This is a genomic window from Rudanella lutea DSM 19387 (assembly GCF_000383955.1).
Taxonomy (GTDB): Bacteria; Bacteroidota; Bacteroidia; order Cytophagales; family Spirosomataceae; genus Rudanella; species Rudanella lutea.
The window spans coordinates 1,944,343-2,002,013 of record NZ_KB913013.1 but is presented as its reverse complement, the minus strand read 5'-3'; the positions used below and the strand labels follow the sequence as shown (position 1 = coordinate 2,002,013).

At 55.6% G+C, this 57,671-nt stretch carries 45 protein-coding genes (2 of these 45 only partly in view); 18 read left to right on the top strand and 27 right to left on the bottom strand.

From position 1 onward, the window contains the following. The 4 genes from RUDLU_RS0108245 to RUDLU_RS0108230 all read right to left on the bottom strand — a co-directional run. Positions 1-161, bottom strand: partial view of a prohibitin family protein gene (locus RUDLU_RS0108245; protein ID WP_019987895.1) — the 5' end (the start) only. 628 nt of this gene lie to the left of the window's left edge; the window shows 161 of its 789 coding nt (coding positions 1-161); it begins with the start codon at positions 159-161; the stop codon falls past the left edge of the window. Positions 162-533: 372 nt separating this feature from the next. After that, positions 534-857: a hypothetical protein gene (locus RUDLU_RS0108240; protein ID WP_019987894.1), complete on the bottom strand. Its 324-nt coding sequence runs from the start codon at positions 855-857 to the stop codon at positions 534-536. A 119-nt stretch (positions 858-976) separates the two neighbouring features. Beyond that, positions 977-2,350, bottom strand: a complete 1,374-nt coding sequence (locus tag RUDLU_RS0108235) for a HAMP domain-containing sensor histidine kinase (protein ID WP_019987893.1) — start codon at positions 2,348-2,350, stop codon at positions 977-979. Next, entirely contained in the window at positions 2,347-3,039 is a 693-nt protein-coding gene (locus RUDLU_RS0108230; RefSeq protein ID WP_019987892.1) for a response regulator transcription factor, read from the bottom strand. Before RUDLU_RS0108230 ends, RUDLU_RS0108235 begins: the two co-directional genes overlap by 4 nt. 210 nt (positions 3,040-3,249) lie before the next feature. Between RUDLU_RS0108230 and ruvA the strand changes: the two genes are divergently transcribed. The 11 genes from ruvA to RUDLU_RS0108175 all read left to right on the top strand — a co-directional run bounded on the left by ruvA (position 3,250) and on the right by RUDLU_RS0108175 (position 23,361). Then, positions 3,250-3,846, top strand: coding sequence for a Holliday junction branch migration protein RuvA (ruvA, locus tag RUDLU_RS0108225; RefSeq protein WP_019987891.1), 597 nt, complete (start codon positions 3,250-3,252; stop codon positions 3,844-3,846). A gap of 288 nt (positions 3,847-4,134) precedes the next feature. Further along, entirely contained in the window at positions 4,135-11,751 is a 7,617-nt protein-coding gene (gene sov / locus RUDLU_RS0108220; protein ID WP_019987890.1) for a T9SS outer membrane translocon Sov/SprA, read from the top strand. Positions 11,752-11,993: 242 nt separating this feature from the next. Further along, entirely contained in the window at positions 11,994-13,613 is a 1,620-nt protein-coding gene (locus RUDLU_RS0108215) for an ArnT family glycosyltransferase (RefSeq protein ID WP_157580124.1), read from the top strand. Continuing rightward, positions 13,597-14,733, top strand: coding sequence for an acyloxyacyl hydrolase (locus tag RUDLU_RS0108210; protein ID WP_019987888.1), 1,137 nt, complete (start codon positions 13,597-13,599; stop codon positions 14,731-14,733). Before RUDLU_RS0108215 ends, RUDLU_RS0108210 begins: the two co-directional genes overlap by 17 nt. A 233-nt stretch (positions 14,734-14,966) precedes the next feature. Beyond that, on the top strand, positions 14,967-15,767 hold the full coding sequence (locus RUDLU_RS0108205) for a polysaccharide biosynthesis/export family protein (protein WP_044129382.1): 801 nt from the start codon (positions 14,967-14,969) through the stop codon (positions 15,765-15,767). Between the two features lie 14 nt (positions 15,768-15,781). After that, positions 15,782-18,103, top strand: coding sequence for a GumC family protein (locus RUDLU_RS0108200; RefSeq protein ID WP_019987886.1), 2,322 nt, complete (start codon positions 15,782-15,784; stop codon positions 18,101-18,103). A 54-nt stretch (positions 18,104-18,157) separates the two neighbouring features. After that, positions 18,158-18,838, top strand: a complete 681-nt coding sequence (locus RUDLU_RS0108195; RefSeq protein WP_027302877.1) for a sugar transferase — start codon at positions 18,158-18,160, stop codon at positions 18,836-18,838. A gap of 249 nt (positions 18,839-19,087) precedes the next feature. Then, complete coding sequence (locus RUDLU_RS0108190; protein ID WP_019987884.1) at positions 19,088-20,479, top strand: lipopolysaccharide biosynthesis protein; 1,392 nt, start codon at positions 19,088-19,090, stop codon at positions 20,477-20,479. Next, positions 20,476-21,105 carry an acyltransferase gene (locus RUDLU_RS0108185; RefSeq protein ID WP_019987883.1) on the top strand — a complete coding sequence of 210 codons (630 nt, stop codon included), beginning with the start codon at positions 20,476-20,478 and terminating at the stop codon, positions 21,103-21,105. Before RUDLU_RS0108190 ends, RUDLU_RS0108185 begins: the two co-directional genes overlap by 4 nt. After that, positions 21,102-22,493: a hypothetical protein gene (locus tag RUDLU_RS0108180; RefSeq protein ID WP_019987882.1), complete on the top strand. Its 1,392-nt coding sequence runs from the start codon at positions 21,102-21,104 to the stop codon at positions 22,491-22,493. Before RUDLU_RS0108185 ends, RUDLU_RS0108180 begins: the two co-directional genes overlap by 4 nt. Further along, a complete protein-coding gene (locus RUDLU_RS0108175) occupies positions 22,465-23,361 on the top strand; it encodes a glycosyltransferase family 2 protein (protein WP_019987881.1) in 897 nt (298 codons plus the stop codon). The genes RUDLU_RS0108180 and RUDLU_RS0108175 overlap by 29 nt, the downstream gene beginning before the upstream one ends. A gap of 227 nt (positions 23,362-23,588) precedes the next feature. Here RUDLU_RS0108175 and RUDLU_RS0108170 read toward each other — a convergent pair whose 3' ends face one another. From RUDLU_RS0108170 to RUDLU_RS0108145, 6 genes are all read right to left on the bottom strand, one after another. Next, positions 23,589-25,007 (bottom strand): right-handed parallel beta-helix repeat-containing protein, encoded by a 1,419-nt coding sequence (locus RUDLU_RS0108170; RefSeq protein ID WP_019987880.1) that lies wholly within the window; start codon positions 25,005-25,007, stop codon positions 23,589-23,591. A gap of 523 nt (positions 25,008-25,530) precedes the next feature. Next, positions 25,531-26,724 (bottom strand): glycosyltransferase family 4 protein, encoded by a 1,194-nt coding sequence (locus tag RUDLU_RS0108165; RefSeq protein ID WP_019987879.1) that lies wholly within the window; start codon positions 26,722-26,724, stop codon positions 25,531-25,533. 3 nt (positions 26,725-26,727) lie between these two features. Then, a complete protein-coding gene (locus RUDLU_RS0108160; protein WP_019987878.1) occupies positions 26,728-28,227 on the bottom strand; it encodes a capsule assembly Wzi family protein in 1,500 nt (499 codons plus the stop codon). A 24-nt stretch (positions 28,228-28,251) separates the two neighbouring features. Further along, entirely contained in the window at positions 28,252-29,181 is a 930-nt protein-coding gene (locus RUDLU_RS0108155; protein ID WP_019987877.1) for a glycosyltransferase family protein, read from the bottom strand. Beyond that, complete coding sequence (locus RUDLU_RS27140; protein ID WP_157580123.1) at positions 29,178-29,981, bottom strand: WecB/TagA/CpsF family glycosyltransferase; 804 nt, start codon at positions 29,979-29,981, stop codon at positions 29,178-29,180. Before RUDLU_RS27140 ends, RUDLU_RS0108155 begins: the two co-directional genes overlap by 4 nt. Positions 29,982-30,152: 171 nt before the next feature. Next, positions 30,153-30,887 carry a tyrosine-protein phosphatase gene (locus RUDLU_RS0108145; protein ID WP_019987875.1) on the bottom strand — a complete coding sequence of 245 codons (735 nt, stop codon included), beginning with the start codon at positions 30,885-30,887 and terminating at the stop codon, positions 30,153-30,155. A 273-nt stretch (positions 30,888-31,160) separates the two neighbouring features. On the opposite strand from RUDLU_RS0108145, the gene RUDLU_RS0108140 reads away from it, so the two are divergent. Together RUDLU_RS0108140 and RUDLU_RS0108135 are read left to right on the top strand one after the other, a co-directional pair. Beyond that, positions 31,161-32,123, top strand: a complete 963-nt coding sequence (locus RUDLU_RS0108140) for an SDR family NAD(P)-dependent oxidoreductase (RefSeq protein WP_019987874.1) — start codon at positions 31,161-31,163, stop codon at positions 32,121-32,123. Beyond that, entirely contained in the window at positions 32,120-33,115 is a 996-nt protein-coding gene (locus tag RUDLU_RS0108135) for a glycosyltransferase family 2 protein (protein ID WP_019987873.1), read from the top strand. The genes RUDLU_RS0108140 and RUDLU_RS0108135 overlap by 4 nt, the downstream gene beginning before the upstream one ends. Here the strand turns inward: RUDLU_RS0108135 and RUDLU_RS0108130 are convergent. Then, the gene (locus RUDLU_RS0108130) at positions 33,036-34,340 is read right to left on the bottom strand and encodes a voltage-gated chloride channel family protein (RefSeq protein WP_044129381.1); all 1,305 of its coding nucleotides are present in this window, start codon (positions 34,338-34,340) and stop codon (positions 33,036-33,038) included. The genes RUDLU_RS0108135 and RUDLU_RS0108130 overlap by 80 nt on opposite strands. A gap of 695 nt (positions 34,341-35,035) precedes the next feature. On the opposite strand from RUDLU_RS0108130, the gene RUDLU_RS0108125 reads away from it, so the two are divergent. The 3 genes from RUDLU_RS0108125 to RUDLU_RS27135 all read left to right on the top strand — a co-directional run bounded on the left by RUDLU_RS0108125 (position 35,036) and on the right by RUDLU_RS27135 (position 37,454). Then, positions 35,036-35,722, top strand: a complete 687-nt coding sequence (locus RUDLU_RS0108125; RefSeq protein ID WP_027302874.1) for a response regulator transcription factor — start codon at positions 35,036-35,038, stop codon at positions 35,720-35,722. 34 nt (positions 35,723-35,756) lie between these two features. Beyond that, positions 35,757-37,124: a HAMP domain-containing sensor histidine kinase gene (locus tag RUDLU_RS0108120; protein ID WP_019987869.1), complete on the top strand. Its 1,368-nt coding sequence runs from the start codon at positions 35,757-35,759 to the stop codon at positions 37,122-37,124. Between the two features lie 150 nt (positions 37,125-37,274). Then, on the top strand, positions 37,275-37,454 hold the full coding sequence (locus RUDLU_RS27135; RefSeq protein WP_019987868.1) for a hypothetical protein: 180 nt from the start codon (positions 37,275-37,277) through the stop codon (positions 37,452-37,454). Positions 37,455-37,599: 145 nt separating this feature from the next. Here RUDLU_RS27135 and RUDLU_RS0108110 read toward each other — a convergent pair whose 3' ends face one another. Beyond that, positions 37,600-39,084, bottom strand: coding sequence for a lipase family protein (locus RUDLU_RS0108110; RefSeq protein WP_019987867.1), 1,485 nt, complete (start codon positions 39,082-39,084; stop codon positions 37,600-37,602). Positions 39,085-39,308: 224 nt separating this feature from the next. On the opposite strand from RUDLU_RS0108110, the gene RUDLU_RS0108105 reads away from it, so the two are divergent. Then, the gene (locus tag RUDLU_RS0108105) at positions 39,309-40,025 is read left to right on the top strand and encodes a hypothetical protein (protein ID WP_044129380.1); all 717 of its coding nucleotides are present in this window, start codon (positions 39,309-39,311) and stop codon (positions 40,023-40,025) included. A 97-nt stretch (positions 40,026-40,122) separates the two neighbouring features. On the opposite strand, the gene RUDLU_RS0108100 is transcribed toward RUDLU_RS0108105, so the two are convergent. Next, positions 40,123-40,374 carry a hypothetical protein gene (locus RUDLU_RS0108100; protein WP_019987865.1) on the bottom strand — a complete coding sequence of 84 codons (252 nt, stop codon included), beginning with the start codon at positions 40,372-40,374 and terminating at the stop codon, positions 40,123-40,125. A gap of 144 nt (positions 40,375-40,518) precedes the next feature. Here RUDLU_RS0108100 and RUDLU_RS0108090 point away from each other — a divergent pair, with 144 nt between their 5' ends. Then, positions 40,519-41,502 carry a GlxA family transcriptional regulator gene (locus RUDLU_RS0108090; protein ID WP_044130086.1) on the top strand — a complete coding sequence of 328 codons (984 nt, stop codon included), beginning with the start codon at positions 40,519-40,521 and terminating at the stop codon, positions 41,500-41,502. 51 nt (positions 41,503-41,553) lie between these two features. Here RUDLU_RS0108090 and RUDLU_RS0108085 read toward each other — a convergent pair whose 3' ends face one another. The 14 genes from RUDLU_RS0108085 to RUDLU_RS0108020 all read right to left on the bottom strand — a co-directional run. Continuing rightward, a complete protein-coding gene (locus RUDLU_RS0108085) occupies positions 41,554-42,492 on the bottom strand; it encodes a sugar phosphate isomerase/epimerase family protein (protein WP_019987862.1) in 939 nt (312 codons plus the stop codon). Positions 42,493-42,617: 125 nt separating this feature from the next. Beyond that, on the bottom strand, positions 42,618-43,847 hold the full coding sequence (locus RUDLU_RS0108080; RefSeq protein WP_019987861.1) for a DUF2264 domain-containing protein: 1,230 nt from the start codon (positions 43,845-43,847) through the stop codon (positions 42,618-42,620). 466 nt (positions 43,848-44,313) lie between these two features. After that, positions 44,314-45,504 (bottom strand): cytochrome-c peroxidase, encoded by a 1,191-nt coding sequence (locus tag RUDLU_RS0108075; protein WP_019987860.1) that lies wholly within the window; start codon positions 45,502-45,504, stop codon positions 44,314-44,316. 61 nt (positions 45,505-45,565) lie between these two features. Further along, a complete protein-coding gene (locus RUDLU_RS0108070) occupies positions 45,566-47,449 on the bottom strand; it encodes a heparinase II/III domain-containing protein (RefSeq protein ID WP_019987859.1) in 1,884 nt (627 codons plus the stop codon). Positions 47,450-47,531: 82 nt separating this feature from the next. After that, positions 47,532-49,136: a Na+/H+ antiporter gene (locus RUDLU_RS0108065; RefSeq protein ID WP_019987858.1), complete on the bottom strand. Its 1,605-nt coding sequence runs from the start codon at positions 49,134-49,136 to the stop codon at positions 47,532-47,534. 68 nt (positions 49,137-49,204) lie between these two features. Next, positions 49,205-50,044 (bottom strand): M23 family metallopeptidase, encoded by an 840-nt coding sequence (locus RUDLU_RS0108060; protein ID WP_019987857.1) that lies wholly within the window; start codon positions 50,042-50,044, stop codon positions 49,205-49,207. 212 nt (positions 50,045-50,256) lie between these two features. Continuing rightward, the gene (locus tag RUDLU_RS0108055) at positions 50,257-51,417 is read right to left on the bottom strand and encodes an FG-GAP-like repeat-containing protein (protein ID WP_019987856.1); all 1,161 of its coding nucleotides are present in this window, start codon (positions 51,415-51,417) and stop codon (positions 50,257-50,259) included. A gap of 70 nt (positions 51,418-51,487) precedes the next feature. Next, entirely contained in the window at positions 51,488-52,849 is a 1,362-nt protein-coding gene (locus RUDLU_RS0108050; RefSeq protein WP_019987855.1) for a Gfo/Idh/MocA family protein, read from the bottom strand. A 69-nt stretch (positions 52,850-52,918) separates the two neighbouring features. Next, positions 52,919-53,200: a helix-turn-helix domain-containing protein gene (locus RUDLU_RS27130; protein WP_019987854.1), complete on the bottom strand. Its 282-nt coding sequence runs from the start codon at positions 53,198-53,200 to the stop codon at positions 52,919-52,921. A 104-nt stretch (positions 53,201-53,304) separates the two neighbouring features. Further along, a complete protein-coding gene (locus RUDLU_RS0108040; protein ID WP_083940538.1) occupies positions 53,305-54,516 on the bottom strand; it encodes a T9SS type A sorting domain-containing protein in 1,212 nt (403 codons plus the stop codon). Beyond that, complete coding sequence (locus tag RUDLU_RS29220) at positions 54,513-55,703, bottom strand: zinc metalloprotease (RefSeq protein WP_083940537.1); 1,191 nt, start codon at positions 55,701-55,703, stop codon at positions 54,513-54,515. The genes RUDLU_RS0108040 and RUDLU_RS29220 overlap by 4 nt, the downstream gene beginning before the upstream one ends. A 104-nt stretch (positions 55,704-55,807) precedes the next feature. Next, on the bottom strand, positions 55,808-56,227 hold the full coding sequence (locus RUDLU_RS29645) for a hypothetical protein (RefSeq protein WP_157580122.1): 420 nt from the start codon (positions 56,225-56,227) through the stop codon (positions 55,808-55,810). A 441-nt stretch (positions 56,228-56,668) separates the two neighbouring features. After that, positions 56,669-57,115, bottom strand: a complete 447-nt coding sequence (locus RUDLU_RS0108025; RefSeq protein WP_019987850.1) for a hypothetical protein — start codon at positions 57,113-57,115, stop codon at positions 56,669-56,671. Positions 57,116-57,479: 364 nt separating this feature from the next. Further along, a protein-coding gene (locus RUDLU_RS0108020) for an aminotransferase class V-fold PLP-dependent enzyme (protein ID WP_019987849.1) crosses the window boundary here: on the bottom strand, positions 57,480-57,671 show its end. It continues 1,116 nt past the right edge of the window; only the last 192 of its 1,308 coding nucleotides appear in the window; its start codon lies beyond the right edge, outside the window — the gene reads right to left on this strand; its stop codon occupies positions 57,480-57,482.

Below are 57,671 nucleotides of genomic sequence, written 5' to 3'. Positions count from 1 at the left end.
CGCGTAATAAACGGATTGAAGACTTTGGGGCCTTCAGAGAGGGCCGTCGGCTGAATTTTACCAAGAGTGCGCTTTACGCCTACCTCACCCTGACGGACTACCGCGCAGCTACTGAGAGTTAGGAGGGCCATACCAGCTATGATGAATGATTGGGGTTTCATGATGGTTATTTGTTGTTTAGTTTATGGCGTCTTACCCGGATGTCCGGTGCAAGTTGTTTGGTTCATTAGCCTGTCGTTGATTGACAGAACAAAGGTGAGACAGAGGGGTTAGGCTTGAATTAGTCTCTAATTAGAAAGCAATTAGAGTTTACCGTGGCAACGGTAGACCCGAGAGCGTGTACTGCCCAATGCTTTGGCGTTGCCACAGGACGGCCCCGAGGGTTGCAACGTGATAGCATTTAACAATAGGCCGTAACAAACCGCCCGTACCGATAAGCGGCACGGGTAAAGCCCCGAACAACTTCAGGCAGCCGGGGTCAGGTATCAGCAGGCGTAAAAAGGAGGTATGCTACTGAAAGAGAGTAAAATACTTTATGGTTGGGCCGGTTGCGAGGGTGCCGTAGCCCGATTGTTTAGTGAGTCGAGTAGTTGCCGAAATTGCAGATGCTGTCGTTCGGTTTCGAGTTGACTGGCCAGCAGCGAGTCGTACCGAACCCGAAGAAAATCATGGGCTTGCTGTAGTTGCCGATTGGCCCGGTTTGAATGTACCCAGCCCGCCAGGCTCATGGCGCAACCGAAGCAGCAAACCAACAACACCCACCACGGTAGGGCTACCCGCACCCGTCGGTTGGGGGGGCTACCAGCCGGCGGACGGGCGTGATGATTGGCGGAGTGATCGATAACATAACGATTCATAAGCGTCGGCAGGGCTGTTTACTCAAGGTGCTACGCTGCGAATCTAAAAAGGCCTGATTAAGCGTATGTTAGGGAGCTATTAGAAATAAATTAGAAGTTATCAGCAGGGGGCGTTTAACCTATTGAAGGGGGAGCACGAGCGTGAAAATAGTCCCCTGTTCGGTACTCGACTCAACACTGATGCGGCCACGATGCAACCGTACAATACGCTCGGTAAGTGAGAGTCCAATGCCGTGACCATGAATGTCTTTGCCGTTGCTGCCCCGCCGGAAAGGCTTAAAAATATGCGGTAATTCATCGGCCGGTAGGGGTGGGCCATCGTTTTGTATCCAAAGAGTCAGTTCAGTAGTGCTGGCACTCAAACGGGCCCTGACCGTATGATTGGGCGAGAACTTGGCCCCGTTTTCGAGCAGGTTATAAAACACCGACTGCAACAAGCTATCGTTACCTGTTATTTGCCAGGCATAGCTTGGCTGTGACGTGGGCTGTTCGAGCAGCACGGCATAGTTGGGATGTTGTTTACTCAGGGTTTGGCGTACTTGCCAGAGAACCTCATCCACAGCTACCGGTTGCATCCGCACGGCCGACTCGTCGAGGCTGGCGTTGGCGAGGCTCATCAGGCCATTGGCCAATCGGTTAAGACCTTTCGCGTCGTCGAGAACCGAGATAATGGTTGCCTTCAGGTCAGCCGGGCTTTCGTCGGTCATGAGCGATACTTCCAGCTGACCCGTGATGGCTGTCAGGGGGGTGCGGAGTTCGTGGGCGGCATTGGAGACAAAGGCCCGCTGCATACGAAACGCTTCTTCGAGCCGGTCGAGCATCCGATTGAACCGACGCGACAGCTGGGTCAGTTCGTCGTTGTTGTTGGCTTCGTGCAGTCGTCGGTTGAGGGCCGAGGCCGTGATCAAGTCAATTTCTTGTACCATTCGCTGAATAGGCCGTAGCATACGCTGGGCAAAGTAGTAGCCTGTAACAGCCACAACGACCGTTGCGAGTAGCCAACCCACCGCCAGCATAATAGCTAACCCGCGCTGCTTGCTGAATCCGTACTTGTCGATGGCTGAAGTAACCACCACGAACCGATTGAGCCGGTCGGCATACGGAACACCCACAATTTCGCGGTCTCCTTCGCGCCAGAACAACTCGCCCTTAAGGCGTATCTGATCGAGCTGATGTTTGCTTACATCGAGGTAGTCGGAGCCGCTTTCATAAATAATCTGGTTGCGATGATTGTAGATAATGATTTCTTCCTGATTAAGAACTGTCATCTGGTTCCTGTCGAGGAGTTTAAACAGGTCGGGGTTGATCGTTTCTTTCCCAAACAGGAGCTCCACAGACGTGAGGGCTTCTTCGCGGAGCCGTTCTTTGTATTCGCGCTGCCGAAAACGCTCTGCAACGGTATAAATCAGAAGACAAAAGATGAGTAGCAACAACGACACAACCGCCGTGAAAAGGAGTGCAAGTCGGGCGCGAATAGTCAGGATAACGTTCATTTATCTTTCAGGACATAGCCCATGCCAATGACCGTATGAATCAGTTTCTGGTTATAAGGCTTGTCAACTTTGTTACGTAAATAGTTTACGTATACGTCAATGACGTTGGTGCCCGTGTCGAAATTGATGTCCCATACATGTTGAGCAATATCGATCCGTGAAACAACCCGGCCCGGATTCTGCATCAAATAATCGAGCAAGGTAAACTCGCGGGCGGTCAGTTCGATGACGTCACCTTGTCGGCGGGCCACTTTGGCGTCGAGATCCAATTCAAGATCGGCGAATTGTAGTTTTTGTTTCCGTCCATCGGCCGGACCGCTGTGCCGACGCAGAAGCGCTTTCACCCGAGCTATTAATTCCAGAAACTCGAATGGTTTCACCAGGTAATCGTCGGCACCGGCTTCAAAACCCAACAGTTTATCGGTGGTTGTGTCGAGTGCTGTCAGCATCAGAATAGGGAGGGATGCATTCTTGCTGCGGATATATTCAGCCAGCTCAAGGCCACTCAAAAAGGGGAGGTTTACGTCGAGCACAATTAGGTCGTAGGCATCAGACGAGAAAAGCCGTTTGCCTTCGCGGCCGTCATAGGCTACATCAACAGAGTACGACTGGGTTTCGAGTCCCTTTTTAATAAATGTAGCGACCTTAACTTCATCCTCAACAACAAGCAGGCGGGCAATAGGGGCCATGGTAGAAAGTAATGATTGTGAATGGAATATTCCATATACGACATTCAATTCAGGAAAGTTTAAAAATTTTCGGATTCAACATGTGTCATAAATGGAGAGGCATAATCTTTGTCATGGCTTGCAGACCGGTATAGTATACGTTGGGTTATTCTCCCCCTTTTTGTGTATATTTACCGATTAGTAACCCTCTAAACGAGACGCCATTAAGGCATGATTGCATACTTAGACGGAACGCTGGCTTACAAAGAGCCAACTTACGCTATCATCGACGTGAAAGGCGTAGGCTACGCGGTTCATATCTCTTTGGCCACGTACTCAACACTTCCCGGCGGGGGCGACAAGGTGAAGCTGTTTACCCACCATATTTTTCGGGAAGATGCCCAACTCCTCTACGGATTTGCGAGTGGCGACGAAAAAACCCTGTTTCAGGACTTAATCAGCGTGTCGGGGGTGGGGCCTAATACCGCCCTGATGGCCTTGTCGGCCCTGAGCCCGTCTGACCTCCGCATGGCTATTTTGTCGGAGAATGTCCGGGTGGTGCAAAGCATCAAAGGGGTAGGTGCCAAAACGGCCCAACGTATTATTTTGGAGTTAAAAGACAAGATGAAGAAGGCCGGTGTTATCCCCGACGGGCCCACGTACCGGCAGGTGGCGGGTGCTAATCCCGTCCGCGAAGAAGCCCTGGCTGCTCTGATGGCCCTCGGCTTTCAGCGCCCATTGGCCGAGAAAAATGTCGATTCTATTCTGCAAAGTGCCGATGGTGCCGACCTGAGCGTTGAAGACGTAATTCGTCGGGCACTGCGCTGACAACCAAAAACTAACAGCGAACAACGAGCAGTGAACAGTTGGCGCTAAATGGTGATCCTTTGTTGTTGATGATTAGTGCATTATTTTTTTAGAAGCTCATACACTGCTTTTCATCTGCGCTTTCTGAGTACCGGATTGTTCGTTGTTCACTGTTCGTTGATAACTGTTCATTGTTCGTTGTTCATTGTTCCCTGTTTATACGATTGGCACGATGTTCGCCGTTTGAAGTGAAGACCTGTGCAGTTGCCGTATCGTGATCTGTCACACCACCGATTTGACGCATTACCAATGGTGAACCCTTACCTTGTTCACGACTTCTTGTTTACCTCTGTGACTACGCTTCAACGCCGGATCAGGCGGCAGGCTGTGGCCCAATGGCTGCTGTGTGCAACGCTGGGGGTTTCGGCCGTTAGCGTGCTGAATACGAACGCACTGGCCCAAAGCGGTCGGCGCGGAACCGTACCCCGGCGCAATACCACCCCGGCGGCTCAGGCAGCCCAACAGGCCGACTCGACCCGTCGTGCCAATGCCCGTCTGGCCGCTCAGGAACGCGCCGATAGCATTCGGGCGGCCCGCTCGGCCAATCGGCGACCTACCGTTAACTGGCCCGACCGCTACGCCACCCGGTTTTCCGAACGCACATCCCGCTCCCCGTTTATCCTGCGCGACCCGCAGGGCGTAGCGACCGATATTCGGCTCGACAGCCGTGATCGCCTGTCGGTTTACGAACAGGTACGGCCGGGCGTCGGTACGCCGGGCGTGGCGACGCCCGGTGTTTCTCCACAGGCTCCGGTCTCCAATACAAACCCGCCCGGCGTGGCCACGCCGGGCGTCGGTACATTGCCGTTTCGGCCGGCCGAGAGTATTCCATTTAGTGAGTATCAGCGTTTGCAAAACGGGCGCGCACAGCAGTCGCTCTGGCGTGATTACAGTGCGCAGCGCGACGGACAAAGTGCCGTTCGGGGGCGTGGGTTGCTTCCCAAACTGGAGTTGCCGCCTGTGGTCGACCGGTTGTTTGGTGGTTCGCAGGTCGATTTTAAACCCAATGGGTTTGTGATGCTCGACTTTGGGTATCTGCATCAGTTTATCGACAACCCGGCCATTCCGGTACAGCAACGGCGGCAGGGCAACTTTATCTTCAACGAGCAGATCAACATCAACTTCAATGGTAAGATTGGTGAGCGGCTCGGTATGCTGGCCAACTTCGATACCAAAGCGAGCTTTAACTTTGAGAATGCCCTCAAGCTGAATTACAAACCGCAGGGCCTGCTTCCACCCGGTTTGCCCGGCGGACTGCCTGGTGGTTTACCCGGTGGCTTGCCCAATGGGCGTAACCTCACGCAGGGGCTGGGAGCGCCTTCGATTCCTGATTTTACGCCCAAGAACGAAAGCATCATTCAAGGCCTTGAGTTGGGAAACATTAGCTGGCCCATCAACAGTCAGCTGATTCCGGGGGTGCAAAATCTCTTCGGTTTCAAATCGCAGCTCCGGTTTGGGCGGCTCAATGCTACGCTGGTGGGCTCGCAGCAACGCTCACGCAAGCAGGAGATTGTGTTGCGGGGCGGCACCATTGGGCGGCCCTACGAACTCCGGGCCGATCAGTACGACGAGAACCGACACTTCTTCCTGTCGCAGTTTTTCCGCGACAATTACGAGCGGGGTTTACGGTCGCTGCCCATGATTACTACGGGTGTGACCATTACGCGTTTGGAGGTCTACGTTACCAACCGGACCAATACCACCGAAACCCTACGTAACCTGGCGGCTTTCTCCGATCTGGGCGAAAACCGGCGGCTCAACAGCCCCAACAACCCGAATGTGCAGATTATTGCTGGCTCGGCTACGGCTGACAACCGCTCGAATACGCTGTACGACCGCCTTCGGAATAACCCCGATATTCGGCAGGTTGACCGGGCAAGCTTTGTGCTCGATGGGCAGTTTGGTTTCCAGAAAGGCGTCGACTACGACCTGTTGCGGGGGGCCAAACGCCTGACCGACCGGGAGTATAAATTTCATCCTGAGCTGGGCTACATCTCGTTGCTGACGCCCTTGCGCAACGACGAGGTACTGGCCGTTGCCTTCGAATACACCTATCAGGGGCGGAGCTACAAGGTGGGTGAACTGACCGAAGACTACCAGAACCGGCGCGACAATGAGGTGCTGGTGCTGAAAATGCTGAAGTCGGCCACCATCCGCAACAACCTGCAACTGCCGATGTGGGACCTGATGATGAAAAACATCTATACCCTCGGCGGGGTAGGGGGCATGGGCGGGGCCGGTGCGATGGCTGGTCAGCAGATCAACCGGCAGGGCTTTCAGCTCCGAATCGTGTACAAAGACGATCAGACGGGTATCGATAACCCCAATTTGCAGGAGGGGCAGAACCTGCGCGACCGGCCGCTGGTGCAGGTGTTCAACATGGACCAGCTGAACCAGCAGCTCGATAAGCAGCCCGACGGCAACTTCGACTTTGTCGAAAACGTAACCGTCGATCCGCGCTTCGGCCGGATTATCTTTCCCGTGCTCGAACCGTTTGGCTCGTACCTGTCGCGGCAGTTTACCGATGCCGAAGAAGACCTGCGGGCCAAGTACGTATTCAACGAGCTGTACCGCCTGACCCTGGCCGATGCCATTCAGGTACCCGACCGCAACAAGTTTTTCCTCAAAGGAAGTGTGCAGTCGGGCGTAGGGCCGTCCGTGCAGTTGCCGTTTGGGGTGAAAGAAGAATCGGTGCAGGTATCGGCCGGGGGCGTTCCTTTATCGGCCGGGGCCGATTATATTTTCGAGGCTTCGACGGGCCAGCTCCGAATTCTGAATGAGAGTGTGGTGGCATCGGGCCGCGAAATCCGGATTGCCTACGAACAGCCCGACTTGTTCCAGAACCAGATTCGCCGACTCATCGGTACCCGGCTCGACTACGCCATCAGTCCCGACATTTCGGTGGGTATGACGGCCATGAACATGCGCGAGACCCCCGCCGGTTTTCTGACCCGCGTGGCCATCGGCAACGAGCCGGTCAACAACACGATTCTGGGCTTCAACCTGAACCTCCGGAAAGAACTGCCCGGCCTGACCCGCTTCGTCGACAAGCTACCGTTCCTCCAAACCAAAGAGCTGTCGACCATCGCGTTACAGGCCGAGGTGGCTCAGCTTTTTCCCGGCGTGGCGCCCCGCGTGAACGATAACTCCTTTATCGATGATTTCGAGGCTGCCCGGACCATCTTCGACCTGACCCGGCAGCCGACTCGCTGGCGTTTGGGAGCCACCCCGCTCCAGTTTCCGCAGGGGACGATTCAGAATCCGCTGGAGTACGCCTACAACCGCGCCAAAATTTCGGTGTACAGCGTCGACCAGACCATTTACAACAATACCTTGCCGGGGGCTATTCCGCTCAACCTGTCGGAAGAAGACAAGCGGAATTTCTACGAGCAGTACTTTTTGCCCAATCAATTGTTTCCCGGTCGCTCAACGCCAACCGTTGTACTGCCAACCCAAATCCTCGACGTAGCCTACTTCCCCAGCGAGCGGGGTATGTACAACTATAACCCCAACCTGACCCGCGAGGGCTTTCTGCCCAACCCACGCCAGAACTTCGGTTCGGTAACGCGGGCTGTGGGTTCGGATATTGATTTCGACAATGCCAACGTCGAAACGCTGACCTTCTGGATGATGGACCCATTTTTGCCCGGTGAGCGGGGCAAGGTGCGGGCTTTCCCCGACGACTCGCGCAACAAGCCCAACACGACGGGCGGGCGGCTGATTTTTAACCTCGGCGATATTTCGGAAGACGTGGTGAAAGATGGTCGGTTCAATTTTGAGAACGGCCTGAAAGTAAATCCCGAAGACCGGGGCCCCGACAACGACACCACGGCCTGGGGTAAGGTGACCCGGCAGCAGTTTGTGACCAATGCCTTCTCAAATCAGGCCGGTGACCTCGAACGGCAGGACGTGGGCCTCGACGGGTTAACCAATGCTGAAGAGCAGCAGAAGTTTGCGGACTTCCTCACCCAGATTCGGCCCCGGGTCAATGCCGATGCCTTTGAGCAGATTCAGAGCGACCCCTCCAACGACGACTTCCGGTTCTACCTCGGACCGCAGGCCGACTCGGCTAAGTACATCGTAGCCCGGTATAAGCAGTTTATGGGCATGGATGGCAACTCCAAAGACCTCAACAACCGCAACCAGTTTCTGACGCCATCGTCGACCAACCTGCCCGATATTGAGGATTTGAACGTCGACAATACCATCAACGACAACGAAGCCTACTACGAGTACCCCATTGATCTGCGGCCGGGACAGTTGCAGGTGGGTCGGGGCTACATTGTTGATAAAATCGAAACGGAGGGGACTACCTGGTACCAGTTTCGGATTCCGGTGCGCGACTTTGCCCGGAAGGTCGGCAACATCAACGGCTTCAAATCGATCCGGTTTATTCGGATGTACCTGACTGATTTTCAGGAGCCCGTAGTGCTTCGGTTTGGGCAGCTTCAACTGGAAGCGAACCAATATCGCCGGTTTACGGGCGACCTGAATCAGCGTGGTTTGCAGGAGGTGCCCGAGCCGTACGACGCTCAGTTTAAAGTAACTACGGTCAATATCGAAGAAAACAGCCAAAGCACAACGGCCGTTACCGGGGGTGGGGTGGCGCAAACTAAATATCGGTACACGGTGCCGCCGGGCTTCCAGCGCGACCGCGACTTTACGCAGATTGCCAACGTAGAGCTCAACGAGCAGTCGATGGCCTTGAGCGTAACCAACCTGCGCGATGGCGACTCGCGGGGCGCTTTCCGCATCACCAACCTCGACCTGCAATTCCGCAAGCGGCTCAAGATGTTTGTGCACATGCACAACGAGCAGGACGAAAGCGGACAGGTAGCGGCCTTCATGCGGATCGGTACTGACTTTACCGACAATTATTACGAAATTGAAACGCCCGGTCTGCGGGCCACCCCTTCGTCGGCCATTGCCGATACCGAAGTATGGCCCAACGAGAACGAAATAGATATTCTTCTACAGGACCTGATCGACCTGAAAGTCCGGCGGAATGGGGAGCTGACCCGTCGGTCGGCGGTGCCTTACGAGGGACAGGCCGTCGACCCCGACGACCCGTCGAAGGTGTACAAGATTACGGTAGTGGGTAACCCCGACCTAAGCGCGGTGCAGTCGGTGATGATCGGAGTGCGCAACCCGCGTTCGGCCGATCAGCAACCCAAAACGTTTACGATCTGGGTGAACGAACTCCGTACCAACGGCTACGACCAAACCGCCGGTAAGGCCGGGGTAGTGGCCATGAACGTTAAACTGGCCGACTTTGCCAACGTGACGGCCTCCGGTAAGTTTACAACCTTCGGGTTTGGCGGGGTGCAAACCAAAGTAGGCGAGCGCACGCGCGACCTCACGGTGGAGTACGGGGTATCGTCGGCGGTGTCGATCGACAAGCTCTTCCCCGAAAAGTGGGGCCTTCGGATTCCGATGTATTTCAACGTCGATTCCCGCCGGATTGCCCCGCAGTTTGACCCGCTCGACCCCGACGTGAAGCTCGAACAGTCGTTGCTGGCCTTCCCCGATGGCTCGGCCCGGTCGGCCTACCGCCGGATGGTTGAAGACCGCACCATGCGCCGAGGTATTAACCTCTCCAACGTGCGGAAGGTGAAAACTAACCCCAACGCGAAGAATCATTTTTACGACGTCGAAAACTTCGGGTTCTCGTATGCCTTTAATGACATTGAGCGTACCAATATTCTGACCGATCAGTACCTGCAACGGCAGTACCGGGGGGGCATTACGTACACGTACAGCCCGCAACCCCGCGTGATTGAGCCGTTCAGGAACGTGAAAAGTCTGGAGCGCAAGTACCTGTTCTGGCTGAAAGATTTCAATCTGAGCCTGGTACCCTCCGTGGTGTCGATACGGACAGATATGGACCGGAGTTTCATCAAAACCCAGCTCCGCAATGCTGATCCCACTGCTGCGGGCAGTGGCGGAACGGGTCTGACTACCCTCGGTGTGGCTCCGTTGTTTGAGAAATACTTCCTGTTCAACCGGTACTACGACATTACCTGGAACCTGACCAAAAACCTGTTGCTCACCTACAAGTCGCAGGCTAACGCCATCATCGACGAGCCAGCGGGCGACATTGATCGGACCTGGAAACGGGACTCGATCTGGCAGAGCGTGCAGAAACTGGGGCGGATCAAAAACTACCAGCAGGATCTGCGGTTTACCTACCGGCTTCCGCTCGACAAACTCCCGCTCACCGACTGGATTGCGGCCGATGTCAACTATGGCATGGGCTACCAGTTTCAGGCCAACGCCTTCGGCCTGACCGACTCCACCGGAGCGTCGTTTGGCAACGTACTGCGCAACAACCGGGAGCGGGGCATTACGGGGCGTATCGACCTGGTGTTGCTGTACAACAAAATCAGGGCCTTGCGCTGGGCCAATACGCCCTCGCCGGTGCGGAAAAACTTTGCCCGTAGTCCTGGTGATATTGAGGAAATTGTGCGGAACGAAAACCGCCTGCTTAAGTCGGCCACGCGGGTGCTGCTGACCGTGCGCGGCATCAACTTCAACTACACCATTCAGGAGTCGACAATTCTGCCCGGTTTTCTGAGCACACCCCGGTTCTTCGGGCTCGACCGCGCGGGCGCGCCGGGGCTTCCGTTTGTGCTGGGTGCGCAGGATCGGCAGATTCAGATTAAGGCAGCCGAGCGGGGCTGGCTCACCAACAGCACCGTGCTCAACACGGCGTTCCAGCAGAGTATTGCCAAAAACTTCACGGCAACCACCAACCTGGAGCCGTTCAAGGATTTCCGGATGAACGTGCAGATGCGGCTCACCCGTGCCGACTCGTATCAGGAGTTTTACCGGCCTTCAACCGTAGGTGGCAACTTCGAGAGCCAAAGCCCGGTGCGTAACGGTCAGTTCAGCATGTCGTTCTGGTCGTTCCGAACGGCCTTCAACGATCTGGGCTTTAGCTCGCGGGTAAACAACAATGCATCGACCCTGTTTAAGCGGTTTGAAGACAACCGGAAAGAGATTCTGGCGCGGTTGCAGCAGGTAAACCCCACCGAGCCGGGCCGACCGGGCAGCTATACGCTCAACTCGCAGGATGTCTTGATTCCGGCGTTTTTTGCCGCCTACAGCGGGCAGAGTGTGAAGAAAACGAGCCTGTCGCCGTTCTACAATTTCCCCCTGCCCAACTGGCGTATCGACTACACGGGGTTGAGCAGCTTGCCGATGTTCCGTAAACGGTTCAACTCGTTTACGCTGGCACACAGCTACACGTCGAATTACAGCGTAGGCAACTTTGTGTCGGCCCTCGACTACTCGGCTATGCTGGTCAATCTGGCTGTAATGGACTACCCACTGGCGAGCCGGGCCACGCTCGAAGGCCTGTACATTCCGGTGTTTGTCATGAGCACGATCCAGATGACCGAGCGGTTTGCCCCCTTGCTGGGTGTGCAATTCCAGACCAAAAACCGCTGGTCGGGCCGGTTTGAGTATAACCAAAGCCGCGATGTAGCGCTCAACCTCTCCAACGCGCAGGTGGCCGATCTGACTAACAAAGACATTACGGCAACGGTAGGGTACACCAAAAACAATTTCCGGTTGCCTTTTATGGTTAACGGGCAGCGTCGGCGGTTGAAAAACGATATGACGTTCCAGTTTCAGTTCACTCTGCGCGACACCCGGGCCATTCAGCGTAAGCTCGATGCCGAACAGATTGTGACGTCGGGTAACTACAACTTCCAGATTCGCCCCACGATCAATTACGTCGTGAGCCGCCGATTGAACCTGAATTTCTATTTCGACCGCACATTCAACGATCCACTCGTGCTCAATTCGTACCGTCGGGCAACCACGGCCGGTGGGGTACAGGTGCGTTTCAACCTGGCCGAATAAGCAGTATTGCTACCGTATTGAGATGTCATCTTGTTTGGAAAGATGACATCTCTTTTGTTTTCTATGGGCGCTTCTTTTTAAACAAGACGACATCTCTGAGGCCGCTTGTCAGCTTCAAGCCAGCAGCTTAGGCGTTAAGATTAGATTATATATGAAAAAATTAACAAATAAATTTTTGATAAAATAGCTGTGAGTTCCAACTTTGGGGGAAAGTAGTCTACTACTTCACTGGACTCTTTGCTATGTCGTCACCGTTACTAAACAAGCCTATTGTTACGAATCAACTGGTTATACTACTGGTTGCGGGCTTGCTGGTTGTCCTGACAACGCACTTGGGGTTAATGCCGCTTGATCCGGGCGATGAATCGCGCCGGGCGCTGGTTGCGCTCGAAATGAAACTGTCGGGCGATTACCTCACACCAACCCTCAACGGTGAGCGGTATTTCAACAAACCGCCCCTCTACAACTGGATTATTCTGGGTTCATACGCCCTGTTTGGCACGTATTCGTCCTTTGCCCTGCGCTTCCCGATGCTTGTCTCGTTGCTCCTGTTCGGGCTGACAATCTACGGGTTTGTGTGCCGGTACACCTCACCCACGGTCGCGTTTCTGGCGGCCCTGATGACGCTCACCACCGGCCGGGTATTGCTGTACGATTCGTTGTTCGGCTTAATCGAGATTACCTACTCGTGGGTTACGTACACGGCCATGCTGCTGGTGTTTCACTTCGAACAACGGCAAAAATACACGCTCATGTACCTGAGCAGCTATGCCCTCACAGCGGTTGGGTTTATGCTCAAAGGGCTACCGTCAATCGCGTTTGAGGTGCTGACACTGGTTGGTTGGTTGGGATACACCCGGCAATGGAAACGGTTGCTGCATCCGGCGCATCTGGCGGGGGTGTTGCTATTTGCCGGATTGCTGGGCACGTATTACGCGGCTTACTTCAGCCGTAACCCGATTCCGCTCGCCGAGGTGGCTGGCGTACTGTTCAATGAGAGTGCAAAACGGACGGTTGCTCATTTCGGGATTGGGCCAACCGTGCTGCACCTGTTTACATTTCCGGTCGAGGTTTTGTACCACTTTGCGCCCTACCTGCTTTTGGTTGCTCTGTTATTCCGGCCCGGAACTCGCGCCCTTATTCGGCAGCATTCCTTTATTGCGTTCAATGCGCTGACGTTTGGGCTTACCGTGTTGGTGTACTGGACCTCACCCCAAACTTACGGCCGTTACCTAATTGGCCTGATGCCGTTGCTCCTGACTGTGCTGGCTTATCTGTACGCCAACCACAGTACGCCAACCGAGCCAACCCGGTTCTGGGTGGAGCGGATCTGGCTGGCGGCTACCGGTATTCTGGCGGTTGGGTGCTGGGCCACACTGTTTGTGCCGGCTACCCAACAACTGCCCGGCGTGGTCTGGAAAACAGGCTGTATATCGGTTGGGCTGGCCCTACTGAGTGTGCAGATGGCCCGGCAGTCGGCCAACCGGTTAGTCTGGCTAATGGCCGTGATGCTGGTTATTCGGTTAGGCTTCAATTGGCTGGTACTGCCCGGCCGGGCCGCCAAACGTACGCTGTATAAGCAGCAGACCGAAGAGGCCGTTCAGGCCACGCTGGGTAAGCCGCTGTATGCGTACCGAAACACGATTGTGTTTGATGGCGGTGCCGACCTCAACACATTTCATATTGAGGCCTTACGGGGCGATGTGCTCCGGCGTAGTTCGCAAAAAGTGCCGGGGGCGTACTACATCGCCGATTCGGCCAATCTGGTGGGCGAGCAATACCGGGTTGTACGCCCAATAACCCTGTTTGATCGGCATTCGGCCTACGTAATCCAGTTTAGAGACCATGATTCCACGCCGTAGAAACCCCCTAAGACGTCGATTTGCGCAGGCCGTCGGGACGCTCGGGAGCCTGCTGGCGCTCGCCCGCACGGATGTACAGGCGCAGGTTCGGCTTGTACCCGACGAGCGGGAGCTTGGCCTCAGTACGCAGGTGGGCCTTGGCAGCCCGGCCCGGTTTGTGCCCAACAGTGAGCGGGCTGCGGTAGGGGTAGAGGCTTCGTTTAACCGGCTGCTGGTTCGGCAGCAGAACGGTGTGCCGTGCGGGCCGCTTGCCCGAGCGGGTGTTTTTGCACAGGCTTATTCGTTTCGGAACCCGGCCGTGCTGGGGCATTCATTGGGGGCCGCGCTGTTTTACGAGCCACAACTGTTCAGCTGGGGCCGTTTGGCAGTCTCGGGCCGGATTCTGGCAGGTGTCTCGTACGTGAGTCGGCACTATAATGCCGAAACCAACCCGACCAACCGGGCCATTGGTACAGCCCTGAATGGCCTGATTGGGGCAGGGTTGCTGGCCCGGTACGTGGTGGCTCCCGGGTGGCGGCTGCTGGCTGGGCTGGAAGGAAAACACCTGTCAAACGCGGGGGTTCGGTTACCGAATCAGGGCCTCAATACGCCCGCACTCACGGTTGGTATGACCTATTTTACCGGTGCGTCGGGGGCACAGTTGGCCAAACGGCCCAAATGCCTTCCGGGTGTACCGGGTAAACGGCTGCTTGCCCGGATGGTCATGCTGGGGTCGACGCGGGTTTTGCCGGCCACCACCGACCGCCCGGAGCGCGGCTACTCCATCTGGGGGCTTAATCTGGTGGGCGGGTATGCCGTTTGGCGGAGCCATTATCTGTCGGGTGGGGTAGAGGTGCTCGACGATCGGAGTTTTCGGGAGCAGCTTCGGCGGTGGCATGGGAGTTATCAGCCGCATCGGCAGGTAACCATGCTGGCGGGCTACGAATGTTGGATGGGGCCCTTCGGTCTGACCGCGCATATGGGCTGGAATGTGGTCCGCCCCCCTACGTATAATCCGATAACGTACCAGAAGTACAGCCTGCTGGCCAAAAGCCGATCGGGCCTGACGGGAGGAGTGGCGGTAAAGGCCTATGGCGATGATACGAAGAATATTCAGCTCGTTTTGGGGTATTCTCTCTGATAACCACCCACTTCTGAGTGTAAGTAATATTCTGTGTACTATTTTGCTGGACTAAGTAGGTAAATGGCTTTTGTGTAGGTAATGTTTTTTTGGAAAAAAATTACATGAACATAAAGTCATAATTTCTATATATCCTGTTCGGGCCTTATCTTTGACTGCTTGGAAGAAAGTTCTGACGGGATTCGCCCTAAAAGCAGGAATAAAATTTGTTTTTTAATATAATTTATATTCATATGTCAAGTTTTTCTGTTGAGGTGAGCAAGCGAGTATTTATCACTGGACTTTTCTTACTAGTCTGGTTGTCGGGTTGCGTGAGCCCTAAACAGTTGGTCTATTTTCAGGACATATCGAGTACGCCCGATTCGATTCGTTTGGCGCCCTTCTCGGCGACCATTCGGCCGGGCGATCTGCTTTCGGTGCAGGTGAGCAGTCTCAACCCCGAAGCGTCGGCTTTTTTTAATCCGCACCCGGCTCAGCCGCTTACGGCCGCCCCGTCGACGCTGAACTCAACAACGCCCCTGCCGGCCTACAACGGCTATCTGGTAGCCCCCGACAATACCATTACCCTGCCTCTGATTGGTAAGGTGGCGGTAGCGGGCCTGACCAACGTGCAGGCAGCTAGCCAGATTCAGACCCGGCTGAAAGATTATCTCAAAGAACCAACGGTGAGCCTGCGGAATCTGAACTTCCGCATCACGGTACTGGGTGAGGTGGCCCGGCCATCGCTCTTCAACATTTCGAACGAACAAATTTCTCTGCCCGAAGCCCTGGGGCTGGCGGGCGACCTGACCGTGTACGGTCGGCGCGATAATGTGCTTGTCATCCGTGAAGAAAACGGAAAGCGTACCTCCGTGCGGCTCGATCTGACCCGGCGCGATGTGTTTCAGTCGCCTTACTACTACCTGCACCCCAACGATGTGGTGTATGTAGAACCCGTAAAGGCGCGGGTCGCGAGTGTCGACCGGGTGTATCAAATCACCCCTATTGTGCTGAGTGCCCTATCCTTTCTGGCCATTATTGCTTCACGCTGGTAAACTCAAGAAGTACTATGAACAACGACTCAACTTATTCTTACGTCCCGTACCAAATGGTCGAGGGCGAATCGAAAAACTTACGGGCGGTACTTATGCGATATGCCCGCAACTGGCCCTGGTTTTTGGCGAGTATGGCTATCGCGCTGGCGGCTGCCTACGTGTACCTGCTGTATCAGCAGCCGGTGTATAAAGTACAGGCCAGTTTGTTGATCAAGGACGAAAAGAAAGGCCTCGATCAGAGCAATGTGCTGAAAGAGCTCGAAATCTTTACCCCCAAGAAGGTGGTCGACAATGAGATCGAGATTCTGAAGTCGTACACACTGATGGACAAGATTGTATCGCGGCTCCAACTGACAACCCGGTACTACAAGCCGACTACGTTTGGGTACCGCGAAGTGTACGAGGCCCCCTTTCGGTTGATTGTGGAGAAGCCAACGCCCAGGCTGTACGAGAGCGAACTGAATTTTGCCTTTATGTCGGATCAGACGGTCGACATCAACGGCAAGGTGTACCCTCTGAACGAAAGTGTACAGACGCCCTATGGTCGTTTGCGGGTGTTCAATCGGAAGCCCGTGGGGGCCAACACGGAGCCGGTTCGGGTGCAGGTAGTGACGCAAACCGAAGCCGTCACCGACTTTCTGAAGAAGCTCAAGGCCGAGCCAACCTCAAAGGCATCGAGCGTGATTATGCTGACCCTCGAAGACGCCGTACCGCACCGGGGCGAGGCTATGCTCAATGAGTTGATCGAAGAATACAATCAGGCGGCCATTGCCGACAAAAACAAGATGGCGGCCAACACCCTGCGCTTTATTGAAGAGCGGCTGGCCCTGATCTCGAGCGAACTGGCGTCGGTAGAGAAAGATGTAGAGCGTTATAAGTCGAACCAGGGAATTACCGACCTGGGGGCGCAGGCGCAGAATTTTCTGGCGACGGTGCAGCAGAACGACGTGCAGATGAATCAGGTAAAGATTCAGATGAGCGCCCTCAACGACCTCGACCGGTATCTGAAGAGTCAGTCGAGCAGCCAGGGGCTGGCACCGGCTACCCTCGGCCTGGCCGATCCGGTACTGTTGGGTATGGTAAACCGGCTGTCGGAACTGGAACTGAAGCGGGAGCAGGCCGTGCGGACGACCTCGGAGTTGAACCCGATTGTACAAACCCTCGACGGACAGATCAAAGAAACCCGTACCAACATTACGGAGAATGTAGAAACCATGAAAAAGCAGCTGGCGAGCACCCAGCAGCAGCTGATGGCCAACAATGGCCGCATGGAGAGCATGATTCGGACGATTCCGGCCAAGGAGCGGTCGTTGCTGGATATTACGCGGCAACAGTCGATCAAAAATGGCTTGTACACGTACCTGCTTCAGAAGCGCGAAGAAACAGCCGTTTCGTTTGCCTCGACCATTTCGGACAGCCGCACGATTGATGCTGCCCGCGCGGGTAACCTGCCCATTAAGCCGGTTCGGCGGTTTTTCTTCCTGGTATTTGGCCTGCTGGGGCTGCTGTTGCCCATTGGGGTGATTGCGGGCCGCGACGCGCTCAACAACCGGGTGTTGCGCCGGGCCGATGTGGAAGATCAGACGCAGGCACCGATTCTGGGCGAGTTGATCAAGAACAAAAATGGGGAGGCTATCGTGATTCGGGGCCGGAGCCAGTCGATTCTGGCCGAACAAATCCGGACGCTGCGGACCAACCTCCAGTTTTTGCGGACCGATGCCGAGCGTAGTCAGGTTCTGTTGTTTACGTCGAGCATCAGTGGTGAGGGTAAGTCGTTTATCTCGCTCAACCTGGGGGCCAGCCTGGCCCTGACCGGCCGCCGGACGGTGGTGCTGGAAATGGACCTTCGGAAACCCAAGCTGCACAAGAATCTGGGTATTGCACACGGGTCGGGCATTAGCAATTACCTCATTGGTGACGCGACGGTAGAAGAGATACTGCGGCAGATTCCGGGCCACGACAACTACTTTATTGTTACCAGCGGGCCAATTCCGCCCAACCCCGCCGAACTACTCAGCACCCCGAAGCTGACCGAGCTGATAAATGCCCTCAAAGAGCATTTCGACTATGTACTGATTGACTCACCGCCGATTGGCCTGGTGACCGATGCGCAACTGATTGCCCCTCTGGCCGACGCTACGCTGTATGTGGTGCGCCATGACCTGACGCCCAAACTGTACCTGAAGCAGCTGGACACGTGGTATCGGGAGCAGCGGTTCCAGAAACTCAACGTGATTCTGAATGCCGTGGGCGATGGCGAAGCATACTACAATAGCTACAGCTACGGGGGGTACTACGACGAGAAAAAACCGGCGCGAACCGGCAAACGAGCCTAGCGCCAACTACTTTTTTATTCCGGGTTATACTGCCAATTATTTCGTTTTGTTCCCATGCTTTCCATCGATTCAACTTATGCTAAGGTTCACGACGTTCGTCGTGATGTTGATGCGGTAGCTACCGGTTTACAATCATCCTGGTATTCGCAATACGGCAAGCGATTGTTTGATATTACGGTGGCTTCGCTTGTCACGCTCTTTGTGCTCTCGTGGCTGCTGCCCATTGTGTGCCTGCTTATTCGGATTACCTCACCGGGGCCGGGTTTGTTCAGGCAGGTGCGGTCGGGTCGGCGGGGGCAGGTATTTCGATGCCTCAAGTTTCGGACGATGTATTACAACCCCAAAGGGAACTTTGCCCAGTGCCGACAGCATGACTCCCGCGTGACACCCATTGGCCGGTTTTTGCGCCGGACCAATCTGGACGAAATGCCGCAGTTTCTGAACGTACTGTGGGGCGACATGAGCATTGTAGGGCCCCGGCCACATGCTATTCAGCACGACGAAATGTACTGGACCCGGATTCCGAGCTACCATAAGCGCTACCTGGTGCGGCCGGGTATTACGGGCCTGGCGCAGGTACGTGGCGCACGGGGCGAAACCCGTGAACTGATCAATATGAAACACCGGGTTGATTATGATCTGCTGTACGTTCGGCGTGAGTCGCTGGGGCTCGACGTTAAGTTGTGCCTCGCTACGGTGAAGTGCATGATCAAGGGTAATGTTAATGCCTGGTAGTGACTGACCACCGGCAGGGACTGACCACCCCCTAACCCCCTCCTGAAAAACAGGAGGGGGAACAGACAGACAGTTTACCTACAGGTATCCTTCAATAGGTCAAGTTGGTTGTGAACAATTCACCCTCCTTAGTTCAAGGAGGGGGTTGGGGGGGTAAGCCGCTACGATCAGGTAAAACACGCAGGTATCAGACTGCGATATAACCCGGAAAGGCATTGATTGCCGTTCCGAAAAACACGAAAGCTTTTCATGCTCGCCGTAATTAATGCGCTTCGGTTTCGCCAGCAACGACCTGCCAACTTGGTAGACGGTGCCGCACTGGATGGTGCGGCACCATCCAGTGCGGCACTCGAATCGAAAATCAACCGGAGCATTGTGGTTTCGTTTGGGGTTCGGTTTCTGAGCATAGCCGTTACGTTTCTGTTTATTCCACTGGCTATTCAGACGCTCTCCCGGCATGAGTTCGGAATCTGGATGGTGTTGTTTTCGATGGTCAACTGGCTGGCCATTGTCGAAACGGCGGTTATCAATTACCTGCGCAACGAACTGATTGCCTGTTTTGTGGCTGACGATACCGACCGGGCCGGGCAGGTGGTGGCCTCGGCGGTGGCTACGGCCGCGCTTATTGCGCTGGTCTTGGTTGGCGTGGCTGGTGTGGCCTATCTGATGGGTGGGCTTAGTCCGTTGCTCAGCCTGCTTTCGATCAACGAACCGGGGGTGCAACAGGCGTTTGGGGTGGTACTGGTCGGGCACGTGTTGCAGATGATGATGAAACTGTACAACGGGGTGCTACTCGCCGACCATAAGGTGTACCTAACATCGGTGAGTTTGCTGACCTGTAATCTGATCAGCTTTGTTGCGATTCTGTTGCTGGCCTACTTTCAGATTAACTCCCTGCTCGTATTCTCGGCTATTCAGAGCTTTATGCCCATTGTGGTGTACGGGGGCTTTCTGGCGTACGGCTTTCGGACGACCTACGCCCGGCTGATGCCCAACCTGGGGCACTGGGCGAAGGTGCGTATCGGCTCGGTACTGAGCCGCAGCGGTAGCTTTTTTGTGTTACAGCTCGTGAGTACGCTCATGTTTACGTCGGGTAGCCTGGTGGTGGCCCGGTATTTCTCGGCTACGGAAGTGACTACCTATGCCGTTACGGCCAAGTATTACAGTCTGATTCCGACCATCTACGGTATCGTGATTGCGCCCTACTGGTCGGCCTTTGCCGAAGCGTTTCTGAAGCGCGATCGTCTCTGGATTACGGGTACCATGAGCCGGCTACACCGGTTCTGTGTAGCTACGGTAGTGGTGGCGGCTGGTATGCTCCTGATGAGCAATGTCGCGTGCCAGATCTGGCTGGGCAATGCTGTCACGATCCCGTTTGAGCTGGCGTTTGCCTTCACGGTTTATTCGGGGGCGTATGTACTCCTGAGTAACTACAACTATTACACCAACGCGGTGGGTCGGCTGCGGCTCGCTACGGTGGTGTCGGCGGTGGGCTGCGTGCTCTTTTTTCCGCTCAACTACCTGTTTATTGAGGTGCTGGGCCTAGGGCTGTCGGGTGTGGTGTGGGTAAGTACGGCCTGGTGCCTGTTGCTGACCCTGTGTTGCCGGTACGAATACCAAAAATCGCTGGCAACGCTATGAAAAAGCCCTCTTTGCTCAATACCCTCTACCGGTTGCTACGCTATGGATACCGGCTCGTGCGGGGCGCTACCGGTCAGGGGCTGAGTAAGCTGCTGCTCCGGGCCAATATGGTGGAGTACGGGGCCAATTTTCGCAGCAATGGCGTGCCAATTGTCGACATTCGGCACCCGGCTTCCATGCGTATGGGTGATAATGTGTCGCTCAATAACGGGCTGAATTACAACCGGATAGGTCGGCAGCAGCGGTGCATGTTTGTGGCCAACTACGGCGGGGTAATCACCATCGGGAACCACGTGGGTATGAGCGGTACGGCTCTGATCTGCCACTGTGGCATCACGATTGGCAACCATGTGCTGATCGGAGGTAATACGGCCATTTACGATACCGATTTCCACCCGATTACGGCTGAGGGTCGGCGCCGGGGTGCCCATGCCGAGCAGGCCGCCAAAAAGCCGGTGCGTATAGAAGACGATGTGTTTATCGGGGCGCACTCGACCATTCTGAAAGGCGTGACCATTGGCCGGGGGGCCGTGATCGGGGCCGGGTCGGTAGTGTCGCGTACTGTTCCCCCCTACGAAATCTGGGCGGGTAACCCGGCCAAGTTCATCAAAGCGGTCGACCAATGAAGAATTTACCTTACATATTGCTCATGTACGCGGGGGTACTGGCGTTTCCGTACGCCCTCGAACTTTACTTCGGGTTTGGCGAATCGTACCTGTACCCTTCCGTCGAGAGTCATTTGCCCCTTCTGCTGCCCATTATTGCCATTTTTACCCTCCGTAACTTCTTTACCCGGTTCTTTCTGTCGGTTTGGGTGGCCTGGTTGCTGGTTGGCGAAACGTTTATTCTGTCGTATTACGAGCACAACCCGTATTACATCGCGCAGGCCGAGGGTTGCCTTATCTACGCCCTCTTTCTGGCGGCTCTGTCGGCTGGGATGCTGCTGTATGAGCAAAGCAACCCGCAACGGATTCACGGAGCCATCCATAAAGCCATGCACACCTCGGTATCGTACGATTTGGGGTATCTGGAGTACGGCTTTGTGGCCTATCCGTTTATCTGGATTGCCATTATCTACAGCAACATTGGCTTTATTCCGCTGCTGGCTGGTAAAGACATTACCGACAGCATGTATGAGATTCAGTACGGATACATTTATGGCTACGGCCTCTACAACTGCGTGAGTGCGCTGGTGGTGTACCGCAAACTACGCATGAGCCGGGCCCTGATGGCCAAAGTGCTCTGGGGGCTGATATTGCTGATCGTTCTGCTCATTATGTCGTTCGACAGCAAGCGGCTCTTTCTCCTGCTGACGATCCTGGCCATTATGGTCTACGAGCAGATGACCACCCGCAGTTTTCGGATCAACAAAGGGATGATTGTGGCCGGATTGTTTGCCCTTGTCATGTACAGTGGCCTCCAAAGTGTCCGGCTTGGCAATAGCGATGTGGGTAAGTATTCCAGTCAGGGCTTACCCGTGGGGGTCGAGTTTCGAGAGTACATCCGAACCGTGAACAGCTTCGGGCCCGGCGATATTGCCAACTACGACCTGCTCACAAGTACCCTCGGGCAGATGCTCAACTCGTCGCTAATCCGGCTGGCGGGTTTCGATAAGACCGAGCTGATCAGTCAGGATAGCGCCACCGCCTGGATGAAACTCTTCGACGACAACAATGCGCTCGGCATCCGAACGGGCCTGATTTCGGAAGTGTATTTCGCCTACGATTTTGCCGGCCTGTTGCTGATGGCCCTCATTGGGTACGGCATCAGCGCCCTGGGCAATGCGTTGCTCAAAGCGAGCCGGTTCAGCCATCTGGTGTTGCTGGCCATTGTGTACGGGCTCACGCTCCTGACCGTTTTTGGGCAGCTATCCGTTTGGGGCGGGTGCCTCACCGTACTGGCTTATCTGTACGCCCTGTTGTCTGTTTTCAATCTGGTCCTGGGCCGAAAAAACCCGCAGCCTGCCGTACCTTATCTTGTTCGTCATGATTTACGTCGTTATTCCCGTTCATAACCGCAAACAGTACACCCGTACCTGCCTGCAATGCCTGCGCGGGCAAACGCACCCATCGGTGCAAACCATTATCGTAGACGATGGCTCTACCGATGGTACCGACGCCATGGTACAGGCCGAGTTTCCCGAAGCGGTGCTGCTCAAAGGCGACGGTAACCTCTGGTGGACTGAGGCCACCAACGTAGGGATCCGGTACGCGTTTCACAAGGCACCTGCCGACGAAGAAAACTTTATTCTGACGCTCAACGACGATACCGAAGTTGGCCCCGATTACGTGGCCCAGCTGCTGGCTACCTACCGCGAGCACGGACCCTGTCTGGTGGGCTCGGTCAGTGTGGATTCGGCCAATCCGGCCCGGCTCGAATACGCCGGTACCCGCGTAAACCTGCGCTGGACGGGCGAAGTCGATCTGGCTAGTCAGCAGTATCAGAATCAGTACAACCGCCTGAAACACGGCCCAACGGCCCTCCGTTCTGATAGTTTACCGGGCCGGGGTGTGCTCATTCCGTTTCGGGTGCTGCACGAAATTGGCCTGTTCGATTCGCGCCGGTTTACGCACTACATGGCCGACATTGAGTTTAGCGTTCGTGCGCACAAGGCCGGTTTTCCGCTCATGGTCTCGGTATTGGCTGTCGTGCGCGAACACGTACACGCTACCGGCCTCGATGTGAAAGGAACACTGTCGTTGGGGCAGTTTGTCCGGGGTATGTTTTCGATGCGGTCGGCTACTTACCTCAAGCCCCGGTTCTACTTTGCTCTCCGGCACTCGCCTACCCATTTGCTTTACTTTTTGCTCGATGTAGCCCGCATGTTTACTGGCTACACCGTGCGCCGGTATAAGGCTCGTACGCTCAAAGCGGGGGTCTGAAGCAGGCCATACAAGTAGTCAGACAGAATTAAATGTAAAATGAATAGTGCAAAATGTACAATGAGATGGCTGATTATCAGCAGGTAATACAATTGTTTATTTTGCATTTTACATTGTTCATTTACTTACTATTTATTCAGTAAACCTTAACCCCTAAAAGACACCGGGGGCCGATTCGAAAGAGTCGGCCCCCGGTGCGTTTGGGTAGGGTTTGTCTTGTGTGCTGATTACTTGTTTGCCAGCGTGCAGTCTTTCAGGATGTTGCCCGTGGCCGATTCACTTTCGTGCATAAACTTGGCCGACGTGCCTTTGCGGTTCAACTGGCTGTTGCTGATTACGTTGCGGCTGGTTTTAGCACCCGTGAATTTCACGATGGCCGTGGCCGATTTGCTTTGTTCGCAGCTAATGGTGCTGTTGATGAAGGTGTTGTTCTGGCAGTTAAAGCTCGTCGATTCGATGCTAACGGCACAGGTGCCCCGGCTCGTGATCCGGTTGTTGTTGAAGTTGCTGTCCGACACATTGCGGATCTGTACGAACAGGCTCGTATTGAACGTGTTGTTTTCGATGGTTGAGCGGAGCATGTTACCCAGAAACAGGTAGGCATTGTCGTTGGCACCTGTGTTTTGATTGCCGCTGATCGTCACGTTTTCGTGAAAATCACCTTTCAGCGATGAGATGGCGATGATGGCTGTGGGGCGGTTGCCTTCCACATTGGTGCGGTTCAGGGCTGTGAACACATTTTGCAGGATCTGCGCGTTTTTAACAGCTCCGGCCAACTCGATACCCAAATCGTAGGGGTTGCTGATGGTGTTGTTGGCAATGACAACCTCGCTTCCTTTGCCCGACAGGCTAACCGCCATGCCGTGGTGGTACGCGCTGTTTTCGTTCAGGCCCAGGTTCCGAAATACCGAGTTCCGAACCTCAATGTTGCTGAACCGAACAACCCCGTCGGTCAGGTGATTCTGAATCTCGATACCCATGTTACCCAGATTGGCAAACGTGCAGTTGTTTACCCGAAGGTCGCTTACCGAGGCTCCTACGGCGTCGGTAACCAGTTTGATGCCCGAGGTAGCACCGTAAGGGGCCGTAAATGTGCAACCCGTAAACGACAACCCTTTAATGGCTTTGCGGTTGCCCGATACCAGCCCGAAGTAATACGTGCTTCCGTCGCGGCTGCTGCTTTCAAACGTCAGGTTGGTAAACGCGACGTTCGTTACCGAGCCCAGATCAAAAATGGTGCGCTCAGTCGTTACCAGCCTGGCCTCTCCAACGCCTACCAGCTCCACGTTCGACACCTCCAGTTTGATTACTTGCGTCAGCTTGTAGGTTCCCGCGCCAAACAGCAGTTGCTTACCCATGCTTGCTTTCAGTGCTTTCCGGATAGCCTCGGTATCGTCGGCCTGCCCGTCGCCTTTTGCGCCAAACGTCCGTACGTCAACCGCATTTGCATCGATCTGAACACTCACCCGGGCCGCTACGGCCTCAACCACCGGAGCTGCTACGGCTTGCGGGGCTACTTCGTCGGAGGTAGGGTTACAGCTCGTCAGCAAACCGCTCATCAGAACCGTAATCGCCAATACCGCGGAGCGGATAATTGAGCTGGTCAGACGAACTTGGATAAGAGTGTTAGCGGTAGAGAGTGCCATGTTTTTGATCGTTTTAGCGCGTTGCCTGATCAAAATTGGCCTCTAAAAGAGGGGAGGAGGGGTCTAATTCGATGAGTTGCAGAATCCGCCGGTTTTTTGGCAGGATATTGCACAAAATTGGTTTTGAGAAAAGGGTAAAAATTGCACTATTAAAAGAGGTTTAATCTCGTATGGTTATTCTGTATAAATGACAATAAGTTAATTATTTGGATTTGAATCTTAAAGCGGGATTAAAAACATAATTATATATTAAATTATAATAATATTTAAAAATAAAATTTGGCCTTACGTGAATTTTACAAACTAATAAATGTTGTACTTTACCTGTATGTATTTTCGTTAATCCGGATTTAATAATTGTACTTTTTAAGGCCAATAGCTCGTATCTGCGCTTTAGAAAGCTAACGAAAGTGAGTTACAGATAATAGCATACGCAAAACCCCCTAACATGCCTGAATAGCACATTAGGGGGCTGGTGACCGATGCGGTTGGCTACGCGTGTTGGGTAGCCTTTAGTTGGCTGCTATGCCGGGCGTTGAGCGAATGTATTCTCGTTGACTACCGATTCATAGATAGACAATACCTCGTTGAGTACGCGGTCGGCTGCGTAGCGCTCCCGAAACTCGCGGTAGAGCGACTCGGTCAGGGAGGTTGTTAGCGGCTGTTGGCGCGTGTGAGTCAGGACCTCGTGCAACGATTGGGCGTTGCCAGCCTTGAAGGCCGTGCCGAGTTTACCGTGCCGGATAATCGTCAGCAGATTTTCGACATCCGAGGTAACAATGGGTGTTCCGGTGGCAAAGGCTTCGAGCATCGTTGTCGGGAGGCCTTCGTAACAGATAGAGGTAATCACAAACGCCCGGCAACGTTTCAGCTGTTCGGCGGCTTCGTCGCGGGTAAGCTTGCCTACGTATTGCAGATGAGGCAACTCGGCGGCCGCCTGTTCAACCAGGGGCCGGAGGGGCCCATCGCCCACGATTCGGATGGGGTGGGTGCCCAACCGGGCCGCGTCGATCAGGGTCTGAATCCCTTTTTCGGGCGATAACCGCCCTACGTACAGGAAAAAATCGTCGCGGTTTTCGGGGCCAGAGTACCCCAGATCAGGTACAAAATTGGGTTTGACGACCACCTGCTCGGGCTTGAGCTTCAGCGACGACTGGAGTATCTTTTTCCGGCCAAACTCGGTGAGGCTGATAAACCGATCAATTCGTTGCCAGGTGCCCAGGAGCTTGTGCAGGCCCGTGATGGCCGTGAGTTGAGCCGATTGTGCCTTTGAGTCGCGGAAGCAGCCGAACCGGATGCCATCGAGCGGAAGCGTCTGGGTGAGGCAGCGCTCGCAGGGCACCTCACCCGGGCGCATCAGCGTACCACCCACGCACACCAGGCGGTAGTTATGGAGGGTCATCACGACCGGAATCCCCCGCTTTTTGATCTCGTCGATCACGCCCGGCGAGGCCGTGTAAAACAGGTTGTGAATGTGTACCACGTCGGGTTTGAACCGATCGAGGGCTTCTCCAACCCGCCGGGCCGACCCACTGTGCCGTAACGACCGGATGGCCCCGCTCAAGTTGCCCAGCAACGACCCATCGAACCCTTCGTTGGTAAATGTGACCGTTTCGACCGGCAGGCCTGCCTGCCGCAGCGCATCCACTTCCTGTTCAAAAATGACGTCTTCGCCACCGCGCTGCTGGTAATAATTATGAATAAAGAGGATCCGCATACGTCAACGTTGGGATAAAAGAGTACGAAAACTAAGCATGGCTCCCAGACTGTTGTTGAGCCAACGTCCCTCGTCGGCAGCGAGGGTGAGCCGCACCTGCGACTGGGTGCCCCAACGCACGGGCACGAGCACCTCGGCCATGCCTGATAGCTGCGTACGTGGGGTACGCGGGTCGTGCCAGATAGGGCGGCCAAAGTTGCGGCTGTGCGATACCAGCGCCCGTACCTGCACGCCCGATGGCCAGCCGCCCAACAGGCCCAGGTGCAGCACCTGCACCCGGTTGTTGCTGATCATCATGCGGCCGAACCCCCCGCGCAAGTCGCGCAGGTCGGGGCGGGTATCGAGGTAGCGCGTCAGAAACGGGGTGCCCAGCACCCGCTGCTGATGTGTCCAGCCATCGCGGTACTGGTAATTGTTAAAGTAGTCGTCAGCTCCGTCGTATTGCCGGTTTTTGGTGTCGATGGTAAATCCGCCCTGATTCATGGTGGTCAGGAGTTCGGCCGTAACCTGCTGGAGCCGGAAACCCGAACCGATTTCGGGGGTAGCGTTGCGCCACCGCAGACCATATAGCCCGTCGGGCATATTTTGCATAGCCACCCCCGATTTATCTTCGAACGGGTGCTGGTAGTACAGGTACCAGTTGGCGCGGCTACCGGCCAGTTCGAGGGCCAGATCGATAGAGCCGAGGTGATTACCCACGCGGTTGAGCAGGTCAAACTGACTGTACTGAGCCGAGTCGCTTGCGGGGGGCTGATCTACGGTGATCACCCGCCAGTAATCGCGGAGCGAGCTGGGGAGCCGCCCACCGGGAGCGAGTTTTCCCACGGCTTCGGACCGGCCACCCCATTGCGCATGGTGCGTGACGCCCCCAAACAGCCGAACCCGGTTGCGAAACAGACTGATCCGGCCAAAGAGGGCTTTCTGATGCAGAAACGAGCCCTGCACCGAGTCGGTATTGCTGAACCAGCCGTGCGCGTACAGGGCCGAAACTGCCAGAATACCTTTGGTGAAGCCGATGGGCACAAACCCCCGCGTGCCAATCTGTAGTTTCGGGATGGGCATAGCATTGCCCGACCAGGCGTAGCTACCCGACGTCAGCAGGGTGTCGCCCAGGCCAAACACCTCGCGCCGTTTGCCGACGTAGAGTTCAAACGCACCGAGCCGGGCACTTGCGTAAGCCTCGGGGAGCATTACCCGAGCGGCACCGGGCGCGGCTGTGCCCACGGCTTCAAGGCCTAGTTTCAGGTGTACCTGTTTGGAGTTGTCGGGATCGCCCAGAAACTGAACCCCGCCAACCCGTACCAGACCGGCCGGGGCATTGAGCGGAACAATTCCGTACTGCCGCGAGCGGAGCCAGAAGGGTGTCGACGAGCCCGAAGCCACCAGCCCCCCGGCCTCGGCAAATACCCGTTGCCCCCGTTGGGTGGTGTCCGGAATCTGCTGCGCCAGGCTAGGAGTCAGAGCGGCAATGGCCGTGAGGCCACCGAAGAAAAGTCGTTTCATGAAGAGAGTTTGCAAACGGAGGGGTCAAAAAGAAAGATGTCGGCGCATACGGGTCAGGTCAGACAATACCCGGCTGGTCAGGCGGGTGGGCAGGCTAAACCGTTGCCGCATACCTCGCACGTAATGATTGGCGCAAATGAGCGAATCGGGAAACGTGAACGTTTGGCCGGTGCCGGGGTCCAGCAGGGTCTCGTAGCGGTTGTAGCCTGAGGTGTTGGTCGAGTCGAGGCTGAAACCGATGTTCCGAATTTTCGATACGGTAGGGTAGAGGGTTACGCCCTGGTGTTTGGCCTGCGCGTAGCACCAGCGGATGGCCCACGAGTCAATTTCTTTGGTGCGCCAGCGCCGGAGCATGCGGGGGCGGTCGCTACCGTAGTAGGCAAACTGGCGGTAGCGGGTTTTGTCGGCCACAAACTCGTCGTAATCGGCTACCGACCAGTCGGCCTTGGCCCATCGGTCGGCCCAGGTTGCCCACCCCCACGAACTCGTGCGGGGGAATACGTACGCATCAAACGGATAATTAGCGGGTTTGGTAAACGGAAAGGTATAGCCGGAAATAGAAAACAGTTGCGGCTCATGCTCGTAGTGCGTGAGTGCCGCGTTCATGTAATCGAGAAAATTAGGGGTGGTAAGCAGGTCGTCTTCCAGCACGATGACCTTCCCATACTGCGCCATCACGGCCGACACACCCGTAATGACCGAGGTGGCTAACCCCCGGTTTTCGGATGCATAGTGCCGGTACACATTTCGGAATCCCCCGGCCGCGTCGACAATAGCCCGCACAGCCGCCACTTTGGGCTCATCGGCCGGTTTTTTGGGGCCGTCGATAAACACGTGCAAGTCGCTCTGGGAAGCCAGGTAATTGGCCCGGAGGGCGTCGAGTGTCTGGCGAATTTCGGCGGGGCGTTTGTAGCCAAACAACACAATCGGGGCTAATGAGTGAGGGGCGTTCATGAGCGTTGGGGATTGAGCATGAGCCGGAACGAGTGCCGGGCCAGGTGCAATAGAAACAGCGAGTTGGTCACGGCATAGCGTTTGAATAGCCGCCGGGGCTCCATAGCGAGCCGATAGGCCCATTCGAGCCCGTTTTGCTGCATCCAGAGGGGCGACCGCGACTGCACGCCGGCCAAAATGGGCAGAGCCCCACCAATACCAAGCATCACAGCCCCGATGCGGCCCCGCATTTGTGCCATCCAGCGTTCCTGCTTGGGGCAACCGAGGGCCACAAATACCAACCGGGCACCCGACGCGTTGATCTGGGCAACGGTGGCTTCTTCCTCGGCCGGGGTGAGCGCCCGAAACGGGGGCGACAGTACGCCCGCAATGCGCAGGTCGGGGTGCCGCTGCTCGCAAACTGCTACGGTTTTGGCCAGGACGTCGGGGGTGGAGCCGTAGAAAAAAACGGGCAGGTTTTCGTCGGCCGCCCGCCGAACCAGGTCGGGCAGCATGTCGATACCGGCTACCCGGTCCTGCCGAATCTGGCGTTGCAACCGGATGGCCCAGGTCAGGGGTACCCCATCGGCACACACCCAATCGGCCCCGTTGACCAGTTCGGCAAACTCTTTCTTTTGTTGGCCCTCAATAGTCATGTGCACGTTGGCAAAGCAGACCGTCCGCGACTCGCCCTGTTGAGCGGCCCGGATAATCGACTCCCGAATGTGGTCGTACGAACCGAGGGAGACGTTGAGGCTAATCACGGGCGCTCGTTCGGGCTGCTGAGCGCACATGGGCGAACCGTTTGAGAAACTGGACATTGACTGGTTTATCGTTTTTGGTTTCTGGTTTATCGTTTCGGGGTAAGGTCCGGATTTTTGGAGTGGTTGGCGTTTCCGTTTATCGTTTTGGGGTTTATGATTACGTGGAAACTGGCTTTGAAGGTCTTGGGCAGGGCACTGAGCCGAACCGCCGATCTTTATAAACTCGCGTTATAAAAGCTTCTGATTCACAAGGGGCTGTTTCGAAAGTAAGTCCCAATCGGCCGAGGTGAATACAGCGGGCAAACAGGCCAGATCAGCCTCCCGGTGGAGGTCGCTGCCCAGAAAATCGACACAGTGTTCCTGCAGGAGCGATTGCGCAAATCGCTGGGTTCGGGAGCCATACCGCCCCGTCAGCGACAGCAGGTTGAGTTGCATGTGGCATCCCTGCGCCCGGAGCTGCTTGAGCAAATACGGCTCGGTCTGGTAATAACGGTACCGCTCAGGATGGGCCAACACGGGGGTGTAGCCCTTCACCTGCATGGCAAAAATCCAGTCGGTGAGTTGCCGGGGCGCGGCCGCCCACCCTGTCTCGATCAGCACGTACTGGGCCTCGCCGAATGTCATGAGTGTATCGGCCCGGAGATGCTGGTCAAAGTTCTCATCGAGCAGGTACTCAGCCGCCACACTAAACGTAATGGGCAGTTGGGCTTCGGCAATGGCCCCCCGCACGAGGGCTTCTTTCTCGCGCAGAAGTGCCACCGTGTTGGGGTGGTAATCTTGGCTAATGTGTGGGGTGCAAACTACCCGCCGGATACCCCACTGTGCATACTGCCGGAGGCAAGTCATGGTTTCTTCGAGGGTTTTAACCCCATCGTCGACACCCGGTAGCAAGTGATTGTGCATATCCACGGGCCATGTAGCCGCCATGCGCTCCTGAAAAGGGCCATCGTCGGGTTTTCCCATACGCCACCGTCGAAAATACTCCCACATACCTTTCTATACGCTCAAAAACGCCAAACCCTTCATACCACCGTACCGCTTTTGTACACGTACTCTTCTCTCCGAAAGAGAGTTTCTTTAGCTGCCACAGCGATCGATTGAGTCGACCTACTTTGGTTTGGCATAACAAAAAAAGGTAATTTTATTAAATGTTCATATTAAATTGCATACAGAGTTCTAAACTATCCCCTTAGTGTGTATTGGTTTGTGAGTTAAACCGCTCATTAGTTGTGCGTTATGAATGTACTGATTACGGGAGGAGCCGGTTTTATTGGATCAACATTGGCGGGCCGACTGCTGCGTGAAGGGCATCGGGTGAGTATTGTCGACAATTTCAACGGGGCCTACGACCCGGCCCTGAAACGTCAGAACATCCGGCGTATAGGTCCGGCCGGTTCGGTAATGGTGTACGAGGGCGACGTGCGACAACCGCCCTTTATGCGGCACGTACTCCGGCACGAGGCTGTCGACGTGGTGGTGCATCTGGCGGGCCTGGCGGGTGTGCGGCCATCCCTGCAAAACCCAACCGCTTACTTCGATCATAACCTCAACGGTACTACGGTTCTGCTCGACGCCATGCGCGATACGGGCGTTAGTCGGGTGGTGGTGGCCTCGTCGTCGTCGGTGTACGGCAACCGGGCACAGGGGCCGTTTCTCGAAACCGACCCCACCGACGAGCCGGTGTCGCCCTACGCTCTTTCCAAACGGGCGGTCGAGCTGGTGTGCAGTCAGTACAGCCGTTTGTATGGCCTCAATGCGTACTGTTTGCGGCTGTTTACGGTGTACGGCCCCCGGCAGCGGCCCGATATGGCCATTTCGCGGTTTTTGCATCAACTATACCGGGGGCAGCCCGTCCGGCTTTTCGGCGACGGCCACAGTCAGCGTGATTATACGTACGTGGACGACATTGTCGACGGCATGGTGCGGGCAATCCGGCGCGTGAGTGGGTACGAGGTGATCAACCTGGGTAGCGCGGCCCCGGTATCGCTGCTCGAACTGGTGTGTTTGCTGCGTGACATTACCGGGCGGCATTCGCCTATTGAATGGCAGGCCGAGCAGCCGGGCGATGTTCCGCTGACCTATGCCAACATTGACAAGGCCCGGCGGTTGCTCGGCTATGTACCGGCTACTAATCTGCGCGAAGGCCTGACACACATGGTTGAGCAGTTGGGACAACCTACCGTACTATCTCTTTTATGAAAAAACCATATCTCTCGGTTGTTGTGGGGGTGTACAACGAGGCTGGCAACATTGCCCCGCTGATTGGTCAGTTGAGCGCGGCTCTCGAACCCGTCGATTACGAGCTGATTTATGTGAATGATGGCTCGACTGATGCCACGTTGGCCGAGCTGAAGGCCACGACCCACGGACGTCTGACGGTACTTGATCTGCAAAAAAACTACGGGCAAAGTCTGGCTCTGGCTGCCGGTATCGACGCAGCCACGGGGGCCTTTATCGTCACGATGGACGGCGATGGCCAAAACGACCCGACCGATATTCTGCGGATGCTCGAAACCGCCGAACGGCAGGACGTGGACCTGGTCATGGGTATTCGGCAGGCCCGGCAGGATGGATTCTGGCTACGAAAACTGCCCAGTCAACTGGCCAATGCGCTGGTGCGTTGGGTGCTCAAAGCGCCTGTGCAGGACAATGGTTGCGGAATCAAACTATTCCGGGCCGAGCTGGCCAAATCCATCGGGCTCTACGGTGAAATGCACCGGTTTGTGGGGGTTCTGGCGTATCTGGAGGGCGCGCGCATTGTGCAGGTGCCTGTGCGGCATCATGCGCGCACCATTGGGCAATCGAAGTATGGTCTGAGTCGCACCTTCCGGGTGCTGAGCGATCTGATTTACCTGTACTTTCTGAAACGTTATCGGCACAAGCCTATGCACCTCTTTGGGGGGCTGAGTTTGTTGTTGGCGGTCGTGGGGGTACTGCTGTGGGTAGGCCAGGGGCTGGGCTTCCGGCCCGAATCGTTCAGCCCCGTAACACTCGGGGCGGTGGCTATACTGGGTAGCCTGCAACTGGCCGGTATGGGGTTACTGGCCGAGATGCAACTGCGCACCTACCACGAATCGCAGGGGAAAAAGCCGTATCGGGTCCGGCGGGTGTTCAGGGCTTCGGCCGGGTCAGGTCGGTCAGTCGCTGCCCCTGTTGCCGGCCCCATCGCAGCTGTTTGGCCTGCCCAATGACCTGCGCACCGTAGATGCCCCGGTGCCCGGTACATAGATACGCCACCACACAGGCAATGGCCACGTAGGGGCCGCAGGCGGCACCAAATAGTTCGAGCGCCATCAGAATACAGGCCAGGGGCGTATTGGCAGCCCCCGCAAATACGGCCACAAAGCCCATACCGGCCAGCAGGGCCGTGGGCAGGGGGAGCCAGGCCGAGAGGGCACTGCCCAGTGTGGCCCCGATGAAAAATAAGGGCGTTACCTCACCTCCTTTGAAACCAGCACCGAGCGTGAGGGCGGTAAACAGAATTTTAAGGATGAAATCGAGGGGGGAAAGGGGCTGTTCAAATGATTCGACAATAACCGGCACGCCCAGACCAATGTAGCGCGTACTGCCGAGGGCCCACACGGCTCCGGCCACCAGCAGACCTCCCACCAGCGGCCGGAGGGGCGCAAACGCCAGCCGGGCTTTGAACACCCGACCAATACCGTGGGTCAGGGTGCCGAACAGAAGGGCCGTTGCACCAAAGGCAAGGCCCGCCAGGGCGGCATACAGCGCGTAGGCCGGTGTGAGATCGGGCACGGCCGGGATGTGGTAATGGGTATGCCCAACCTGCCACCACCGCGTAACGTAATCGGCCCCAATAGCCGCAGCAAAGGCCGGAAACAGGGCTTCGTAGCTCAGCCGACCCACCAGAAACACTTCTAAGCCAAATATGGCCCCGGCCAGCGGAGTTCCAAACACCGAGCCGAACCCCGCACTGATGCCCGCAATGAGCAGGAGCCGACGATCGCGGGGGCGCAGGCGAAACACGGGCGTAAGCCGGTCGGCAATAGCCCCGCCCAGTTGCAGGGCCGTACCCTCGCGCCCGGCCGAGCCGCCAAACAGGTGCGTGCCTACCGTGCCGATCAGAATGAGCGGTGCCATCCGAAACGGAATGGGCGACCGGGGCCGGTGAATGGTTTCGAGCAGCAGGTTGTTGCCGCCTTCTACCGAACGCCCCCAGTAGTGGTACATCAGCCCGATCAGGAAGCCGCCGAGGGGTAGCAGGGCAACTATCCAGGGGTTTGATTCGCGCCAGTGGGTGGCCCAGTCGAGGGCCACGAGAAACAAGGCCGAAGCGGACCCGACACCCACCGAAAGAAGTGTGCAGATAACCAGCCACCGGGCCATGAAAACGAGTGCGGGAGCCCATCGGGCCAGGGCCGTCAGGGAAGCAACCGAAAAAAGACGAGCCGCCATAGAGGGCGGTAAATTACAAAAAATAACTCCCGGCCAGGAGGTCGGGAGCTATCTGGTAACCCTACAGTACGCTTCAATGGCAAAATCAACTCACAGACAACTTCATAACGTTGAGTTATCTGCGTGACTGATCGGGCTCGACTCAAAACAGAAACACCAGGTAGTATAAAGTCCTTTGGTACCTTCTGCCGGTTGGCTTCGGCATATAGGTGGGACCTTATTTGGTTTGGCAAACTAACCATTTGTCTGTTAGAAGAAGCTTACACTTTCCTTAGAAAAAGCTTAGAAATTAGCCTTCTTCCTGGGCTGTATTTTTAAATTTATAATTGCAAGGTATTGGTTTTTAGTATGTTGTCTGCGTTGTTTTGCTGAGCACACCCGAACCCGTCATAGAGCGTACCCTTCGGGCGTTTGAAAGAGAAAGATACCTTTGTTTTCGGTACTGTACGTTAGACCTCAGTACTGGACACCAGATATTGGACACTAGACGGTAAACCTCCCTACACAATGGTAGTACCTCTAACACCAGGGTCTGAAGTCCGAATATCCAGTAGTGAGACATCAGACGCCGGTACGCGAGAAGGATAGGTACGGCCTTCGGCGTCTGATATCTTTACGGTTTCCTGCGACGAAACAAAGACTACTGAACTATGAAGGCTGGGCCGGTGCTATACCGGTCGGTATTATGCCGCACTATGAAAACGATTCTGATTATTGAAGACGACCGCCGTATTGCTCAGAATATCAGCCGGGGCCTTGCCGCCGAAGGGTATCAGACCGAAATCGCGTACGAAGGGTACAACGGGCGTGATCTGGCCTTGCAACAGCCGGTCGATCTGGTTATTTTAGACATCAACCTGCCCGGCCTCAACGGCTTTGAGGTGTGCCGGAATCTGCGGTCGGCCAAGCCGCACCTGCCCATTATCATGCTCACGGCCCTGGGCGAGGTGGAAGACAAGGTAGAAGGATTGGAGCGTGGGGCCGACGATTACATGGTGAAGCCCTTCGACTGGCGGGAGCTGAGTGCCCGCGTGGCTACCTGCCTCCGGCGGTCGGAGCGGCTCAACGCCAACATTGCCGACGAGGTGGTGCGGGTGGCTAACCTGACCATAAACCTGACCGCCAAAGATGTGTACCGCGATACCCAACGGATCGACCTGACGGGTAAGGAGTTTCGGTTGCTGGAGGAGCTGGTGCGGAACCGGGGCCGGGTGGTAACTAAGGCTGACCTTGCCGAGCGGGTCTGGAGCCTTAACTTTGATCCCGGCACCAACGTGGTGGAGGTGTACATCAATTACCTGCGCAAGAAAATCGACAAAGATTTTGAGCCCAAGCTGATTCATACCCGGTCGGGCCTGGGTTATGTGCTCAAAGTAGACTAACCTGACCGTTAACCGCCCCGTGTTTCCAACCATCATGACGCTCCGGGCTCAGATTGCCCTTCGGTTTTCGCTCATTGTAGCGGCTATTCTGCTGCTGCTGTTTAGTCTCATTTACGTGACGGCATCGACGTACCGACGCGATGACTTTTACGACCGACTAAAGCAGAAAGCCCGCACGACGGTGCGGTTTCTGGTGCACGTGAAAGAGGTAGACCGGGCCATGCTCAAAATCATTGACCGGAACTCGCTCACGGCCTTGTTCGACGAGAAAGTACTGGTGTTTGATCACGCCAATAAGCTCATTTACAGCAGTGTCGATGATGCGGAGATTGACCACCCACCGGCTTTGCTCAACCGAATCCGGCAGGAGGGCGAACTCGAAGTGCAGATGGGGCAGTACGAGATGGTTGGTATTGCCTCGACCCAGAAACAACAACAACTCGTGGTGTTGGCATCGGCCCTGGATGCCCCCGGCCTGACCGAACTGCGGCACCTGCGCAACACGTTGTTCTGGGGGTTTATCGGGGGGGTGGGCCTCACCATTCTGGCGGGGATTTTCTTCGCGGGGCAGTCGCTGCGGCCGTTGAATGAGTTCAATCAGCAGATCAAGTCGATAACGGCGCGCAACCTGCGGCAGCGGCTCGACGAGGGCAACCAGCGCGATGAACTCGAACAATTGGCAATGAACTTCAACGCCCTGCTGGCCCGGCTCGACGAAGCCTTTGCCCAGCAACGGGCCTTTGTTTCGCACGCGTCGCACGAGTTACGCACCCCGCTCACGGCCCTAAAATCGGAAATACAACTGGCCCTGCGCCAACCCCTCGACCGCGCGGAGCACGAACGGGTACTGCACACGATGCTGCTCGATACCGACCGGCTGATCGGCCTGGCCAACAGTTTGTTGTTTCTGGCGCGGTCGCTCGAAGATGTGATTCAGATGCCGCTGGAGCCGGTTCGTATCGATGATGCGGTGTTCGAAGCCCGCGACGAGTTGCTCAGTAGCCACCCCGACTATCGGGTCGATATCCAATACGGGCAGGCTCCCGAAATCGACGACGAAACGCTGGTCGAAGGCAACGCGACTCTCTTACGTCGGGTATTGCTCAACCTGTTCGACAATGCCTGTAAATACTCGCCTGATCATACGGCGCGGGTGTGTATTACCATCGACAATCAGCAGTGCCATGTGATTGTTGAGGATAAGGGTATTGGTATTCCGGCAGGTGAGCAGGCTGCCGTTTTTGAGCCCTTCCGGCGGGCGTCCAACGTGCACGAGTACGAGGGGTTTGGGCTGGGCCTACCCATCTGTCAGCGCATTGCCGAGCTGCACCGGGGCAAGATTACCCTCGAAAGCAAACCAAACGAAGGCAGTACGTTCCGGCTTTCGCTGCCGCATCTTTAGTTTAGAGTTTTGGGTTTAGGGTTGTTGGTTGGTGCACACCCTAATTCTAAGTTTTTTCTAATGGATCTGTAAGGGCGGTTTAAGATTGTTGGTGTTGTTTTGAGAGAAGAAGTTCAAGTAGTAGACGTTCAACCTAAATCACCCCAATCGATGAACTGGCTCGAATACAGTAAATGTGTCCTGGAGAAAGTGCGGTTCGACCGGGCGTTGTTTCGTAAGGAGTTGCGTAAGTTTCTGGGCTGGTTAACGCCCGCCGAGCGACTTCATTTGTTACGCTGGTGTCGGCAAAGCCACCGGCAACTGATGGGTAACAGCCTCGTAGTTGCCTGATGTAACCGCAAATGATGTGTTTTTAGGGTAGTTGGCCCCTGTCGAATCCAATCAACAGGGTATTATCTGCCAAGGGGTATGACCCCATAGCTGACCGGGCGGCCCGGCGACTTTCTTCAGGGAAAGCGCCCGGCCGCCCGGTTCTTTATTTCCGCGTAAACCGCATCACGGCCACATCGTCGGCCAGGAGTACAAGCGTGTTGGGGTCGCTCAGGGCGTACCGATTTACCCGTTTGAGCGTGTTCAGAAAGACGCTTTCGCCTTCGCCGGGGCACATTTTGCGGGTCGTAGCCATATTCTCGGCAAAGCGGATGGTGTTGCCATTGACCGTCACGGGGCCGTTAAAGGCGTTACAGCTGGTATTGCCGCTCAGGCGCCCATCGGAGCTAAAGGTGAGGGTAGGTTTTTGTTCGGGGTACAGCCCTTCAAACGCAATGCGTGGCCCCGATATATAATTCAGCTCCCAACGGCCGCCCAGTGCGCCCGTGCCGCTACCCGACGAACCCGTTTGCGCGGCTGAGCTGCCCATAAACTGCCGCTCGGTCAGGAGGAGGTAAGGCGGGTGATAATGGTGGATAAATATTTTCTCTTTGCTATCGGGGTACTGCCGGTAATAGGCCGAGTCGGCCAGGAGAACAACTATCTGGCCCGTCCGGACGTAGTGGTTGCTGTTGTAGTACTCGGGCGCTACGTAGCCGTTCAGGTTTTTCTGAACCGTTTTGGAGGCAATGTTGCCGAGGTATCGCTGATAATTCCGCTGCGCTTTCAGAGCGGGCTTAGTCAGGTTGTTGTACACGTGCTTGAGCACAATCCGGTTCAGCAGCTTTTGCTTTTTGATTACGTCAGGTGCGCCCGAAAACGGATTGGTCGCGTTGAAATCGTTGAGGGTCTGGATCGACAGGGGCACTTCGGGTACCCAGTCGGCGGAGTTGACCACGTTGAAGGCCCAGCCGCCCTGCGTCATGGCTTCGTAGGCGTAGGCAAAGTACAGATTGCCCGGTTTGGGTCCGGCACTACAGTACGTTTTGAAGCGAATGTCGGCGGGTAGCCGCCCTGCTTTCTGAAGGCTGTAGAGGTGTGCGGTGAGCAGGTACGCAATGGCCCCGCCCTGACTGTGGCCCGTAATTACTATGTTTCTGACGCCCTTCCGGTAGCTCGAATCCAGTTTGGGTAGCATATCCTTGCTCAAAAAAGCCGTAGCCACCAGCCAGCCCACGTGTACGGCCGCCTTGGGGTTTTCGGCCAGGTTGTAAGCGAAGGTCTCCGTGTCACTTATCTGCAAATCACCTTTGGCGGGCACCATGGCCGCGTAGAAGTTGGCGAGCCAGCTGGTGCTGTTGGCCGTAGTGCCGCGAACGCTGATGACGGCCGTTTGGGCATTATCGGTCCAGAGGTCCCAGCGGTTGTCGAGCCCCACGATAGGTGAGCGATACACAGGCTTAAAACGTTGCGGGGCCGGAAAACTGGCTACGTAGGTGGAGTCACCGAAGCGGGCCGATACTTTCAGCAGCTCGATGTACTCGGCCGGGTCGAAACCGGGTTGTAGGGGTTGCGCCTGCGCTGCACTGAACGAGAGCAGCGCCAATACGGCAAGCAAAGGGCGTTTCAGAAAATGAAAGGCGTGCGACATACAGGGAATGTGTTGGTGATGGGACGAAAATGCCAATGTAACGCACTAATTGGTAAATGATGTGCCGTATGCTAATAAATTGATTCTATGCACGTTGCGGCTCTGGATAGAAAATAGCCTTATTTTTTTTGATACTCTATTCCAACGATCGACAAATAAACGGGGTCTATCGGGTACACTCCGGAGATGTTCAACCCCTTTTGTTTTATTTTTTAACAACACGCATGAATCGATTAACCACGTCTGTATTGGCCCTGCTCGCCCTGGTGAGCGTGGCCTGTCAGGACAATCAGTCGCTGACCCCCAAACCAACTACCGGTGTTTTGCTGGACGAAACGTTTGCCAATGGGCAGAATGGCTGGGAAGGTGAATACACCGATTACGGGGTCGCGCAGGATTCCCTCATCGAGTTCAAGTTTGAATACGTAAAACTGCCCAGCCCGCTCGACAGTACGCGTAAGTCGTTGCACGTGTATGGCCGCAACCGCAGCGACGATCTGTTTATGTTTGTTCGGAAAAAATTGACCGGCCTGGCCCCGAATACCGATTATACCTTGCTGTTCGATGTGGAGTTGGCCTCGATGTACCCCGAAAATAGCGTCGGCATTGGCGGCTCACCGGCTACGAGCGTATTTCTAAAAGCCGGGGCCTCGGCGCTGAAGCCCGAAAAAGTGAAGAAAGACGATTTTTACAACCTGAGCGTCGACAAAGGGTCGCAATCGGATGAGGGTAAAAACGCGGTGATTATCGGCAACGTAGCCAATGGCAAACAGGAAGAAGGATACGCCCTGATTCAGCGGTCGAACAAAGACAAGCCGCTAACCGTGAAAACGAACGAAGCCGGTGAACTCTGGATCTTTGTCGGCACCGATTCGGGCTTCGAAGGCGATCAGTCGCTGTACTACAGCCGGGTTAAAGTGACAGCGGTAGGGAAGGAATAAGGGAAAAAGGAGAAAGGGAGGAAAGGGAGAAGGAAAGAGTACACAGCGCTCAACCGCTCCTTTCGTCCCTTTCCTCCTTCCTTCCTTTCTCTCTTCTTTATAATAAATCACACTCATACCCTACGGCGTGTAGTACGCTCATGATTCGGTCGGGGTTGATTTGGCTACCCTCAACCCGCAGTACGTTGTCGCAATCATCAAGGTCGAAGTTGACCCGGTACAAACCGAACTGACGGCTGAGTAGTTGGGCGAGGGCGTCGGCCTGTTGGGGGGCGGCTACGTTGGTTTTGAATACTTCGACCCGTCGTTTGAACAGGATCGACTCGGGGAAATCGGTTCGGAGGTTCATCGGGATTTGTTGTTTTGCGGTCGGTAAAAATCGGCAAAATTTTCCAAACGTATACGGGCCGGGCGTGCCGATTTTCGGGGGCGTTTGTGCCACGAAATAGGCATGAAATTGCGTATTTTTGGGGTACCTATTTTCCCGAAAACCATGAAGAAAGTTGCCCTGCTCGTCTACGAAGACGCGGTACTGTCGTCGATCTCCGGCGCCATCGATCTCCTCCTCGCCACCAACGGATTTCTCCAGCAAATGGGCCAGCAGCCCGCCTTCCAGCTCGAACTGGTGAGCGATGTCGGCGGGCCTATTCAGCTCCACGTGCCGGCTCAGTTCATTAGCTCCCGTACGTTCGATGAGGTGACCGAAACCGATCTGGTGCTGGTACCGGCGTTTTACGTCAGCCCTGAGCTGGCCCTGTCGAAAAACGGCCGCCTGATTGAGTGGTTGCGGGCGCGCCGGGCCGGGGGTACCGAGATTGCCAGTATGTGTCTGGGTAGCTATTTTCTGGCCGAAGCGGGCCTGTTGGCCGGGCGGTCGTGCACCTCGCACTGGACCGCGCTCGAAGATATGCAACACCGCTACCCCGATATAGAGGTGCTGACCGATAGCGTCATGACCGACAAAGACGGAATCTACACCAGTGGCGGGGCATTGCTGTCGTGGAATCTGATTCTGTACCTGATCGAGAAGTTTTGCGGGCGCGACATCAGCATTGGCGTCAGTCGCCGGTTCAACATCGACCTCGACCGGGTGAGTCAGTCGCATTTTGTTGTGTTTCAGGGGCAGCGCAAGCACGAAGATGCGCCCATTCTGAAGGCGCAAACCTTTATCGAGCAAAACTACCACCTGCCTATTTCGGTGGAGCAAATTGCCGAACAGGCCAACATGAGCAAGCGCAATTTTATCCGGCGCTTCAAACAGGCCACCCAAAACACCCCGCTCGAATACCTGCAACGGGTGAAGGTGGAGTCGGCCAAGAAAGCGCTCGAAAAAAACGCCGACGATGTCAGCTCCATCATGTACAATGCGGGCTACAACGACGTGAAAACGTTTCGGAAGGTGTTTAAGCAGATTACCGGCCTCACCCCGCAGGACTACCGCCGGAAATACAGCCGCGACATCGTGACGCTGAGTTGAATGAGTGATTAAGTGATTGAGTGATTTGGGGATTTGGTGAAGCCGGAATGGCTACAGACCTGCTTCGGAGAGCCAGTTTTTGAGTACGGACAGGTCGCGTTTCATGCCTGCAACGAGTTGTTTACGCCCCTCAGCCCCGTCTTTGGCGGTGGGCATGGGGTACTCAAAATGGATAGATAGCAGCGGTCGCAAACCCACCTGTTTCATGAGCCGGAAAAAAGCCGGAAAATCCGTTTGTCCTTCGCCCAGCGGCACCGACTGGTTTTTCAGCTTCTGACCCGAGCCCATCCAACGGAAATCTTTTACGTCGATGGTGCGCACGAAGGGGTGAATACGCCGGAAACCCAGCGGCCAACTGTTCGAACCTTCGACGGTGGCATGGTACAAATCGTACTGGCAACCGAGGTAGCGGGCATCCTGCCCCCGCAGGGCGTCGGCCAGGTCCCAAACGGGGGCACCAAATTTTTGGCCGCTGTGGTTCTGGTAACCGCCATGAATCCCGTATTTCTGGTTTAATCGGGCCAGCCCAATCAGGTCTTTGCGAATTCGCTCAACCCCGGCTTCCATGGTTTCGTTTGGTAGGTAATCAATCCAGCCGGTTCGGTAGGCCCGCACGCCCTGCGCGGCTGCTGTTTTCAGGATGGCCTCGGCCTGTGGCGAGCTGGCACTCGTAAGGGCTGTCACGATGGTGGGGATGCTAAGTCCCGCTTTCCGGGCGGCTTCAAGAGCGCGGGGCAGGTCGTCGGCGACGCGTTCGGGCAGCACATGCCCCGCTGGCCTGACGGTCATATCGAGCCCATCGAAACCGGCTTCGGCCGAGAGGCCCGCTAGTTCGTCATAGCTAAACCCGTCGAGGTGTTTAGTAAAGACCTGAATCCGCAGTGGTTCGGGGGCGGGGGTAGCGGCCCAGAGGTCGGTGCTGGCTGCTACGGCGGCTGTGGTGGCCAGACGGCTCAGAAACGTTCGGCGGCTATCGGAATAGGGTGTCATAGGGAATCCGTGAAAATCAAATGTATAGTGTAGAATGGGTAATGAATGACTTGATAATCAGCCGGATAATCATTCTTTATTATCCATTTTACATTCGTCATCCACATTCATTCACTCCCTCAATTTTACAGGGCATGATCGGCTTTTATATCTTGCCCCGACCAGATTTTGCGGGCCGTCCAATCGACACTGGGGCCGCTCCAGAACGGGTCGGTAGGGGAGAGGCCCAGCGGCAGAAACGCTACTGTGCAGAGGTACAGGCTCCCGGTTGAGATGTAATTTTCGCCGATCGAAGGCTGGTGCCCGCATAGCCCAATGGTCAGCCAGCCGTTCGGGTCAAACGTGCCGGGAGCGTCCATCGTCCGCCGAATCACGGCCGTCAGCGCCGACCGAACCTGGTGGGCCGGTAGCTCGTCGGGGAGTGACCGTTGCAGCGCCATCTGGGCCAGGTGCTGAAACGCCCCGCACCGGTACGCCAGCGACCGCCCGAAAGCGGCAAACGAGCCATCGGGGGCAATGAGTCGCTCCTGCACCACGGCAAACCGTTTGGCGCGGGCCATAATCGGGTCGACGGCTGCTTTACTTACTTTTCGTAAGGGCAGCAACGTCTGCACAATGTCTACGAGCATCGGTTGAATCACGAAGCTGTTGTAGTAATCCCAGTGAAAATTAGGCCCGTCGCCGTATACGCCATCGCCTTTGTACCACTGCTCATGTTGCCGAATGGCGTAGTCGAGCCGCATTTCGTCGGCCTCACCGCTCAGTTTGAGCAAAGCCGTTTCGATCATGCCACTGAACAGGAGCCAGTTGTTAAAGAAAGGCTTGATGGTTCGGGTTTGGCGGAGGGCTGCCAGTAAGTTCTGTTGGGCTGTGGCGTCGAGCCTGGCCCAGAGGGCGTTCGGCGCCCGAACGAGGGCATGGGCCAGAAACGCGGCATCCACCACGGGCTGGTTGTTTTTGGTCCAGTTGAGGTACGAACCGGGGCTATTGGCGTCAACGGCGCGGGCAATGGCCTGCCGGGCCAGTTCGCCAAAACGTTGCTGCCGGGCTTTTTCGTCGGCCGGTACATCAGCCTCAAGCCAGGGCGCAATACCCGCCAGCGTGCGGCCGAGGGCCTCCAGGTGGGTAACGGCCTGCCGACTTGCCTGCTGCCCCGGCGCCGACTCTACGGGCATCTTTTCGCGGAGTTGCCCGGCGGCTGCCGCAACCAGCACCGGCTCGGCAATTTTGAGCAGGGTCTGGAGCCAGTACGCCCGGTCGGTGGTGGGCTTGGGTTGTGGCTGAATTTCGGGGAGGGTTAGCGCCGGTGCGGCCAGCACCCCAGCCGATTGGCGAATGAAAAAGCGACGGTTCACAGATTGAGGTTGTTTGTGGTTTCAGCGTTATCTGCGTTTGATTTAAATTCAAAAGATGGCACGCGGATGACACGGATTGAGCTAATTTTCACAGATTTACTCATCAGCCCGAATCCGTGAAATTAGCGCTATCCGCCTGCCATTTACACGTAAAAGATTGGCACGCGGATAACACGGATTGAGCCGATTTTCACGGATTTACTCATCAGCGCGAATCCGTTAAATTAGCGTGATTTATAAATAATTTTTGGTGCAAATAGCTGTTTAACAAATGATTACTGGCTCTAGGGCCTTCGACAGGCTCAGGCTGACATTTGGCTTGAGAGTCCCCAGTCAGCCTGAGCCTGTCGAAGGCCCTGGCGTCAGCCATTATGCATAATCCACGTTAAATTAGCGTTATCCGCCTGCCATTGTAAAAGCGTTATCGGCGTGCTCCAAAAACGATAAACTCAAAACCCTAAACCAATTATAAATTCCCGCCGACGCGCAAACCACTCGGTACGCGCTTCGGAATGGTCCGGTCGAAGGAGTCATCGTTGAGGGTATTCAGAAACTCAATGATCGTGTTGATGTCGCGAAATTGCACCCGCAGGTGTTTGGTGAGCGGGTCGAGCTGCTCGGCCTGCACGCGCGGGTTAGCAATGGTAGTGCCCGACAGATCTTCGTAAAACATCAGCACTTTGGGCAAGTCGGGGAGGGTGCCGTTGTGCATATACGGTGCCGTGCGGCTCAGGTTGCGGAGCGTGGGTGTCCGAAACGCGTACCGGTTATCCGGCCCGGCATCGAATTCGGGCAGGGCCGCGTAATCGGCCACGCCGAGGGTATGCAACTTGAAATCCGACAGCATGGGGCCGTTGTGGCACTTAGAGCAGCCCGATTTCAGAAACAGCGCCAGCCCTTCCTGCTCGGTTTGCGAGAGGGCCGATTTGTCGCCCCGCATAAACTGATCAAAGCGGGAGTTATTCGCAACCAGCGTCCGTTCGTAGGCGGCCAACGCCCGCGCCAGATTCGGTACCGTGACCGGCTCGGGTCCGGCAAAAGCCTGTCCAAACAGGCGTCGATACTCGCCAATGCGCCGGAGCCGGGCCACCACGCTATCGGGGGCCACCTCTTTGGCGTAGGTATGGCCCCGCATTTCTTCAAACGCTTTGATGGGCTCGAGGGCCTGTTTTTCGAGACTGCTGGCCCGTAAGTCCCAGAACATGGGTGCCTGATCGGCCCCGACGGGGTTTTCGTGGGTCAGCCCGTTGAAAGCCGCATTGAGCACCGACTGCGAGTTTCGTTTCACCAACGGAATGGTGTTGGGCTCGCGGAAGTGTCGCTTGCTGCCCGTTCCCTCCCCATTGACCCCGATCGAAACCGGCAAAAACTCAGCGTACCCAAAGTCGGGGTGGTGGCAGGTGGCACAGGCCACATCCCGCCCTCCCGACAGAATCGGATCGTAAAAAAGCATCCGGCCCAGTTCAATTTTGGCGGGTGTACCGGGGTTGTCGGTGGGTTCGGGTACGCGCAACGGCAGGGCTTCCAGCACCGATATGTCGTCGGGCGGCTCTCGTCGGCTCAGCCGTTCCTGCCGCTCCGACTGGCAGCTCAGAACCACCGAGGTCCCAAAAGCGAGCCCCGCTATGCCGAGAAGAATGCGTTTATGACGTTTCATGCCGAAAAACACGGGTTAAAAAGCCGGACTGTTCCCGCCAACGTGTGCTCGCACGACGGATTTATTTACGTGGCCAACTGCTCAGGGCCGGGGTTGGGGTGGCCGGTACATTGGCTCCTTCGGGAATGAGCAAGACCGTGAGCGCACCGGTTGACCCGGCGGGCATCTGCACCTCAAAACCCACCACCGACGAGCCGGGGTTGGGGGCATCGTACGAATTGGGCGGGGTGGTGCTCCAGGTTTTCATGGTCACCTGGGCGGGTTCCTGCACGCGCAGGGTGAGCGTTTGGCCATCTTTCCGCAGCTCGGCTGTGTTGGGCCCTGTAATTTTTACCTCGGCCGGTGTCAGCAGCGACCAACGTACGGTGGCCGGTTGGGTTGCCACTTCCAGCTCGTCGCGCACCACTACGTAGTTACCCGCCATAAGCCCAATGCCCCGGCGGGCTGTTTTGAGGGTCCCTTGGTACACCGTGCTCAGGTCGGTGGTCGCGTTCTGGAAAGCGGGTGTGCTGGCATAGCTTGTCAGGGGGGCGTTTCCGTTTACCCGTTGCAGCTCGTTGTTGATTGTCAGCGTGCTGTGTACCTCATTGCGGTACCGAAATACCTGCCAGCGTTGGGCGTTCTGGTCTTTACCCCAAATGTTCAGCCCCTTCGATTCGAGCGAGTTGTAATCCTGCATCCCCAGGTCCATGCCCCAGCGCACGCCGTTGGCTTCGAGCACAAACGAGCCTGCATCCATGTGGGCGTGGTTGACCGAGGGCGAACCGCCTTTCATGCCCACATACACGGCTTTGGGGTCTTGCCACGACGACCGGAACAGGGCCACCGGGTTTTTGCCACTGCCTGCCCACAGGGTAGCGGCTGGCGGGGTAATCCGGTTTATTTTTACGCCTTTCCCCCAGACCATCATGGCGGGCAGAATCCGGTCGCCGAGCATCGGTTTAGGGTCGGCGGTCAGGTGGGTGCGCTCAACCCACAGGAGCGAGGGGTCGTTGCGCTTCTGCGAAAACCAGAACATGGCCGGTTGAACACCACCCCCACGGCCAGCATCGGAATAATTGAACGAGGCTCCCGAGGGGCCTGTCATGTGCAGGAGGTAATCGGCCGTTTGCATGAAACCCGGCTGGCGGGATAATCCAAAATCGCTGCGGAAAACGCGTTCGAGAGCGCTGATCAGGAGTACGTTAAACGTGGTGCCGTAGCCCCAGTAGCCGTAGCCTTCGGGGTAGGCACCGTCGGGGGCGTAGTCGGCCATGGCGCGCACCACCGTCCGAACGGCGCGGTTCACCAGCATGCGCCCCTGCTCAGGGTTGTTTTCGTACACGGCCAACGCGCCAAACGTAATGCCGGCGTTGCAAACCTGATTCCAGTTGTGCGTAGCCGTCAGCCAGCTGTTATTTTTCTTTTCGAGGGAAGGCTCAATGCCTTTTTTCTGAATGGCCTCGCGGATTTGCGTCCGGGCCGTCTCCGACAGGTCATTGTAAAGCCAATCGTAACCAATGGCTACGGCCATAGTCATCTCGGCGACGTCGAGAAAATGCGAGGGGTTCCAGTCGCTGAACCCCGACACCGCGAGCAGTTCGCGCTCGGCCCGGTCGAGGTAGGGTTTCTGCCCCGTCAGCCGGTAGGCATACGACAAAAAGAAGATCCGGCGCAGGGCCTCGCGTGACTTGTCGAGCAGCCGCCGACCAATCTGAATACGTTCAACGGGGGGCAGGCTCTGCATGCGGTCGCACTCGGCCAGAATAGCCCCGTGCGCTTTGGTCCAGACCGGGTCGGCCTGAATGGATTTGAGCAGGGCTTTTTCCTCGCCTTTCAGCAATAGCAAACGCGGGTGGTCGGGCAGTTTGGCGTTGGTCCGGACGGTGTCGGTCTGGGCGCGGCTAAGCGTCGATACCAGAAAAAGCAGGAAGGCAAAAAGGGCGAGTCGGGTTGTGGTTTTCATGCCTACCAAAGGCACAAACCGGGGCGTGTTTACCCTAAGACTAATGGACGTTTGACCAACCCGTTTACGCGTCGGCCGGCCGTTAGTGAATCGGGTGGTCGAGTTTCTCTTCTTCGAGGTCGAGCCGGGCCTCTTCTTTGCGGATAATCTCCTCGGTAAACTCCTGTTTCTGGTGCAATTGGCGGAGTTTCTGGCGTTTGGCGTCGAGTATATCCGTTACGATTCGGTTGTAGTGGGCTATTTTGTCGAGATCGCCATCCATCGATTGCAGGTGGCGGGTAGTCAGGTGATGATCGTTCTGCATCCGGTGGCGTAGATTCTCGAGCAGTTCGTTGCCCGTAGCGCCCGGTGGGTAGTGTTCTTCAAGTCGGCAAAGGGCCGCGTCGAGCAGTTTGAGCCGAATGGCGTACTCCTGCTTATGGTGGGGCATTTCCCCGTCGGGGTCTTCGTACCGTACCCAGCGTACAATGAGGGGCAGCGTAAGACCCTGAAAAACAAGCGTAATCAGAATCACGATAAACGTGATAAACAGTATCAGGTTACGGTACGGGAACGGGTCGCCATTCTGGAGGGTAAGCGGAATCGACAAGGCTGAAGCCAGCGATACCACTCCGCGCATACCCGCCCAGCCCACAATGACCGGCCCCCGCCAACCCGGATTCCGGTCGGCTACAGCATGGGGCAGAATCCGGCCAACTACCTGCGTGAACGACGAGAAGAAAAAAGCCGATCCAATCCGCGTGACAATGAGCAGCAGCGTAATCAAAACCGCGTACCCAATGGCCTCCGACCAGGTGTCGCGGCCGAGGCCGTTGATGATGGTGGGTAGTTGCAGGCCAATCAGGATAAACACCAGCCCGTTGAGCGCAAACACGATGGTGGCCCACATAGACATGCCCTGTAAGCGGGCGCTGTGGTTCATGATAACGTGCCGTTGATTAGACAGAAACAGCCCCCCGCTCACCACGGCCATCACCCCCGACATATGGAACCGCTCGGCGCTTAGGTACATCATGTACGGGGCCATAAACGTGAGCAAAATGGTGATGCGTACCGGCAGCGGGAGCCACCGGTGAATCAGGTACAACACGCCAGCCACCGCCAGCCCCACCCCGATTCCGCCGAAGGTGACCACAAAAAAGCTGCCCACAGCCTGCTGAATCACAAACGTGCCCGACAGGACGGCCGCCAGTGCAAACCGAAATACAATCAGGCTGGATGCGTCGTTGATGAGACTTTCGCCTTCCAGAATGCTCGTTACCCGGCGCGACACATTGACACCCCGTAGCACCGAAGTAGCCGCTACGGCGTCGGGGGGCGAAATAATGCCACCCAGCAGAAAGCCCAGCGCCAGTGTAAAGCCCGGAATCAGGATGCTCGACACGTAGGCAACCGCAAATGAGGTGATGATTACCAGCCCAAACGCCAGCGTGACAATGATGCGTCGCCACCGCCAGAAATCCCGCCAGGAGGTAAACCAGGAGGCTTCGTACAGGAGTGGAGGCAGAAAAAGGAGGAAAATCAGCTCGGGGTCGACCTCAACGAGGGGCATGCCTGGAATAAAACCGATGAGCAGGCCGCTCAGCACCAGAAAAATGGGCATTGGGATGCGCAGCCGCTGCCCGAGCGTAACCAGCAACGAAATCAGAACCAGTAAAAAAAGGCAGAGCAGTAACGTTTCTTGCATGCAGTGGGGGCGTTGTGGTGTAGGGACGCGGATACTCCGGCAAACGGTTTGCCCGCGTCCCCGGTTCGTTATTGCACCTGCGGCATATCCGACGGGTCCATGAGCAGGTAGCCGGGGTTTATTTTTTCACCATGCCAGCGCGCGCCAAAGTGCAGGTGGGGGCCGGTAGTGCGGCCGGTTTCGCCCACAACACCGATTTTCTGGCCTTTGGTTACCGTTTGGTTCGGCTTTACGTCAATCGATTTGAGGTGGAAATACTCCGACAACAGGCCATTGCCGTGGTCGATGTACACCGAGTTGCCGCTGAAAAAGTGATTGGCGGCCAGTACAACCCGGCCGTTGCCTACGCTCCTGACCGGGGTGCCTGCGCTCACGGCGTAGTCGGTGCCGGTATGGCGGTCGGCGGGCTGCCCGGCAAATGTCCGGCAGTCGCCAAAGCCCTTGCCTGCCGGTAATTGGGCCGTAGGTTTAGTCACCGGAAGGTCGAAAACGGGCGGGCGTTCTTCGTTTTTGGCGAGTAAAATAGGGTTCAGCTCATCCATTTCGCGTCGGTGCCGGGCCTGATTTTTCTCCGAGACCTTCACGTACTCCATCTTTTTGAAGTTCTTGATGTCTTCCTGCTGACAGGGCTTTTCGGTGACCGTGAGCCGGGCCGATTCGAGTTTGCCCCCGGTGGTTCGGCGCGAAATAGTATAGGTGCCTGCTTTTTTCTCCATGTCGATGGGGTAGTAACAGGTGCCGTTTACGGGGTTCCAGACCCGACTTTCGAAGCTACACCGCTGGCAGTTGCCCGGCCACCGGACTACGGCACCCTGCGCTGCCGACACCGAGCGGGTGGGCGTGCTGGTTTGGGCATTGGCCGCTACGGCCAGCCCCGATAAAGCTATGGAAACGAGATAACTGCGCATGGGGTGATTATTAAAAACGTCATTAATCAACCCACGCACGGCCCTCCGGGTTAGCGAAGCCACCAGAATTTGAGCAGGCGGGAAAGGTAAAGATGAAAGAGCGAAAGAGCGAAATAGCGAAAGAGGAATGAAACTTCACTCAGTACCGCCCTCACTCTTTGCTGAACCGGTGCGCCGGAGCGACGGCCCGCACTCTTTACTGAGCCGGTTCTTTATTTTCCTTCGTTAAAAAATACCGTCAGGCCGTCTTTGCCAGCCACCACAATGTCGGGGCGGCCGGTGCCGCGCAGGTCGGCGAGGGCAAAGTAGATACCGGTGCCTTTGCCCACCCCGGCTGGTCCGTAGGCTACCGTGTGTTTGGTAAAGGTTTTACCGTCCCAGGTAAAATAGTACAGACCCACGTCGTCGTAGCAGCCGGGGTCGCCATCGTTGTGGGCCCTGAACCGCTTGCCCGTGATTAGCTCGGGGCGTTTATCACCGTCGATGTCGGCCCATTCCATGCAGTGGTACTGTGAGTTCTTCTCGTCGATGCTGTGCTTTACCCAGGTGCGTGTGCCGCCGGTGCGTTTCTGCTCGTACCAGTGCAGGCCGTAGCTATGCCCCTGACCCACAATCATGTCGGCCAGTTTGTCGCCGTTGAGGTCGGTTACGATAATTGGGACGCTCGCCGTACCGAGGTCAAACTCTTTGCGGAGTTCCCAATGCTCGTTGCCCATGTTTTCGAGCCAGCCGTTGCTCACAATAAAGTCGCCTTTACCGTCGCCGTTGATGTCGCCGAAGCCAAGGCCGTGCCCCTGCGTGGGCGCTACCGGCACCTGCCTGAACGTGTTGGGCTTTTGCAGGGTAAAGTATTTGAGCGGCTTGCCGGGGTTGTTGGGTACAATCTCCACTTTACCGTCGCCATCCACATCCCAGGCGCGGGTGGTTTCTACATTGCCGACCTGCGCAATTTCGTGTTCGGGCCAGGGCTGCTTGCCCTCGGGACCATTGTTTTCGAGCCACCGCAACGTTCCGCTAAACCAGCCCCCCGTCACGACGTCCTGATCGCCGTCGCCATCCACATCGAGCGGAATGGTCGAAAAATCGTCGTAATACTCCGAAAAGCGTTTCTGGTCGCCGATGAGCTTCCGTTTGCGGAACGAGTTTTTCCGTTCTTCGCCGTTTTCGTACCAGAAATCGCCCGAAACAATGTCGGGTTTGCCGTCTTTGTTCACGTCGATAATCCCGACGGATTCGAAGCTTTCGGCGGCCACAAAATGCCGGGCAAATTTCAGCTCACCAGGTGCCCGCGTGGGGTTGAGCCGGGTGGTAGAGGCTGTCAGGAGCGAAAGCCCCACAAGGCAGAGGGCTGGGGTTAATCGATTCACGTTCATTCGGTTGAGGGTTGTGGTATTTTTAGGTAGGCCGGTCGCCCTGACCGGCCTACAGAAGCTACACGGACGTTTATACGGTATCTAACGCAAAAGCAGGCTTACGTGTCTTCCATTTGCCGCGCGTGAAGTCGGGAATGGCAACGGCCGTTGAGCCCTTCCGAATCGACTCTTCCGATAGGGGGCTGATGGCGCTCCAGGCGGCTGCATCGTACACGTCGATGGGGGGCGCGGTGCGGTTCCGAACCGAATCGATAAAGTCGCGCATCACAAAGTGGTCCATACCGCCATGCCCGGCCCCTTCGGCCAGTTTGCCTTCTTTTTTCCAGTAAGCGTGGTCGTACTGCTGCATGTAGGCTTCGTCGGGCTCCCATTGGTGGGCTTTGGGGCTACGGCCTTCAATGTAAATGAGGTTGCCATCGTCCATCCAGAGGCCCTGCGTGCCCTGCACCCGGAACCCAAGTGAGTAGGGACGGGGCGAGTTGGTATCGTGTGTAATCAGAATGGTTTCGCCATTGGCGCATTTGATCATGGTCTGCACCACGTCGCCCAGTTTGAACTTCACCTTCGCGTTGGGGTGGTCGGGGCCACCTTTATCCACCACGTACTTGTGCAGCCCGCGCGCGGGCGAGGCCATCGAGGTGAGGTACAAAAACTGGTTGCCCCGGTTGATATTGATCATCTCGGCCACCGGCCCCAGGCCGTGCGTGGGGTAGAGGTCGCCGTTGCGGTCTACAGAGTGCTGTGTGCGCCAGCGGGCTTCCGAGTAGCCTTTGGGGCCAAACTCCACCCCTCCGCCGTAGGGCTTGGTGCCGTCGTTGAATTTCACCTCGCGCAGGTCGTGCTGATACCCACATTGCAGGTGGTTGATCTCTCCAAACACATTCTGCCGCACCATGTTGAGCACGGCCATCACATCGCGCCGGTAACACACGTTTTCGAGAATCATGCAGTGGGAACCCGTTTTCTCAAACGTGTTCACCAGATCCCACGACTCCTGCAACGTCACCGTTGCCGACACCTCAACCCCGGCGTATTTGCCCGCCCGCATGGTGGCCAGTGCCATAGGTACGTGCCATTCCCAGGGCGTTGAGATAATGACTCCGTCGATGTCGTCGCGCTTGACCATGTTCTCAAAGTCGCGGTCGGTTTTGCCGTAGGTGGCGGCTTCTTTGCGACCGTTTTTGGTCAGCATCTGCTGGCTTTGGGTAAGGGCGGCCGGGTCGGTATCGCAGAGTGCGGTAACAGTTACGTTGGGGAAGTTAAGCGCGTTGCGGAGGTGGTTGCGGCCCCGTTGGCCCACCCCGATAAAGCCCAGCCGCACGGGTTTGTCGTCGGGGCGGTGGTACGGCATTCCGGCAAACAGTTGTTGAGGAATCAGGGCGGCTCCGAGGGTTGCGGTCGCGGTGGTTTTCAGGAAAGTACGTCGGCTCATGGTTTTCGAATGCATACGTGTCTGCTACCCTAAAAACAGGTAAGTGGTCTGCATCTACCAATGTACCCGTTAATTGGCCAGGTCATTGACCGAAATGACACTTTCCTCGTCCACCACATACCCCACCCGAAACGCCCCCGGCAGGCTGTAGTAATAGGTTTGATGCTCGCGGTCGTATTCGACCGGAAAGTTGAGGTCATTTTTGAGCACGGTGAGGTAGTTGAACCAGGTGCTGCGCGAAATGCCCAGCCGCTCGGCCATCTGCTCGGGGGTGCCGGTGGCGCGTTGGCGAATGAGCCGGTCGATGCGCTCAATAAGGGCTATAGCCTGCGGGAAGGTCTGAATGGGCATACGAAAGATAGGTTGGTGGGAAAGCGAGAATGGCACACAAGGCGTAACGAGCCGATGCCGCTCTTTGTTACGCCTTGTGTGCCGGTATGGTGTTGCAAACGCAACTAACGCTGAATGAGTAGCTTGGCGACCTCGTTGGTGGTCGGGTTTCGTAACCGGACAAAATACATCCCGGCTGCCTGCTGACCCAGATCAATGTCTGTTTCCTGGTCATATTCGGTCCCTGTAACAGGCAGGCTAAACAGAGTTTTGCCAGCTGCCGACTCTACAGTGAACGTTGCCTGCTCTCCATTGGCCAGTTTATAGCGTACACGAGCCTGCCCGGTACTTGGGTTGGGGCTAACGCGTAACCTATCGCCCGGTTCGGTGGCAACAGACGCGGCCAAACGAGCACTCCCACAGTTGGTTTGAAACGAATACGAAGGAGCCTCCACACCCGACTGACGGGCCTGTAACGTAAACGTAGTGCCGTTACGTTGCCAGGTGGGTACGTTCATGGTGGGGCTGCTTCCCCAGCCACGAAGCCCCGGAATCTGGTATTCGATGGCCGAACCGTTGCCGCCTGAGGTGTTGATGGTGAGGTCGCCCGTTGAACAGCTAAACGTGGGCGCAATAAGGGTTAAGGCTCCGCCTGATGGGGGTGGTGGTGGGGGTGTGGTTCCGCCACTGCACGAAGCCCCAAACGTGTAGGTAAACGTTTGGCCCGACTGAACGGCCGTGATGGTAAACGTAGTGCCGTTGCGGAGGTTTGCATCCAGCGTTACGGTTTGCAAACTGTTGGCACTAATAAGTCGGTTGCCAAATGCGCCCGGACACCAGGTTTCAATTTGGGCACCATTGCCGCCCGTAAATTGCCACTGCCACACGCCCGTGTTGCAGTCGTAGCTTACCGTCTGAAAGGTGAGTGTGCCGGTGGGTGGGGGCGGTGGTGGGGTAGGGGTAGTAGGGCAGGTAACGGCCTGAAACCGAAACGAGCGGTAGTCATAGAAAGGCTCGGTTGTGTTGCCCCAGATTTGCAGGTTGGGCCCATTGCCGTAGTCCTGTACATCCCAGGTGTTATGGTTGTTGTTGGGGTACGTTATCCGCCACAGGGTGTTATCGGCGGGGTTACAGGCCAACGCCCAGTCCTGTTGGCCGTTGGCAACATACGTGCTTAAGCTCAGAGCTTCGCCAAAGTTGCCGCTGCTGGTGCGGATAGCCCGGTTGGTGCCGTCCTGTACCGTAAAACTGACTCGTCCGTTGCCCCGGTCATCAACCCGCCAGATTTGGTTGTTCTGGTTGTTGGCCCCCTGTTGGATAATACGGCCATCACTCATCGCCTGCAACCGCTGACCCGTTTTTTGGACCTGAATGGTATAACAGGCGTTGGCCGGCACCGAACAGGTGGGGGCAGGAGGTGGGTAACGCCCGGCCCAACCGACCACGTTGTGACTGCCCCGGCTGGCAGGTTTCCGTTAAGCGTATAGGTACGTTCAGGGAAAACAACGGATAACTGATTTCCATTTATCTGATAACTTCCCAGAATGGCAGGCCCGCTAATAGAATATTCCTGTTTTTGAAAGGCACCTCTGGGCTGACCAGTATCAAAATTGGCTCGCATTCTGATTTTTTGGCCGAATGTGAACGCGTTCATGCATCGGTCGTCAGTGTAGTCCATGTAGTTCATGAACATGGCTTGTTCCCCAGGTGTACACCCGGCAACAACATTTGGGCATCCATTTGTACTAATTGCCTGATTTGGCGTGTCGGCTACTTCATCTGTCCCATTACAATCATTTCCTAATATATCACCTATGTAAGCCCCATTCGGAGCATAGTTATCTAAGTCATCATCTCCCCAGATGTGAATTAGGTTTAGCCAGTGACCTACCTCATGGGTTGCGGTACGCCCAAGATTGAAAGCTGGTAAGAGATTCCCTGTCTTACCAAGTGCGTTAAATCTTACCACAATACCATCAAAATTAGGTCTATTAGCCAAACTTATTGGAAATGTAGCTACTCCTAACGTAGCATCTATGAAGTTGCATGACCATATATTGAGGTACTTATTGCTATCCCATGCTGGAAGACCAACTCCGGCCTGTTTCACTGCGTCTAAGTTATTTAGAGTGAAACCTATAGCTGAGGTTCTGAACCGTTCTATACCATTTGTTGGGTTACCATCTGGATCTTTACATGCAAGATAAAATTGAATACGAGTGTCCGCAGTTCCAAATCTTGCAGGTGTTTGTGATGCGTCTGAATTCGCTCTTCTAAAATCTTCATTTAAAACATCTATCTGTGAACGAATTTGCGCATCGCTAATATTCTGTGCATCCGTATTGTGGATAACATGAACTACTACAGGAATTAGAATGACAGGTTCTGAGGATACTTGTTGGTTTAAAAGAATGGGTGTATTTGGAATGACACGTGTAGGAGCTGATTGCTGAAAGGAGTTAACATAGTTATTGAAATTATTAAGCCTTTCAATTTCAGCTTGACTTAGTGAAAGTACTACCACAAATTCGTTGAGCCACCGAGTACTGTGTAAAACAGAGCAAAAGGTAAGAAAGCTTCACCCATGTGCAAAATGTCTTGTGAAAGATCTTCATACAGGTGTAAAGTTTAGTTTGAATATTTTTCCAGTTTCACATACCCAAATGCCCCTCTGCCTATGTAAGCTGGGGTTTGCGTTTCGCCCGAAAAAGTAATGGGCAAGCCTTCCACCTGAAGTGTTTTGGGGGTTTCTCCGCAAATGACCAAAGGCAGTGAATTAGGGTTTTCGCGAACGATGTACCAGGTTGTTTCGGGTGCCCTTGGAGAGCCTTGCAGACGCATGATTCCTTTCACGTCGACAATACGGTCTTTAATGGCACCCGCCAAACAGTCGTTTTGGGGGCTTACCGAGCCTTTTCGCTCACAGGAAGCTCCCAGTAGCCATAGCGTACAGGTGCACAGAAGTAACAGACCTCTTCGCTTCTGCTGGTGCAGACGCACGGCCCCTACCCGGCGGGTTGCTGCTGTTTTGTGAAAGAAGGTGTTCATGTTGCGTAACAGATTTGTGTTGATATACGAGCTACTCAGAACGAGACGTCTGCGTAGCTAAGAGTCTGAAAGTGAGGAAAAGGTTGGAAACGGCGGGCGGTGGGTTTGTAGTCTGTAAGCCCGAAACTCCAGCCACCCATCGTCAGAAGCGTAGGCCGTTAGCTGTTGGAAAGCCCGGTTGTTTTCGCGCAGGTAAGTGAATGGACAATGTAAAATGTATAATGAACAATTGTATTACCTGCTGATAATCACCCATCTCATTGTACATTTTACACTATTCATTTTACATTTAATTTTGTCCGAGTACTTACTTGGGCTTAAACTTGGATTGCCCCGGTTGGGCATAAAGTGAAGAGATACCCCCCCCCAGCAATGAGTATGCCAAGCAGAAGTGAAATTAGAGATGTTCGCATGTGAATGTGGATTTGATGTAGAGAATGATTACTTAACTACTTCCATTCGGTCGACTGCAATTAAGATTCGTGGAAGACCGCTAAAATCAAAGACCTCTTTTGACTTCCAGGCCCGTCCCCAAACTTTGTAATTGTACTGGGTCACCTCCTCAGCGTTTCGACCATCGTATGGTATTCGTGGTAATTTGTTATACGTTTGAGGGCATACCCCAAAACCTTTTATACCAACAGGTCCGTCGAAGAGCTTATGAATATACTGAGCCTCCTTAAAGCGTAGGGATGTTCGTCCATCGTAGAAAGCAAGTTCACCGTTAAGGTGCTTCAGGAATTCTACATTATGCCCTATATCGCAACAGCTCCCATTCTCACAAGATGGATCGGGTGGCTCGATGATTTCGGGCTGTTTTTTGCGGCAGGACAGCGTGAAGACAAGGCTCAGTATGCTGAACCAGAGCAGGATAATTTGTTTGAGCATGATAGTAACCAGTTATGTTAAACCATGCTTCAAACTTACACGTCAGTAGTCTAAATATCTTGGACTGAGTAAAATAGGCACAAATTTTTTTACAGTTTTTTGTAAGGTTTCTGGCTATAAGTAGTTGAGCAGAATTAAATGTAAAATGAATAGTGTAAAATGGACAATGAGATGGTTGATTATCAGCATTTAACACAATTGTTCATTATGCATTTTACATTGTCCATTCACTTAAGACAAGTTTGTTTAGAACTACGGGTTCGATGGCCCAGAGCTACAGAGTTAACTACACAGAACGAGACGTCTGCGTAGCTAAGAGTCTGAAAGCGAGGAAAAGGTTGGAAACGGCGGGCGGTGGCGTTGGTCAGGATTTGCTTTTGGCGATCTGCGTAATGGCCATCACCAGCCGGTCGAGGTCGGCGGGGGAGGTGTAGACGTGGGGGGTTACGCGCACACAACTGATGTTTTCCCAGACCGTGGGCGAGGTGTTGATCTTGTATTTGCCAAACAATTGGCTTTCCAGCTCGGCAATGGTCATGCCGTCGATGCTGACCCC

Bases quoted from the DNA above. Each gene is read 5' to 3' on its own strand.
- RUDLU_RS0108240 (WP_019987894.1), bottom strand. From the start codon at position 857: ATGAATCGTTATGTTATCGATCACTCCGCCAATCATCACGCCCGTCCG.
- RUDLU_RS0108235 (WP_019987893.1), bottom strand. From the start codon at position 2,350: ATGAACGTTATCCTGACTATTCGCGCCCGACTTGCACTCCTTTTCACG.
- RUDLU_RS0108230 (WP_019987892.1), bottom strand. From the start codon at position 3,039: ATGGCCCCTATTGCCCGCCTGCTTGTTGTTGAGGATGAAGTTAAGGTC.
- ruvA (WP_019987891.1), top strand. From the start codon at position 3,250: ATGATTGCATACTTAGACGGAACGCTGGCTTACAAAGAGCCAACTTAC.
- sov (WP_019987890.1), top strand. From the start codon at position 4,135: ATGGTGAACCCTTACCTTGTTCACGACTTCTTGTTTACCTCTGTGACT.
- RUDLU_RS0108215 (WP_157580124.1), top strand. From the start codon at position 11,994: ATGTCGTCACCGTTACTAAACAAGCCTATTGTTACGAATCAACTGGTT.
- RUDLU_RS0108210 (WP_019987888.1), top strand. From the start codon at position 13,597: ATGATTCCACGCCGTAGAAACCCCCTAAGACGTCGATTTGCGCAGGCC.
- RUDLU_RS0108205 (WP_044129382.1), top strand. From the start codon at position 14,967: ATGTCAAGTTTTTCTGTTGAGGTGAGCAAGCGAGTATTTATCACTGGA.
- RUDLU_RS0108200 (WP_019987886.1), top strand. From the start codon at position 15,782: ATGAACAACGACTCAACTTATTCTTACGTCCCGTACCAAATGGTCGAG.
- RUDLU_RS0108195 (WP_027302877.1), top strand. From the start codon at position 18,158: ATGCTTTCCATCGATTCAACTTATGCTAAGGTTCACGACGTTCGTCGT.
- RUDLU_RS0108190 (WP_019987884.1), top strand. From the start codon at position 19,088: ATGCTCGCCGTAATTAATGCGCTTCGGTTTCGCCAGCAACGACCTGCC.
- RUDLU_RS0108185 (WP_019987883.1), top strand. From the start codon at position 20,476: ATGAAAAAGCCCTCTTTGCTCAATACCCTCTACCGGTTGCTACGCTAT.
- RUDLU_RS0108180 (WP_019987882.1), top strand. From the start codon at position 21,102: ATGAAGAATTTACCTTACATATTGCTCATGTACGCGGGGGTACTGGCG.
- RUDLU_RS0108175 (WP_019987881.1), top strand. From the start codon at position 22,465: ATGATTTACGTCGTTATTCCCGTTCATAACCGCAAACAGTACACCCGT.
- RUDLU_RS0108170 (WP_019987880.1), bottom strand. From the start codon at position 25,007: ATGGCACTCTCTACCGCTAACACTCTTATCCAAGTTCGTCTGACCAGC.
- RUDLU_RS0108165 (WP_019987879.1), bottom strand. From the start codon at position 26,724: ATGCGGATCCTCTTTATTCATAATTATTACCAGCAGCGCGGTGGCGAA.
- RUDLU_RS0108160 (WP_019987878.1), bottom strand. From the start codon at position 28,227: ATGAAACGACTTTTCTTCGGTGGCCTCACGGCCATTGCCGCTCTGACT.
- RUDLU_RS0108155 (WP_019987877.1), bottom strand. From the start codon at position 29,181: ATGAACGCCCCTCACTCATTAGCCCCGATTGTGTTGTTTGGCTACAAA.
- RUDLU_RS27140 (WP_157580123.1), bottom strand. From the start codon at position 29,981: ATGTCCAGTTTCTCAAACGGTTCGCCCATGTGCGCTCAGCAGCCCGAA.
- RUDLU_RS0108145 (WP_019987875.1), bottom strand. From the start codon at position 30,887: ATGGGAAAACCCGACGATGGCCCTTTTCAGGAGCGCATGGCGGCTACA.
- RUDLU_RS0108140 (WP_019987874.1), top strand. From the start codon at position 31,161: ATGAATGTACTGATTACGGGAGGAGCCGGTTTTATTGGATCAACATTG.
- RUDLU_RS0108135 (WP_019987873.1), top strand. From the start codon at position 32,120: ATGAAAAAACCATATCTCTCGGTTGTTGTGGGGGTGTACAACGAGGCT.
- RUDLU_RS0108130 (WP_044129381.1), bottom strand. From the start codon at position 34,340: ATGGCGGCTCGTCTTTTTTCGGTTGCTTCCCTGACGGCCCTGGCCCGA.
- RUDLU_RS0108125 (WP_027302874.1), top strand. From the start codon at position 35,036: ATGAAAACGATTCTGATTATTGAAGACGACCGCCGTATTGCTCAGAAT.
- RUDLU_RS0108120 (WP_019987869.1), top strand. From the start codon at position 35,757: ATGACGCTCCGGGCTCAGATTGCCCTTCGGTTTTCGCTCATTGTAGCG.
- RUDLU_RS27135 (WP_019987868.1), top strand. From the start codon at position 37,275: ATGAACTGGCTCGAATACAGTAAATGTGTCCTGGAGAAAGTGCGGTTC.
- RUDLU_RS0108110 (WP_019987867.1), bottom strand. From the start codon at position 39,084: ATGTCGCACGCCTTTCATTTTCTGAAACGCCCTTTGCTTGCCGTATTG.
- RUDLU_RS0108105 (WP_044129380.1), top strand. From the start codon at position 39,309: ATGAATCGATTAACCACGTCTGTATTGGCCCTGCTCGCCCTGGTGAGC.
- RUDLU_RS0108100 (WP_019987865.1), bottom strand. From the start codon at position 40,374: ATGAACCTCCGAACCGATTTCCCCGAGTCGATCCTGTTCAAACGACGG.
- RUDLU_RS0108090 (WP_044130086.1), top strand. From the start codon at position 40,519: ATGAAGAAAGTTGCCCTGCTCGTCTACGAAGACGCGGTACTGTCGTCG.
- RUDLU_RS0108085 (WP_019987862.1), bottom strand. From the start codon at position 42,492: ATGACACCCTATTCCGATAGCCGCCGAACGTTTCTGAGCCGTCTGGCC.
- RUDLU_RS0108075 (WP_019987860.1), bottom strand. From the start codon at position 45,504: ATGAAACGTCATAAACGCATTCTTCTCGGCATAGCGGGGCTCGCTTTT.
- RUDLU_RS0108070 (WP_019987859.1), bottom strand. From the start codon at position 47,449: ATGAAAACCACAACCCGACTCGCCCTTTTTGCCTTCCTGCTTTTTCTG.
- RUDLU_RS0108065 (WP_019987858.1), bottom strand. From the start codon at position 49,136: ATGCAAGAAACGTTACTGCTCTGCCTTTTTTTACTGGTTCTGATTTCG.
- RUDLU_RS0108060 (WP_019987857.1), bottom strand. From the start codon at position 50,044: ATGCGCAGTTATCTCGTTTCCATAGCTTTATCGGGGCTGGCCGTAGCG.
- RUDLU_RS0108055 (WP_019987856.1), bottom strand. From the start codon at position 51,417: ATGAACGTGAATCGATTAACCCCAGCCCTCTGCCTTGTGGGGCTTTCG.
- RUDLU_RS0108050 (WP_019987855.1), bottom strand. From the start codon at position 52,849: ATGAGCCGACGTACTTTCCTGAAAACCACCGCGACCGCAACCCTCGGA.
- RUDLU_RS27130 (WP_019987854.1), bottom strand. From the start codon at position 53,200: ATGCCCATTCAGACCTTCCCGCAGGCTATAGCCCTTATTGAGCGCATC.
- RUDLU_RS0108040 (WP_083940538.1), bottom strand. From the start codon at position 54,516: ATGAGTGATGGCCGTATTATCCAACAGGGGGCCAACAACCAGAACAAC.
- RUDLU_RS29645 (WP_157580122.1), bottom strand. From the start codon at position 56,227: ATGAACACCTTCTTTCACAAAACAGCAGCAACCCGCCGGGTAGGGGCC.
- RUDLU_RS0108025 (WP_019987850.1), bottom strand. From the start codon at position 57,115: ATGCTCAAACAAATTATCCTGCTCTGGTTCAGCATACTGAGCCTTGTC.